Origin of the sequence: Buttiauxella brennerae ATCC 51605 (genome assembly GCF_001654925.1) — a bacterium.
GTDB classification, from domain to species: Bacteria; Pseudomonadota; Gammaproteobacteria; order Enterobacterales; family Enterobacteriaceae; genus Buttiauxella; species Buttiauxella brennerae.
In genome coordinates this window covers 229,322-275,693 of sequence record NZ_LXER01000020.1, presented here as the reverse complement: position 1 = coordinate 275,693, position 46,372 = coordinate 229,322, and the positions used below count along the sequence as shown (strand labels likewise).

39 protein-coding genes, 1 tRNA gene and 2 pseudogenes are annotated in these 46,372 nt (G+C 47.6%); 30 read left to right on the top strand and 12 right to left on the bottom strand.

What is annotated here, in order from left to right; all coding sequences use genetic code 11:
• Nucleotides 1-152 precede the first annotated feature (152 nt).
• Together M975_RS13140 and M975_RS13135 are read right to left on the bottom strand one after the other, a co-directional pair.
• Complete coding sequence (locus M975_RS13140; protein WP_064560064.1) at nucleotides 153-719, bottom strand: helix-turn-helix transcriptional regulator; 567 nt, start codon at nucleotides 717-719, stop codon at nucleotides 153-155.
• Between the two features lie 221 nt (nucleotides 720-940).
• Nucleotides 941-2,059 carry a YbdK family carboxylate-amine ligase gene (locus tag M975_RS13135; protein ID WP_064560061.1) on the bottom strand — a complete coding sequence of 373 codons (1,119 nt, stop codon included), beginning with the start codon at nucleotides 2,057-2,059 and terminating at the stop codon, nucleotides 941-943.
• A gap of 240 nt (nucleotides 2,060-2,299) precedes the next feature.
• Here M975_RS13135 and M975_RS13130 point away from each other — a divergent pair, with 240 nt between their 5' ends.
• Nucleotides 2,300-3,547 carry a mechanosensitive ion channel family protein gene (locus tag M975_RS13130; protein ID WP_064560060.1) on the top strand — a complete coding sequence of 416 codons (1,248 nt, stop codon included), beginning with the start codon at nucleotides 2,300-2,302 and terminating at the stop codon, nucleotides 3,545-3,547.
• A gap of 82 nt (nucleotides 3,548-3,629) precedes the next feature.
• Here M975_RS13130 and M975_RS13125 read toward each other — a convergent pair whose 3' ends face one another.
• The 4 genes from M975_RS13125 to fdnG form a co-directional block, all read right to left on the bottom strand.
• Nucleotides 3,630-3,884: a DUF1158 domain-containing protein gene (locus M975_RS13125; RefSeq protein WP_064560095.1), complete on the bottom strand. Its 255-nt coding sequence runs from the start codon at nucleotides 3,882-3,884 to the stop codon at nucleotides 3,630-3,632.
• 109 nt (nucleotides 3,885-3,993) lie between these two features.
• Complete coding sequence (gene fdnI, locus M975_RS13120) at nucleotides 3,994-4,650, bottom strand: formate dehydrogenase-N subunit gamma (RefSeq protein WP_064560094.1); 657 nt, start codon at nucleotides 4,648-4,650, stop codon at nucleotides 3,994-3,996.
• Entirely contained in the window at nucleotides 4,646-5,530 is an 885-nt protein-coding gene (fdxH, locus tag M975_RS13115; RefSeq protein ID WP_064560059.1) for a formate dehydrogenase subunit beta, read from the bottom strand. Before fdxH ends, fdnI begins: the two co-directional genes overlap by 5 nt.
• An 11-nt stretch (nucleotides 5,531-5,541) precedes the next feature.
• A complete protein-coding gene (gene fdnG, locus M975_RS13110) occupies nucleotides 5,542-8,589 on the bottom strand; it encodes a formate dehydrogenase-N subunit alpha (protein ID WP_157093381.1) in 3,048 nt (1,015 codons plus the stop codon).
• A gap of 543 nt (nucleotides 8,590-9,132) precedes the next feature.
• On the opposite strand from fdnG, the gene M975_RS13100 reads away from it, so the two are divergent.
• Genes M975_RS13100 through M975_RS13065 form a run of 8 tightly spaced genes read left to right on the top strand, consistent with a single transcriptional unit; the run spans nucleotide 9,133 to nucleotide 18,234 of the window.
• Nucleotides 9,133-10,296 carry a glycosyltransferase family 4 protein gene (locus tag M975_RS13100; protein WP_064560054.1) on the top strand — a complete coding sequence of 388 codons (1,164 nt, stop codon included), beginning with the start codon at nucleotides 9,133-9,135 and terminating at the stop codon, nucleotides 10,294-10,296.
• Nucleotides 10,293-11,057, top strand: a complete 765-nt coding sequence (locus M975_RS13095) for an ABC transporter permease (RefSeq protein ID WP_064560052.1) — start codon at nucleotides 10,293-10,295, stop codon at nucleotides 11,055-11,057. Before M975_RS13100 ends, M975_RS13095 begins: the two co-directional genes overlap by 4 nt.
• Nucleotides 11,057-11,833 carry an ABC transporter ATP-binding protein gene (locus M975_RS13090; protein WP_064560049.1) on the top strand — a complete coding sequence of 259 codons (777 nt, stop codon included), beginning with the start codon at nucleotides 11,057-11,059 and terminating at the stop codon, nucleotides 11,831-11,833. The genes M975_RS13095 and M975_RS13090 overlap by 1 nt, the downstream gene beginning before the upstream one ends.
• Nucleotides 11,833-12,984 carry a UDP-galactopyranose mutase gene (gene glf / locus M975_RS13085; protein ID WP_064560047.1) on the top strand — a complete coding sequence of 384 codons (1,152 nt, stop codon included), beginning with the start codon at nucleotides 11,833-11,835 and terminating at the stop codon, nucleotides 12,982-12,984. The genes M975_RS13090 and glf overlap by 1 nt, the downstream gene beginning before the upstream one ends.
• Nucleotides 12,981-13,850, top strand: a complete 870-nt coding sequence (locus M975_RS13080) for a glycosyltransferase (RefSeq protein WP_064560044.1) — start codon at nucleotides 12,981-12,983, stop codon at nucleotides 13,848-13,850. The genes glf and M975_RS13080 overlap by 4 nt, the downstream gene beginning before the upstream one ends.
• A gap of 5 nt (nucleotides 13,851-13,855) precedes the next feature.
• Nucleotides 13,856-15,613, top strand: a complete 1,758-nt coding sequence (locus tag M975_RS13075; RefSeq protein ID WP_064560042.1) for a glycosyltransferase — start codon at nucleotides 13,856-13,858, stop codon at nucleotides 15,611-15,613.
• Between the two features lie 46 nt (nucleotides 15,614-15,659).
• A complete protein-coding gene (locus M975_RS13070; protein ID WP_083967894.1) occupies nucleotides 15,660-16,853 on the top strand; it encodes a glycosyltransferase family 2 protein in 1,194 nt (397 codons plus the stop codon).
• Complete coding sequence (locus M975_RS13065) at nucleotides 16,843-18,234, top strand: glycosyltransferase (RefSeq protein ID WP_064560038.1); 1,392 nt, start codon at nucleotides 16,843-16,845, stop codon at nucleotides 18,232-18,234. The genes M975_RS13070 and M975_RS13065 overlap by 11 nt, the downstream gene beginning before the upstream one ends.
• A gap of 196 nt (nucleotides 18,235-18,430) precedes the next feature.
• Here the strand turns inward: M975_RS13065 and M975_RS13060 are convergent, their stop codons facing one another.
• Nucleotides 18,431-19,891 carry a TrkH family potassium uptake protein gene (locus tag M975_RS13060; protein WP_064560036.1) on the bottom strand — a complete coding sequence of 487 codons (1,461 nt, stop codon included), beginning with the start codon at nucleotides 19,889-19,891 and terminating at the stop codon, nucleotides 18,431-18,433.
• 155 nt (nucleotides 19,892-20,046) lie between these two features.
• A complete protein-coding gene (yahO, locus tag M975_RS13055; RefSeq protein ID WP_064560034.1) occupies nucleotides 20,047-20,325 on the bottom strand; it encodes a DUF1471 family periplasmic protein YahO in 279 nt (92 codons plus the stop codon).
• A 422-nt stretch (nucleotides 20,326-20,747) separates the two neighbouring features.
• On the opposite strand from yahO, the pseudogene M975_RS23525 reads away from it, so the two are divergent.
• Together M975_RS23525 and M975_RS23415 are read left to right on the top strand one after the other, a co-directional pair.
• Nucleotides 20,748-21,575 (top strand): annotated as a pseudogene (locus M975_RS23525) (protoglobin domain-containing protein); the annotation flags it as partial.
• 15 nt (nucleotides 21,576-21,590) lie between these two features.
• Nucleotides 21,591-21,722, top strand: a pseudogene (locus tag M975_RS23415) (IS110 family transposase); the annotation flags it as partial.
• Between the two features lie 85 nt (nucleotides 21,723-21,807).
• Here M975_RS23415 and M975_RS13045 read toward each other — a convergent pair.
• Nucleotides 21,808-22,860, bottom strand: a complete 1,053-nt coding sequence (locus M975_RS13045; protein ID WP_064560030.1) for a fimbrial protein — start codon at nucleotides 22,858-22,860, stop codon at nucleotides 21,808-21,810.
• Nucleotides 22,861-23,687: 827 nt separating this feature from the next.
• Between M975_RS13045 and M975_RS13040 the strand changes: the two genes are divergently transcribed.
• From M975_RS13040 to M975_RS13000, 9 genes are all read left to right on the top strand, one after another.
• Nucleotides 23,688-24,266 carry a sugar O-acetyltransferase gene (locus M975_RS13040; RefSeq protein ID WP_064560028.1) on the top strand — a complete coding sequence of 193 codons (579 nt, stop codon included), beginning with the start codon at nucleotides 23,688-23,690 and terminating at the stop codon, nucleotides 24,264-24,266.
• A 57-nt stretch (nucleotides 24,267-24,323) separates the two neighbouring features.
• On the top strand, nucleotides 24,324-25,937 hold the full coding sequence (locus M975_RS13035) for an FAD-NAD(P)-binding protein (protein WP_064560026.1): 1,614 nt from the start codon (nucleotides 24,324-24,326) through the stop codon (nucleotides 25,935-25,937).
• 620 nt (nucleotides 25,938-26,557) lie between these two features.
• Nucleotides 26,558-27,670: an AI-2E family transporter gene (locus M975_RS13030; RefSeq protein WP_064560092.1), complete on the top strand. Its 1,113-nt coding sequence runs from the start codon at nucleotides 26,558-26,560 to the stop codon at nucleotides 27,668-27,670.
• 46 nt (nucleotides 27,671-27,716) lie between these two features.
• Nucleotides 27,717-29,183 (top strand): efflux transporter outer membrane subunit, encoded by a 1,467-nt coding sequence (locus M975_RS13025; protein WP_245164422.1) that lies wholly within the window; start codon nucleotides 27,717-27,719, stop codon nucleotides 29,181-29,183.
• Complete coding sequence (locus tag M975_RS13020) at nucleotides 29,180-30,274, top strand: HlyD family secretion protein (RefSeq protein WP_064560022.1); 1,095 nt, start codon at nucleotides 29,180-29,182, stop codon at nucleotides 30,272-30,274. Before M975_RS13025 ends, M975_RS13020 begins: the two co-directional genes overlap by 4 nt.
• An 8-nt stretch (nucleotides 30,275-30,282) precedes the next feature.
• Nucleotides 30,283-31,305 carry a DUF2955 domain-containing protein gene (locus M975_RS13015; protein ID WP_064560020.1) on the top strand — a complete coding sequence of 341 codons (1,023 nt, stop codon included), beginning with the start codon at nucleotides 30,283-30,285 and terminating at the stop codon, nucleotides 31,303-31,305.
• 1 nt (nucleotide 31,306) lies between these two features.
• Nucleotides 31,307-31,732, top strand: a complete 426-nt coding sequence (locus M975_RS13010; RefSeq protein WP_064560018.1) for an ion channel — start codon at nucleotides 31,307-31,309, stop codon at nucleotides 31,730-31,732.
• Between the two features lie 570 nt (nucleotides 31,733-32,302).
• Nucleotides 32,303-34,432: an EAL domain-containing protein gene (locus M975_RS13005; RefSeq protein WP_064560017.1), complete on the top strand. Its 2,130-nt coding sequence runs from the start codon at nucleotides 32,303-32,305 to the stop codon at nucleotides 34,430-34,432.
• Nucleotides 34,433-34,503: 71 nt separating this feature from the next.
• Nucleotides 34,504-35,112 (top strand): helix-turn-helix domain-containing protein, encoded by a 609-nt coding sequence (locus M975_RS13000; protein WP_064560015.1) that lies wholly within the window; start codon nucleotides 34,504-34,506, stop codon nucleotides 35,110-35,112.
• Between the two features lie 63 nt (nucleotides 35,113-35,175).
• On the opposite strand, the gene M975_RS12995 is transcribed toward M975_RS13000, so the two are convergent.
• The gene (locus M975_RS12995) at nucleotides 35,176-36,525 is read right to left on the bottom strand and encodes a PglL family O-oligosaccharyltransferase (RefSeq protein WP_167350541.1); all 1,350 of its coding nucleotides are present in this window, start codon (nucleotides 36,523-36,525) and stop codon (nucleotides 35,176-35,178) included.
• Nucleotides 36,526-36,911: 386 nt separating this feature from the next.
• Nucleotides 36,912-37,553, bottom strand: a complete 642-nt coding sequence (locus M975_RS12990; protein ID WP_083967892.1) for a helix-turn-helix domain-containing protein — start codon at nucleotides 37,551-37,553, stop codon at nucleotides 36,912-36,914.
• A 452-nt stretch (nucleotides 37,554-38,005) separates the two neighbouring features.
• On the opposite strand from M975_RS12990, the gene M975_RS12985 reads away from it, so the two are divergent.
• From M975_RS12985 to M975_RS22720, 10 genes are all read left to right on the top strand, one after another.
• Nucleotides 38,006-38,542 carry a fimbrial protein gene (locus M975_RS12985; protein ID WP_064560011.1) on the top strand — a complete coding sequence of 179 codons (537 nt, stop codon included), beginning with the start codon at nucleotides 38,006-38,008 and terminating at the stop codon, nucleotides 38,540-38,542.
• Nucleotides 38,543-38,592: 50 nt separating this feature from the next.
• The gene (locus tag M975_RS12980) at nucleotides 38,593-39,144 is read left to right on the top strand and encodes a fimbrial protein (protein ID WP_064560009.1); all 552 of its coding nucleotides are present in this window, start codon (nucleotides 38,593-38,595) and stop codon (nucleotides 39,142-39,144) included.
• Complete coding sequence (locus tag M975_RS12975) at nucleotides 39,144-41,675, top strand: outer membrane usher protein (protein ID WP_245164420.1); 2,532 nt, start codon at nucleotides 39,144-39,146, stop codon at nucleotides 41,673-41,675. Before M975_RS12980 ends, M975_RS12975 begins: the two co-directional genes overlap by 1 nt.
• 51 nt (nucleotides 41,676-41,726) lie before the next feature.
• The gene (locus M975_RS12970; protein ID WP_064560007.1) at nucleotides 41,727-42,464 is read left to right on the top strand and encodes a fimbria/pilus periplasmic chaperone; all 738 of its coding nucleotides are present in this window, start codon (nucleotides 41,727-41,729) and stop codon (nucleotides 42,462-42,464) included.
• A gap of 28 nt (nucleotides 42,465-42,492) precedes the next feature.
• Nucleotides 42,493-43,071: a fimbrial protein gene (locus M975_RS12965; RefSeq protein ID WP_064560005.1), complete on the top strand. Its 579-nt coding sequence runs from the start codon at nucleotides 42,493-42,495 to the stop codon at nucleotides 43,069-43,071.
• A 9-nt stretch (nucleotides 43,072-43,080) separates the two neighbouring features.
• On the top strand, nucleotides 43,081-43,635 hold the full coding sequence (locus M975_RS12960) for a fimbrial protein (protein ID WP_167350540.1): 555 nt from the start codon (nucleotides 43,081-43,083) through the stop codon (nucleotides 43,633-43,635).
• 12 nt (nucleotides 43,636-43,647) lie between these two features.
• Complete coding sequence (locus tag M975_RS12955; RefSeq protein ID WP_083967890.1) at nucleotides 43,648-44,142, top strand: fimbrial protein; 495 nt, start codon at nucleotides 43,648-43,650, stop codon at nucleotides 44,140-44,142.
• Between the two features lie 11 nt (nucleotides 44,143-44,153).
• Nucleotides 44,154-44,693, top strand: a complete 540-nt coding sequence (locus M975_RS12950) for a fimbrial protein (protein WP_064560003.1) — start codon at nucleotides 44,154-44,156, stop codon at nucleotides 44,691-44,693.
• Nucleotides 44,690-44,911, top strand: a complete 222-nt coding sequence (locus tag M975_RS22970) for a hypothetical protein (protein WP_157093380.1) — start codon at nucleotides 44,690-44,692, stop codon at nucleotides 44,909-44,911. The genes M975_RS12950 and M975_RS22970 overlap by 4 nt, the downstream gene beginning before the upstream one ends.
• A gap of 43 nt (nucleotides 44,912-44,954) precedes the next feature.
• A protein-coding gene (locus M975_RS22720; protein ID WP_157093379.1) for an IS1 family transposase occupies nucleotides 44,955-45,649 on the top strand; the annotation gives its coding sequence in 2 pieces (ribosomal slippage) (nucleotides 44,955-45,198 and nucleotides 45,198-45,649; 696 coding nt in all).
• Nucleotides 45,650-46,114: 465 nt separating this feature from the next.
• On the opposite strand, the gene M975_RS12940 is transcribed toward M975_RS22720, so the two are convergent.
• A tRNA-Arg gene (locus tag M975_RS12940) sits at nucleotides 46,115-46,189 on the bottom strand.
• Between the last annotated feature and the right edge of the window lie 183 nt (nucleotides 46,190-46,372).

Below are 46,372 nucleotides of genomic sequence, written 5' to 3'. Positions count from 1 at the left end.
GTGCTGATCGAGTACAAGTTGGGCAGCCTCAAGTCGGTACTCTGGGCTAAAATTGCGTCTGTTACGTCCGGTCATAATGTCACCTGTTTTGACTATGAGGCGATGATATCACCTCTATTCAGGTGGCCAGATTTAGTATTCCACTACAATTATCAGTGATGACCAATGAAAGAGTTGATAGATGAATTACGCAAGTAATATTCATTAAAGTTTGAAAAACCACTCTTTCTAATGGCGAGTTGTTTATGGTGACTGACTGTTTTAATCGATATTCCTAACCGGTCGGCGATGTTTTTTTGTGTTAGCCCTTCGAGTAATAATGAAACCACTTCTACTTCACGATGAGAGTGTGTATTGCGATGATAATAATCAGAGTTGAGTGATGAGGGCTTTTTATTACAGCTTTCAAGAATTCTCTCTAAATCACGCAGTGTTACGGCAGGTGGAATCAGCACGCCTTTTAGTGACATATTGTTTAGTCTTAGCATATAGAAAACATGTTTTTCGGCGATGAAATAGTTAATCACATTCAAACTGTCAGGTTGATTATTAAGTTTTTCCAGAAAGTTAATTAGTTTACTGTTTGGCACCTTTTTAACAGTGATGTTGAAGTTTTTATTACACAGGACGGATAATACTTCCTCCACACCTGGCAATAGAAAGTTGTTATCACTGAGAATGTAAATTTTTTTTGTTAGCTGACTTGATGCGTCCGTCACGATGTAAATCCTTTTAATGGTTGCAGTAAAACGTCCGTTTTATAAGCTTTTGGGTATTGACTGATTAATTTTGCGTGACTTTATCATGCATTACATTTAAATAAATGATTGGATTAGTTAGGTTAACTAAATAATTAATTCACTATGGCTAATTATGCTTGTAGTTCAGTGGCTTTGTGCCCGACCGATGTCGGGAAAAGTATTAAAATAGAATAATAAAATTATTTTGTAGCCCAGATCTGACAGTGTTCACGTATTAGTTCTGTTAACAACCCCCCTTCGGCGACAAACTGACGGATGCGGCCAGTATCGCTGTCGTGACTGCGCACGTAGCTTTCAATAGCCTCTAGCGCAGAGCTTGCATGGAGTTGTGCCGCATAGGGCGCAAGTGTATCCAGCAGTGGAAGAATATCTTCTGCAAGTGTGCGTTGTTCGCCGGTGCGCACATCCGTCAGTATACCTTCCAACCCAAAGCGGCAGGCCTGAAAACGGTTAAAGCGGTAAAGCAGGTAGTCCTCCGAACGCGGTACGAAGGGGCGTTCGCTAAGCAACCAGTGAGCCAGGGCCTGAATAAAACCGGCTATATGGACCGCGCGGCCAATAGTGAGTGGCGTATCCATAACCCGCACCTCTACGGTGCCAAATTTTGGGCTGGGGCGAATGTCCCAGTGCAGGTCTTTCATTGACTGAACAATGCTGCTGGACTCAAGGCGCTGATACATCCATTTAAATTCATGCCAGTCGCTGACGAACGGCGCAGGGCCGTTATCCGGGAAGGCCGAGAATATATTCAGGCGCGAGGAGGCGTAGGTGGTATCTCCGCCCTGGATATAAGGCGATGATGCCGACAGCGCGATAACATGTGGAACAAATCGTGATAAGCCATGCATCAAATAGATAGCATCTTCTTCGTTTTCACACCCGACATGCACATGCTGGCCAAACACCGTCGCCTGTTTCATTAAATAGCCATATAGCTCAAGCGTCTTGTTATAGCGCTCGCTCTGGCAAACTTCCTGGCGCTCCCACTTTTGGAACGGATGTGTGCCGCCGCCGCAAATCGCCAGATGGTGTTTGCTTGCCGATTGCAGGACGTGCTGGCGCAAAGTGGAAAGCTGAGAATATGCCTGCGTAATGTCGGCACAGACGCCCGTTGCGATTTCCAGCATGCTTTCAGTAATGTCATGTTTGACTTCGCCCTCCGTCACCGTACCTTTTAAGGATTCAATCAGTAGCGACGAGTCCTGGCTGAGATCGTTGGCTGGCGGGTTGATTATCTGCAATTCCAGCTCAATGCCGAGGGTGTAGGGATCAGAATGAACAAAGTCACTTAAAGGCATACTGCTCTCTCGCTTTATGCGCCCGCAGGCGAATCTATTATTGAATTGAGTATAGCCAGCCGCAGGAAAACCGCCCTTGCTTTAAACCGTTTTTATCTCTTTATTCTTACTAAGAATTATCCATCGCACATTAATGCAATGGGAATATTGTAAAGAATATTCAGTGAATAAAAATCAGCCATAAAGTTGCACATCGATTCATCTGCCATCATTATATGCGCTGGATTCGAAGGAGATATTATGAAAGATTTGGTTTCACTTTTAAGCAAATTTGGTGTTGTCATTGATGAGACAACTTCGATATTTGTGGTTTTAGCAATTATTTTTCTATTTTCATTAGTTGTACATTTTATCCTGCACAGAGTTGTTCTACGTACTTTTGAAAAACGTGCCAGTACCAGTCATCATATATGGCTGCAAATCATCACGGAAAACAAGTTATTTCATCGCGTTGCACTTACCCTGCAAGGGGTTATTGTCAATATTCAGGCCGTGCTGTGGTTGCAGAAAGGGAGTGATGTCAGCGAGATACTGATCACCTGCGCACAGCTATGGATTATGCTCTACTCCTTGTTGTCGTTATTTTCTTTGCTGGATGTTATTTATAATTTCTCACAGAAATTTACTATCACGTCGAATATTCCGCTAAAAGGGATATTCCAGGGGGTGAAATTAATCAGCTCGATTGTGATTGGCATTATGATGATCTCCAGAATCATCGGCCAGTCGCCGGCGATTCTCATCAGCGGCTTGGGTGCAATGGCTGCGGTGCTGATGTTGGTATTTAAAGACCCGATTCTTGGGCTGGTGGCGGGGATTCAGCTTTCGGCAAATCGGATGCTAAAGTTGGGCGACTGGCTGGAAATGTCTAAGTTCGGTGCCGATGGCGCAGTCACTGATATTGGCCTGACGACCGTGAAAGTGCAGAACTGGGATAACACCATCACCACTATTCCAACCTACGCACTGGTTTCAGATGCCTTTAAAAACTGGAGCGGAATGTCGCAGTCTGGCGGTCGCCGTATTAAGCGCAGCATTAATATTGATACCACCAGTATTCATTTTCTTTCAGCCGATGAAATAGAGCATTTAATGAAGGCGAGATTATTAAAGCCTTATATGGACTCGCGCACGAAAGAAATTGAAGATTATAACCGCACGCATAATAGCGATGGGGTTTCAGTGCTTAATGCCCGCAGCATGACCAATGTGGGGACGTTCCGCGTCTATCTGACGGAATATCTGCAAAACCACCCGCGTATTCGCAAAGATATGACCTTAATGGTGCGCCAGTTAGCGCCGGGTTCAGAAGGTCTGCCGATCGAGATTTATGCGTTTACCAATACCGTGGCATGGCTGGAATATGAGGCGATTCAGGCCGATATTTTCGAGCATATATTTGCTGTTATCGATCAATTCGGCCTGCGGATTCATCAAGCGCCAACCGGCAACGATATTCGTTCGATTGTGTTACCGACCTCGTTGTAGGTCGGATTAGCATAGCGACATCCGACAATTCTTGTGTAAATGCCGGATGGCGCTTGCGCGAATCCACTCTACAACCGCGACGTTACGCTTCCCGGTCAATCGAAAACCAACGCTTCCAGATAAAACGAATCACGAAGTATTCAATGGCACCCAACGCCAGGAACCACAGGCAGAAAATAATGGTGTAGAGCTGGTTCATATCCAGCAGGTGGAACATAGTGATCAGCTTTTGTGCCAGCTCAATCGTCAGCGCCGGGGCAGGAAGCAGCAGGCAGGAGAAAAAGGCCAGCAGCAAAATACTGCCAGCGCTCATCAGGGTTTCAAGAGGGTGTTTCATCATTGTGGTTACACCGGATAGGGTTTAAACAGAGTCAAAAACACATTGTCCGGGAAAATAACGGCTGATACAAATCCCCGGCGCAAACGCCGGGGACAGCAGGGCACATTCACTCCAACCCTTCGGTACTCTCTTTCTTGGCTTCTTTCGCCAGAACCGCACGATACCAGCGCGGATGGTGTTTCTGCGCCCAGCGGCGGCTGACTTTGCCGACGATCATGCCTTTTATCGAACCTTTCACCCAGAACGCCATATACATATGGATCAGAATGGCGTGAATCAAAATGATGGCGACAGTTGCGTGAATCAGCAGGCTGTAACGCACCAGTTTGATGGAAAAGTACGGGGCAAAATAGGGCCGCCAGATAATCACTCCGGTCACCAGCAGCACGAAAATCATGCTCATAATGGTCCAGAACATCATCTTCTGCCCGGCGTTGTACTTGCCGACATCCGCGACTTTATGCTCGTTGCCTTTCAGCACTTCGACAATATTTTTCACCCACGGCCAGTCCTGCTTTTCCGGGATATTGTGATGCACGAAACGCACAAACATAAACATCAGTGCCACGAAAATCAGCACCCCAAAGAACGGGTGCAAAATGCGCCCCATTTGCGGTGTACCGAACGTTTCCGTCAGCCATTGCAGCGTCGGGAAGAACAGCGCAATGCCGGAAAGTGACACCAGGAAGAAGCAAATCACCACCGTCCAGTGGCAGGCTCGGTCGATAAATTTCGTCCTGATAATCGATTTGCTCTGCTTAATCATGATGTTCCTCCTCGTCTTCATCCACCTCTTCGTTTGGCCCGATGCCAATGTAGTGGAAAATCAGCCCGGCAAAAGTGGCGATGAAACCTGCCGCCGACAACGGTTTGAGGATCCCTTTCCACAGGTTAATCGGCACGTCGATATGCGGATCTTTCGGCAGGTTGTGATACAGCTCCGGCTGGTCGGCGTGGTGCAGCACATACATCACGTGAGTGCCGCCAATGCCCTGCGGGTTGTAGACGCCAGCATGCGGATAGCCGCGTTTTTGCAGCTTTGCCACGCGCTCGTCGGCGACATCCAGCATCTCCTTTTTGGTGCCAAAGTGGATGGCACCCGTCGGGCAGGTTTTCACACAGGCCGGCTCCTGGCCCACGTTGACGCGATCGACACACAGCGTGCATTTGTAGACGCGGTTATCGTCTTTGTTCAGGCGCGGAATGTTGAACGGGCAACCGGCGATGCAATAGCCGCAGCCAATACAATGTTCCGACTGAAAATCGACGATGCCATTGGCGTACTGAATAATGGCACCCGCAGACGGGCACGCCTTCAGGCAGCCCGGGTCTTCGCAGTGCATGCAGCCATCTTTACGAATCAGCCACTCCAGCTTGCCGTTTTGCGTGGTTTCGCTAAAGCGCATTAACGTCCAGGATTTGGCGCTCAAATCGGCGGGGTTATCGTAAACCCCGACGCAATGACCGACTTCATCGCGGATGTCGTTCCACTCCGAACAGGCGACCTGGCAGGCTTTGCAGCCAATACAGCTTGAGACGTCAATCAGCTTGGCGACTTCTTCTTTGAAGTCACGAGCCTGCGGCGGCGGCGTAAAGCCGTTGGTAGCCGAACGCTTGATAATATCCTGAGATTGCATGGACATGAGTTCGCTCCTTACGCCTTCTCAATGTTGACCAGAAACGCCTTGTACTCTGGCGTTTGCGAGTTAGCGTCACCGACCGATGGCGTCAGCGTGTTGGCGAGATAGCCTTTACGCGCCGTACCTTCAAAGCCCCAGTGCAGCGGAATACCGACGGTTTCCACTTCCTGCCCGCCAGCGTTCAGCGTTTGCAGGCGCTGCGTGACCACCGCAACGGCGCGAATAAACCCGCGTTTGCTGCTGACTTTCACGTGGTCGCCATTGGCGATGCCTTTGCTTTTTGCAAGCGCCACACTGATTTCCACAAACTGCTCGGGCTGCGCAATCGCGTTAAGCCGTGAGTGCTTGGTCCAGGTGTGGAAGTGCTCGGTCAGGCGATAAGTGGTGCCGACGTAAGGGAACTGCTCGCGTTTGCCCATGCGTCTGGCATCGGCTTCATACAGACGAGCGGCCGGGTTCGAGACCACATTCGGGTGCAGCGGGTTAGTACCCAGCGGCGTTTCAAACGGCTCGTAGTGCTCAGGGAACGGGCCTTCCGCCATTTTGTCGATGGCAAACAGGCGACCCAAACCTTCTGGCTGCATGATAAACGGCCCGACGCCACTGCCCGGAGGGGCGGTGTTGTAGTCAGGAATATCGTTGCCCACCCATTTCGCACCGTTCCATTTGATCAACATGCGCTTCGGATCCCAGGGCTTACCCTGTGGGTCAGCAGAGGCGCGGTTGTAAATAATGCGGCGGTTGAGTGGCCATGCCCAGGCCCAGCCCAGTGTATTGCCAAGTCCTGATGGATCGGCGTTATCACGATTCGCCATCTGGTTGCCTTTCGCCGTCCAGCTACCGGCATAAATCCAGCAGGCAGATGCGGTGGTGCCGTCATCACGCAAGAGTGCAAACGAGTCCAGAAGCTGGCCTTTTTTCGCCAGCAGATTTCCGTTGGCATCAAACAGATCTTCGAGCGCGTAGCCGTTGTTTTCTTTGGCGACCTCTTCGGACTCCGGTTGATCCGGCAACTCGTAATGCCAGCCCATTTTCAGCAGCGGCTCAGCGCCTTTACCGCCTTCTGAGCGATAAAGCTCGCGGATTTGGTGGTAAATCCCAGCCAGAATTTCGCCGTCGTTACGCGCTTCTCCCGGTGCATCTGCCCCTTTCCAGTGCCACTGTAACCAGCGCCCGGAGTTGGCAATTGAACCGTCTTCTTCGGCAAAGCAGGTGGATGGCAGGCGGAACACTTCGGTCTGAATCGCAGCCGGGTTCACGTCATTCATTTCGCCGTGGTTCTGCCAGAAGTTCGACGTTTCGGTGACGAGCGGGTCGATAATCACCAGATATTTCAGCTTGCTAAGGCTGGCGACAATTTTGTTTTTGTCCGGGAACGAGGCGACCGGGTTAAAGCCCTGGCAGATGTAACCACTGACTTTGTTGCGGTCCATCATGTCGAAATACTTCAGCACGTCGTATGCCTGGTCCCACTTCGGCAACCAGTCAAATCCCCAGTTGTTATCTTTGCGCGCATCATCGCCATAGAACGCTTTCATCAGGCTGACGAAGAACTTCGGATAGTTACCCCAGTAGTTCACCTGGCCTGGTAGCGTGGCTTTCGGCGTGTTTGCCGTCAGATAAGTTTCCAGATCGGCCTGTTTGTCGGATGGCAACGTCAGGTAACCCGGCAGGCTGGTGGACAGCAGGCCAAGATCGGTCAGCCCCTGAATATTGGAGTGCCCACGCAAGGCGTTTACGCCACCGCCCGCCATGCCCATATTACCGAGCAGCAGCTGGATCATCGCCATGGTGCGGATGTTCTGCGCACCCACGGTGTGTTGCGTCCAGCCCAGCGCGTAGAGGAAGGTGGTGGTGCGGTCAGCGGCGCTGGTTGAGGCCAGCACTTCACACACTTTCAGGAAATCGTCCTGCGGTGTGCCACAAATATGCTCGACTACTTCCGGCGTATAACGGGAAACGTGCTCTTTAAGCAGGCTCCACACGCAGCGCGGATCGCTAAGCGTATCGTCGCGTTTCGCATAGCCGTTTTCGTCGAACTGATAGTTCCAGCTGGTTTTATCGTACTGGCGTTTTTGCTCATCGTAGCCGCTAAACAGGCCATCATCAAAACTAAAATCGTCACGCACCAAAAGGCTGGCATTGGTGTAATGCTTAACGTATTCGGCGTTGATTTTGTTATTGGAAATCAGGTACAGCAGAACGCCCGACAGGAAAGTAATGTCGGTGCCGGAACGGATTGGCGCGTAAATATCCGCAACAGAAGCCGTGCGGGTAAAGCGCGGATCGACCACAATCAGCGTGGCGTCGTTGTTGTTTTTGGCTTCCATCGCCCAGCGGAAACCCACCGGATGCGCTTCAGCGGCGTTGCCGCCCATTACCATCACAACGTTGGCGTTTTTGATATCAACCCAGTGGTTGGTCATCGCACCGCGACCAAATGTTGGAGCAAGACTTGCTACCGTTGGTCCGTGTCAGACGCGCGCCTGGTTATCTACCGCTAACATGCCCAGCGAGCGGACAAATTTTTGTGTCAGCATTCCGGTTTCGTTGCTGGCCGCCGACGCGCATAACATGCCGGTGGAGAGCCAACGGTTGACCGTCACGTTTTGTTCATTTTTCTCAACGAAATTGGCGTCGCGGTCGTCTTTCATCAGGCGGGCAATGCGTGAGAATGCATCGTCCCAGCTAATACGCTGCCATTTATCAGAGCCTGGCGCGCGGTATTCCGGGTAACGCAGGCGGCTTTCGCTGTGGATGTAATCGAGCAGTCCCGCGCCTTTCGGGCATAACGCTCCACGGTTGACCGGGTGATCCGGGTCACCTTCAATATGGAAAATGCTGGATTTGGCGTTTTTCGCGCCATCGCCCAGGCTATACATCAGCAAACCACAGCCTACGGAGCAGTATGTACAGGTATTGCGGGTTTCCTTAGCGCGCAGCAATTTGTAATTGCGCACCTCCGCGAATGCCGCTTTGGGAGCAAACCCTAAAACTGCGGCGGTTGTTCCTGCCATCCCGCCGGCACAGATTTTGAAAAATTTTCTGCGACTGACGTCCATCGTAACCTCACTGTTATGACGTTTGAATGGTCGCGAAAATACCCACATTTAACGGTGGCTTATTGAGCAAAATCAAGTCGCTAAGCATTGGGTAGCGAGTTACCCCTTCATGAGTAGGGGGAATTGATGGGAGTTAACCATAATGGGAGGGGGGATTGATGGGAGTTAACCATAATGGGAGGGGGGATTTAACGCAGGAATAGCATGGATGAAGCAGTGTAATGGTAAAATAAAATCCACTCTCGGACAATAAGTCCACAATAAGATAATAATATCCTTCTCCCATTTAAATGCTTTAGATAAACTGATCAAGTTTTTTAGGATATCTTAAATTGTTTTATTAATTCAGCTTACTTAAGTAATCTGATTTTTTAATGAATGAAAAAATAACTCTTCATCGCTGTAAGTTATTCATGTCTATATAAGAATACATCCACGCATAAAACAAAATATTATATTTAACTTAAGGTTGCAGGTATTTTCTGCACATATCTATTTATTTGTTTAAAAATTTCCTTGTGCTGTCCATTCCGGAAAACAATTATGAAACTGTGTTATTTCGCTAATGACGCGGGCTATTTTGCTTTGCACTGGTTGGAGCGCGCACAAGCCGCACAACTCGCGGGTTATGAAGTCCACTTGTTGGCAGGCGTTTCAAATAACGCATCATTACAACGTTTGAGAGATGCCGGCATTATCTGCCATTCGTTGGCGCTGCGTAGTCATGCGCGTAATCCCTTTAATTTGCTACGCGGTGCGTGGCAGGCGATTCGTGTCATCCACTCTTTGCAACCAGACCTGATACACAGCATAACTCTCAAGCCTTGTCTGATCGGTGCCTGGCTTGCACGGCGCTATCCGAGCGTGCTTTGTTTCCCAGGTCTTGGGCGTTTATTCACTTTTTCCAGTCTGCCTGCTCGCTTATTGCGAGGTTTAGCCTGTCGCTGGTGGCGTTCGGCGACGGAGCAGTCGAGCTGCATATTGGCGTTTGAGCATGAAGGCGATCGCCAGACTCTCCTTGAAATGGCCCGGTTAGACAAAAATAAGACCTTCGTGATTGGCGTCTCCGGTGTGGATCCAGACCTGTTTTCGTTTACGCCACCTCAACAGGTGAGTCCTCCAGTCGTACTTTTTGCCGCACGTTTGATCAAGGCAAAAGGTCTGGATACGTTGGTCCGAATTTGCCAGCGCCTGCGTAATGACGGTATTCCACACTCGCTTATCGTGGCAGGGCTTCCGGTTCCGGGCGACCCGGACGCTATCGAGCAGGCGCAGTTACAACGCTGGCTCGAAGCAGGTGATATTGATAGCTATGGCGTCAGCGACGACATGCCCAGCTTATTGGCTCGGGTGTCAATGGTTGTGCTACCTACCCGATATGCGGAAGGTGTGCCGCGAATTTTACTGGAAGCTGCGAGCTGTGGGCGGCCATCCATAGCCTTTAATCAGGGTGGGTGCAGCACGGTATTGCAAAGTGGCGCGTGCGGAACATTGGTTCCCGTGGGGGATGAACAGGCTTTCTACGAAGCAATGTGCCGGATGTTAAATGATTCAGCCCTGCGTTCTCAGATGGGTATCGCCGGGCGCGAGTTAGTGGTGCGCAGCTTTACGTCCCTGCATGCCTCCCGGCAGATGTTGCGATGCTACGAGATGCTTAATGCAAACCCACTGGCAACAAACAATATTATTCACGGGAGTCAGCCATGAGTTCTCCAGGATATTGGCTGGAACTGATTCAGATCCTGACCCGTAAAGAGATCAGCGTGCGCTATAAAAGTAGCGTGCTGGGTTATTTTTGGTCGGTGGCAAACCCTTTAATGTTCGGCTTGATTTATTACGTCGTATTTAAAGAAACCATGCGGGTGCCGGTGGCGAATTACCCACTGTTTCTGCTGTGCGGGCTGTTTGCCTGGCAGTGGATGACGGCGGTGATCGGAAATGCCACCACGGTCTTTTTGGCCAATAGCGTGATTATTCGCAAAATGTCATTTCCTCGCGGAGCGTTACCCGTCAGCCAGGTATTGATGGAAGGTGGTCACTTTCTCTGCGCTTTGCCAGTGATTGTTTTGTTGATGCTCATCATGGGGCAAACACCTTCGCTTGCCTGGGTATGGGGAGTTCCCCTGATGTGGTTTTTGCAGGCCCTGTTCCTGACCGGAATAGCCTGGACGGTGGCTTCACTCACGCCATTTGTGCGCGACCTGGAACGTTTCATCTCACTGGGGTTGATGGCGCTGTTTTACGCCTCACCGATTCTTTACACGCCGCAAATGCTGCCGCAGCGCTGGCAATGGGTATTACATGCGAATCCTCTCGCCCCCTTCATTCTGGCATGGCGTGATTTGCTGATGAATGGACATCTGAGTGGGCAAAGCGTGGCGATCCTCTTTACTCTGAGTTTTTTCAGCCTGTTGATTGGCGGCGGAATTTTACATTGTTTGTCCCCCCGATTAGCGGAGATCCTTTGATGTTGCCAGCCGTAGAATTTGAACGGGTGACCAAGCGTTATCCGCTTTATAGCCACCTTGGGAGCGGGCTTAAATCATTGCTTTTGCACCCAAAACGCATTCAGGCGTTTTTGCAAAATGCACATCACCTGGCGCTCGAAGAGATCAGCTTTCGCATCAATCCTGGAGAGTCAGTTGCTCTGATTGGGCGCAATGGTGCAGGTAAAAGCACGTTGTTGAGCCTGCTGGCTGGCGTGTTGAAACCCACATCCGGGAAGGTGATCACCCGTGGTCGGGTGGCTGCCATGTTAGAGCTGGGGGCTGGATTCCATCCTGAGTTAACCGGGCGCGAGAACATTCGTTTGAATGCCACTTTGCTGGGATTACGGCAGAAAGATATCACTCGCGTTATTCCCGCCATCATCGAATTTGCCGAAATAGGGCGCTTCATTGATGAGCCGGTACGCATTTATTCCAGCGGCATGCTCGCCCGACTTGGTTTTTCCATCATGACTCAGGTTTCACCTGACATTCTTTTGATCGATGAAGTGCTTGCCGTTGGCGATATCGCTTTTCGCGAGAAATGCCTGGCCGTATTGCAAGACTATCAAAAACAAGGCGTCACTCTTTTGATGGTTAGCCACGCGACAAAGGACATCGAAACTTTCTGCGATCGTGTGTTGTGGTTTGAAAATTGCCAGCTGCAAGCCAGTGGTACGCCGGCAGAAATATTGCCCCGCTATCAGGCCGCGATGACAGCAATACCCGGTTCGCCAGCGCACAGGAAACATAATTGATGAAGACAAACCAACACGTAACCGTTGTGGGGGCTGGCCTTGCTGGTTGCACCCTGGCGCGCATTCTTGCTGAAAGCGGTATTGCAGTGACTGTTCATGAGTCTCGTGAACATATCGGCGGTAATTGCCATGATTCCCGCTGCCGGCAAACAGGCGTCATGATCCATCGCTACGGTCCTCATATTTTCCATACGGACAGGCCAGAGGTTTATGCCTTCCTTGAGCGGTTCACCCAATTTACCGACTATCGCCACCGGGTGCGAACGGTCGCAAATGGGCAGGTATGGCCTTTGCCGGTAAATATGCTGACGTTGAATCAGTTTTGGGGAACCGCGCTTTCGCCACAGCAGGCTCGCGAGCGGCTCGATACCCTGAGAGCGCCAACGCAAGAGGCACCTGAGCATCTGGAAGCCCAGGCGTTGCAGCTAATGGGCGTCGATCTCTATCAGCTGTTCTTTAAAGGTTATACCCAAAAGCAGTGGGGCCGCGCTGCGACGAGCCTGCCTGCCTCGATATTGCGCCGTCTGCCGTTTCGTTTTAATTACGACGATCGCTATTTCCAGCAGGCCAGGCAAGGTATCCCGGACAAAGGCTATACGCAGATGGCATTACGCATGCTGGAGCATCCGCTAATAACATTGCGCCTGAACAGCCCTGTCACCCCTTTGCAGATGCAGGATGCGGGGCGGAAAAGCCACCTGTTCTGGACCGGGCCGTTGGACAGTTTCTTTGACTACGAGGCCGGGCGCTTACCTTACCGCACCCTCGATTTTGAAGAATTTACCGCACAGGGGGATTTCCAGGGATGTGCAGTGATGAACTACAGCGACGAGGATGTGCCCTGGACGCGGATTACTGAACATAAGCATTTCATGCCTGACGAGCATCACGAACAGACCGTTTGCTGGCGTGAGTTCTCGCGTGAAGCACAGCCGGAAGACATCCCCTATTATCCGGTGCAACAAACGTTAGACGACCCGCTTCTCAAGCACTATCTCAAACGTGCTGAAGAAACCGAAAACGTGACGTTCATCGGCAGATTAGCGACGTTCCGCTATCAGGACATGGATGCAGTTATCTGGGATGCAATGCAGGTAGCGCAGCGATTTATTGCTGGTGAAAAGCTGACATTCCCGGACAGTCGCGCATGAAAGTAACGGCTCTGATCGTGACTCACAACCGCCTGAGCAGGCTACAGCACTGCTTAGCACAGGTGTGCAATATGGATTTTCACTCCATCGTGGTGGTCAATAATGCCTCATGCGATGGCACATCAGAATGGTTGAGTGCGCAGAGCGACGAGCGGCTGAAGGTTCTACATTTGCCAGAAAATACTGGAGGCGCGGGCGGTTTCAGCGCCGGTCTCAATTTTCTGACCACCCTGGACGGCTGGACACACGTTTGTTTATTTGATGATGACGCCTGGCCCGCCCCTGACTGGCTCGACGCTTTGGCCAGCCAACCTGCTGCCGATGGATACTGTAGTAACGTGCGCGATCTGCACGGAAAGCCCTGCGTGATGAATCTGCCTTTTACCCGGCTGCCGCGGACGTTGTGGCAGACCCTTTCGTATCTACGCAACCCAGCGGCCTGGCGGCCACAACAGGATCAGCGTTCCCATGTCGTGTCGTTATCATTTGTTGGCGCTTGCCTGACCCGACACTGGTTGCCTGCTTTGTTAGAGGCGCTGGAACCGCGGCTATTTCTTTATTATGACGACCTGAGCGCAGGAGTGATGCTTGCCGATCAGGGGGCCTCATTACGCTGGTGCCCTGAGCTTTATTTTTACCATGCCGTCCAGCCAGAAAATAAGGTTTCGCCGCAAAAGCGTTATTTCCTTACCCGCAATATTCTTTGGTTACCCGCATTTTATCCTGAGGGGTTATGGAGTCCTCCTGTCACTATTTTACGACTAGCTTTTCAATTATTGGCCGTTTTGCGTACTGGCCCGCGTCGTAAGGGGATTGCTGCATGGTATCGGGGAATGATTGATGGCCTGCGTGGGCCGGGAAAGTGAAAAGAATGAAAATGAATATCCTGACATTACAGCACAGCGTATATCCAGATACTGCACTGAAAACAGTAGACTCTCTTTATTTTCACGCAGATAAAACAGCATGCTGGCACGAGTCGCAAAAAGTTTGGTGTATCCCTGAAAGCGAAAGCATCAGTTTTGATTCATTCTTTAATGCCTTCTCAGTTTATAAATGGAGAAAGCATACACGCTTAGACAATCTCTCTTTTCAACTAACCGTTGAAGGGCAGGGTATCGCTACGCTATATCTGACACAGCATTCTGATACCTGCATGATTGCGCAAAGAGAAATAGGCAGTGGAAGTTATACGCTGGATATCGATATGGCTGAACTGCACGACGGACGATTGCATTTTCACTGGCACTCTCTCGGTGAAAGTAATATCTCACGTTTTTCTTTTATCACTCAGCACCAGGAAGCAGAAGAATCCCGTCTTGCTATCGTTATTCCTACGTTTAACCGGCAGCAGGAAATCCAGACTGCGGTTGAACGGCTCCATAACCAGTTGTTATCAGCTCCTGAATTTAAGCAACGCGTCACGTTGTACATTATTAATAATGGCGATGAAATATCCATTCCTGAAGCCGAAAATATTATATATATAAAAAATAAAAATTTGGGTGGTGCGGGTGGATTTACACGCGGGTTGATGGAGATTAAAAAGAGAGCCGCAGAAGCGTTTTGCCTCTTTATGGATGATGACGCATCTTGTGAAATAGAGAGTATCCGGCGCACATTTGCCTTCCTGACGCTTTCAAATACTCGCCATAAGATGATTGCCGGGGCCATGCTTTATGCGGAAAACCCAGGTGTTGTGTATGAGGCCGGTGCCCTGTATCCATACAGGCAATTACAAATGCGCCCTTTGAAATCAAACTTAAACGTGACGACGCCAGGCGGAATAACAGAATTTGATGCGGACAGTGAAACACCAAACTATGCGGCATGGTGGTTTTGTGCGTTTAATGTCTCCTCAATACAGTACTACGCGTTTCCTTTTTTCATTCGTGGCGACGATATTCTCTTTGGCCTGATGCATAAACATGACATCGTCACATTGAATGGAATAGGCTCCTGGCAGAAAAATTTCAAAGCAAAATATAACCCATGGGTTGAATATTTAAGCACCAGGGCAATGTTAGTCCCGGCTTTCTTGTACCCTACTTTTGTCAAAAGGGTTTCCATCGCTGCTTATATCGCTATTAAAGTCATATTACTCTGCTTCGTATTCCGCTACGGTGCGGCTGAAGCCGTGTTGGAAGCCTATAAGCATGTATTAAGTGGCCCGGAAAACTGGGGTAAAGATCCTGGTGCGGCCATGGCGAAGCAACGAATTTCAGCCATTATAGCTGATGCAAAAAATATTAAATCAGTAAATGGTCAGTATGATTTAGTTGGTGACAGTAAATTAGTTGAGAAAGTGTGGCATAAGCTCTTCAGATTGTTACTGCTAAACGGGTATTTAATTCCCGGTTTTCTTTTGTCAAATTCCAGTGTTGTGATTAATGACGAAGAAATACATCCAACAAAACAGACTTTTTTAAAAAGAGATGTCGTCTACTTTAATGAAGAGTTGGGTGAGTATAAATTGTATGTTCGTGATATCAGAAAGGCACTTTTTATTTTTTCAAAAACATTGTTTTGGGTGCTTTTAGGTGTGTTGAAGTTCAATGGTATCTCAAAGAAATACAGAGACAACATTGATTACATGACTTCCGAATTATTCTGGAAGAAGCATTTTTAAATAACTATGTTTATCAGTAGCAGAAAATATAAAGGTCTGATGAAAGATGCATGACATAATTGAACAATCAGAAACAATAGTGACCGACAGAAGAGGAGATGTTATCTCCCCTGACTTAACGGTGATTATTCCGGTCTATAACACGGCCGATTATGTTCTAAGAACATTAACATCTTTGCGTGTCGATTCAGACCTGTCCATAGAGATCATTATTGTCGATGATGGCAGTACAGACCATAGTCTGCAAGTGGTCGTTGACTGGGTGGATCGCTACGGCAGCAAAGCGCTTGTTATTACCCAAAATAACAAAGGATTATCAGAAGCAAGAAATACCGGATTACGCTACGCCCGTGGTCAATACATTGCATTTTGTGACAGCGATGACTGGCTGAATTTTTCGGTCGTTTGCCGCGCAGTTTCCTATGCAAACATGACCCATGCCGACATAGTGCTGTATCGTTCAGAAATTTATGATGACTATAGCCAAAAAGTGACACCGTTTTATGACCACTTATTGTGGGAAAGGACGCTTAACGGTGCCAGTGCTAAGGTTATCAACGCAAGTACGCATCCTTATATTTTAACTTTCGAGCCAAATACGAATTGCCGCATAATGCGTAAGTCTTTTTTTGACCGGCATATTGTGAGCTTCGAACCCGATATTCATTATGAAGATGTGAGTCCGCATATTACTTCGCTGCTCAACGCTGATAGAATCGGTATTATTGATGCTATAGGGTACTACTATCGTGTTAACCGTAATGGCAAAATAACCTTGCAACGCAATGAAAAAAGATTTGATATTCTAAGAATTGCAGAGAAAAAATTAGCACATGCTTCATTAACACCTTTAAGCCAGCAACAGAATTACGCCATAGTGTCAGTACTAGTTAAAATGATTTACTGGTGCGGGGGTTGCACTCGTTCATCGGCAAGAAAACGTTACTATCAACAGTCTTCATTGTTATTTAGTCGTAAGAATAAAAACAACCGATTAATGCTTTTGAATGCTCAGCAAACGTCTTGTAGTCTAAAAGAAATTATATTAATGCATGGCATGCTCAGTGCTGGAGTATCCTTCATTGCAGCATACAGTTCAGGCCAGCGTAATGCTTTAAATGCTTTGAAATTTATGGAGTGTATATTCTGTAATTCATTTCATTCAAACCTATTATTGAGTAAAAAACTCGTTTCAATGGCGCTTGCCAGGATTTCTAAGAGAAAGAAAAATGTTATCTGATACTATGACCAATAGTGTGAATTTTTATACTGCGGGAAGTGATTATCTTGTTTTCCTGGGTTTCCAAACAGCGCAAGATTTACTCAATATCGCAGATAGATTCAATCCAGCCGGTATTATCGTGGTCGAACACGATGAAAATAAAATCACTGCTCTGGATTCGATGCTGGAAAATGATACCTCATTGCAAAAGCGTCTATTTATCTATTCTGATATAGCAGCCCCGAACCTGATTGAACGGCTGAAAGATTCGACAACATCCGTCTGTTTTTCTCCGGCGTATTTTTCGCTGACCACGCTGGCGCAGGTTTGTGAACAGTGGGCCGTTGAGCATATTTGCGGGGAAATCAACACACTGGAATATGATGCTTTAGACGTCTACCGGATCTGCGGCCCGCACGTTGATAGCTTTTACTGGGCCATGGCAGATAAAAGTGAGCCATTGGTGGGCAAGCGCACATTACAAGATGTTGATGTTTCTGTGATTGTTCCTGTCTATAATATCAGTGCGTACATTGATAAATGTATTACCTCTTTGCTGTCACAGACGCTGGAAAATATTGAAATTCTTCTTATTGACGATGGGTCTACCGACTGTTCGGTAACTATTATTGATGAATGGCAAAAACAGCATCCGCATAAAATAAGAGTAATACATAAAGAAAATGGTGGGTGTGCTTCCGCAAGAAACCTTGGCCTGCGTAGCGCCAAAGGAAATTATATTGGCTTCGTAGATGGCGATGATTGGGTCGAACCTGATATGTTTTATGACCTCTTTCGTGCAGCCATTATTAACAACGCACAAATCGCGCAGGGCGGGTATAAAGAAGTATACGAAGGTGGTGAGGTTGTAGAGTTTCCGCTAAATGTTAATCTTACGCGGCTTAATATGCTGCATGAAAGACCGACTATCTGGCGTAGAATATATGCAAAAAACTTCCTTCTTGAACATGAGATTTCATTCCCGGAGCATATTAAGCGCTTCGATGATTTACCTTTTCAGTTTGAAGCCATCTTCCACTCATCTTCTGTTTGCTCAATAGCGAAGTGTTATTATAACTATCGGCAAGGGCGTATAGGGCAAGATATCGCGATTAAAGATGAGCGCTTGTTTGTACACTTTGATATTTTCGAACTTATCTTTTCAAAGTATGGTGAATTATTTAACTATAATGAGGAGGTCAGTTTTTTTAAGCTTGAATTTGATGCTCACTACTGGGCTACATGCATCATTGAGAAGAAAATCAGAAAAAATTACATGACGAACGCTGCAAAGCAAATGCTGAAATTTAGATTTTCCCTCGAGTTTGTGCGGATGCTTAAAATAGCGATCAGGAACAGAAAGTTATTTTTCTTCCTAAATCTTATGCTCATGCGATAAGCCGCATTTTCCCTACAGTGGGGCGAACTTAGCGTAACCTGTAGCGGTTTTTTGAGGTTGATGCTGCTGCCAGCAGCTCAACCCTGACTAATGGGTAACGTAGAGGCAATTTATACCTGGAGTCAAAATCGGCTCGGCTTCAGTCGCCTCCATTTTGACTCCAGGTAGCCGGGTCCAGGCGTCAGGAACGGCTGTGTTAACTCCTCCAGAACGTCCTCGAAAACAAAATCAGCACCGGGTAAATCTCCAGTCGACCCAACAACATCGCCGCACACATCAAATATTTAGCGCTATCGCTTAACGTGCCAAAACCTGCCGCAGTTTCACCAAACCCCAGCCCCATATTGTTAATACAGGCCGCTACGGTGGCGAATGAAGTTAACAGGTCATATCCCTGCAAATTCAGCATCCAGATAAAGAAGCAGGTGCACACCACGTAGAGGAAGAAAAAGCTCCACACAGATCGCAATACTCTGTCGTTAACCGGTGAGTTGCCAACGCGAATACTCATCACCGCGCGAGGGTGCGCCAGCTGATGCACTTCGTGGCGAGTTTGCTTAAACAGCACCAGAAAACGCAGCGCTTTGATCCCGCCGCAGGTTGAGCCCACGCAGCCGCCAAAAAAGCTGGCCGAGAGCAGCAGCACAATCGTGTGTACCGGCCAGGATGCGTAGTCGCCGGTGGCGAGGCCGTTATCGGTAATCATTGAGCTGGTCAGGAAAAATGCGTGCACGAACGACGCGGGCAGGGCGTACATTCCGGCTCGCCAGACTTCCAGGGTGATAATCAAAATAATGATGCTGGCAACCATCAGGAAGAAACGTAGCTCGGCACTTTTGAGAAACGGCGTAATGCTGCGGCGTGCCAGCGCCACAAAATAGAGTGTGAAGTTGATTGCCGAAAGCAACGAGAATGCCCCCGCCACCAGTTCAATGGCGTAGCTATTGTAGAAGCCAATGCTCTCGGTTCGGGTGGAAAATCCGCCCAGCGAAACCGTCGAAAGGCCATGGCATAGCGCGTCAAAGAAGGGCATTCCAGCGAGTTTGTAGGCAATGGTACAGGCGCCGCCCAGCAGCAAATAAGTCAGCCACAAACTTTTAGCTGTGTCTGCAAGGCGTGGTGTGAGGCGCTCTTCTTTAAACGGCCCGGGCATTTCAGACTTATAAAGTTTCATGCCACCAATACCGAGCAACGGCAGCACGGCAACTGCCAGCACAATAACCCCTAAACCGCCGACAAAATTAAGCTGTGCCCGGTAATAGAGAATGGACTTTGGCAGATGTGATACATCGTTAAAAATAGATGCTCCGGTGGTGGTAATCCCCGAAACCCCTTCAAAAATGGCATCGGCCAGCGAGACTTTATAGCTGTCGTCAAGCCACAGCGGCATGGCGCTGATCACAGAAAAAAGCAGCCAGAACAAGACGATGATAATAAATCCATCGCGTGTTTCGAGCTGAATATTGGAGCGCCCGGTCAATGCCCAGCACACGCTTCCTAAGGTAAAAGTGATAATAAAAGTATAGAGGAACCCAAACAGGCTGCGCTCTTTCTCGACCAGTGCCAGTATCATTGGCGGGATCATGGTCAAACTGTACAAAACCACCAGAAAGGCACACAGGTGAATCACAATTCTAAAACGTGTTGATATATACATCAGTGGTACCCAGACACCTGTGTTATTCAGGGTTATCAATCACTCAGGATGGCAAAGTATAGGGTATTTCTGCGGGACAGAACATGAGGCAGGGTGGGTAGAGGGGAGAATGGGCAGCCCGCAGGCTGCCCATTCTTGATTAACCGTAGTGCTGCTTATTTCTTGTTGTATACGTCTGCGGTGCCGTGAATTTTATTCTCGGTATCAGCAGAGGTCACCACGTAAAATTTGCCGCCCAACTCATCGGCTTTCTTGGACAGCTCTGCTTTCGCATCGCTCGGAGAAGTTTCGCCACTGGTGGTGATCGTGCCGACTTTCACATATTCACTTTTATGGTCGTTATAAGCTTCTTTCGTCAGCAGTTCTGCTGAGATTGCGCCGAATGATACTGCACCCAAAGTCACTGCTACCAAAATACCCTTAGCTATTTTCATGAAGTACCTCATCTTTGATAGTGGTAGAAAAAAGTGTTTTCCTTACACATAGACTATGGTTCAGGAAAGCGCAGACCGCCAGTCGGTGTCGATGAAGATTTAATGTAAAAATAAACGCCTACGGAAAAAATGGCCGTTGCGTTGGGAAGTCGATGTCTGGAGATTAATCAGCGGTTCATGCACTCATTTTCCTTTCACATCTGAAGTGTGGATGTTGCAACTTAACCTTCATTCGTAAAAGAGTAAGTTTAGCTTATGTTTTTTTATGTTTATTGGGGGCGGGATGCATAAATCTTACGCACCATTATTATATATTTTCGTAATGGATAAGATTATACAAAGAAAACTGATTGCGATAATATCCACGCCATTGAGTCTATTCCCAGACTTAAATAATATTTAGCGAAAATAATGTTACGCATATGAAAAACATCCAATCTCTTAATTACGATATTATTAAAAATGAGTGGCAGTTGTTAATTAATAAAACAAATACAACAACTCACCAGGTTCTCATTGCGCTGACGGATGAAGAGATCAGAACGTTGGTTGATGCGTACTACCAATATATGTTGCAGGACGAGAAGGCAAAAAAGTTTCTCAGCACCACGCAGGTTGAAGAGCGACTGAGTGCCAGTATGAGCAACTGGCTGCGTAAGGTTCTGGGAAGTGCCCATGAAGATTTATCAGAGCTGGTTGCCCATCAGCACAAAGTGGGTGAGGTGCATGTGCGTATCGGTCTTCCTATCGATCTGGTTGCTCGCGGTGCCCGAAAGATAAAGTATGAGCTCTTCCAGTTACTGTTAAATAAACAAGAGATTACTGCTGCAGAAATTAACGATGCGATCTTTTTCAGTGGTATGGCGATAGATTCCGCCATTGAAGTGATGACGGTTGCGTTTACGCCTTCGAACCAGAAAATGATGCACGACCAGGAGCATTTCCGCCTGCTGACGGTTTATGATGACATGAGCGTCGAGCGTGAGCGCCAGGTCGGGGCGCTGAAAAACTGGGAAAACCAGTTTATTTATAATATTGCCACCGAACAGCCACTTGAAGAACGAGTGCTGCTGAGCGATTCTGAATTTGGCTTATGGTTTTCGCATAAAGGCCAGCATATTTTCAGGCAGCCAGATTTAATTGAAAAAATAGACTCACTCATTCAGAAAATTGATCATCGAATTACTTGCGAGTTTTCAAATGAGTCATCGGATTCGTTTAGCTGCATTCAACTGTTGCGCATGTTAAGGCAGGAGGTGGAGCATGAATGTGCTTCTCAACTTTTGATCACTGTGGGCGATAATCCTCAGCGTCTGACCTCTGAATCCGGCTTTGTGGCTTTATGTGACGTCAACCCTACTCCGGTATTTTTCGGTAAAACAAATCGCCACAGACTGTAACGGTCAAAATTATCTAGTGGTATAGTAGCTTCCCTGCCATTAAACCTAATAACAGTAATGAAGTTAACCATTTACGTAAATGTCAGGCAGCATTCATAACAAGTATCGCGGATGCTTGAAATTCACCCTCCAGATCCGAGTATGATGTGCTGCTACTTTTTTTCACTGGTACAAACGTCACTGTATCTGTTCCCTGCCCAGAAACTAATTTCGCATGAAAACTTCCATTAGGAGGCACTTCGACTCCATTATGGAGCATAATTACACCTATATTTGCATTACTGGTTGAGATCGTATTTTTTGATGAAAATCCCGCAACAGGCGTAGCAATCATTTGTATATCAATATCTTGTGTAACAGGTGAATTACAGTAATATTCAAGGCTTTGAGAGACAGACGTTACACTTGATGCCGAACCAGTTGTTAATTTATCTGCATAAATATCGCCGAAAGCTACATTTATTTGTTGATTATTATTTATTGTACACGTAGAGGTAATGATGTAAGCGTCATTAGCAGCATAAAATTTCCACGTATAATTAATTGGTGCTTGACTCACTTCCTTTCCGTTCTGAACATTATAAGGAGTTTGCCGCAAAGCTAAAGTGAGAATAAGATCACCCTGTTTTATCGGCACAGTCTCACCAGGTGTATCAGAAAGTTGCAACCAAAATTGTATTGGCAGCGTTTGCGAAAGCGGATATCCATTATAGTTTTGACCACTTACACGCAATAGGTGTAAAGCTCCAGTATTTGGTAAATTATAATCAGTGCCGGATATAGTCGCTTTGGACATCGATACCAACGGTGAAATAGTCGTCATTGGAGTCGTAGGTGATGTTTGCAAGTCATCATTTTGCGTAGAATCACTAGTGAAATCAGCTGCACAAGTGATCATATTTTGTCCTGAACTGAGATCAAGTAAAACGTTTTTACCAGCGCTCATTGCAGGATCTATCCTCACCTGTACGGAAGCAGTGCCACCACCAATAGGAATAGATGCCCCCGACGCGGAATTACAATGGAAAGCAAAAGCTTTGGGTGTGGAAATAAATAGCAAAAAAAACAATACAAAGCCGATGGTAACATTATATTTTATTTTTTTGTGCAAAACAAAAAATTCACAGATAGCCATAGGTTCGATTATATTTCACCTCAAATTAAGAGGGTAAGCATATGACGATAACGTTAATCATACCCTCCAGAATATACATTACGAGCAACACACCCGAGCTGTTTTTTAAATCATATGTAAATATAAATTCATTTGCATCATAAAAATAGAACTATATAGGACTAAGAGTCCAGTTTCGTACATGAATAACTCACCTTTTTTATGCACATGATGCCTATATGCACATGATGTCTAGAGGTGAATAATGCTAATTTTTATCGTCTTTCATGATGGGTAATAATTTAAGTAGTTAATAGTTATACTTGGTAACCATTTCATAACAAATGTATTTTCAGCGGTATTTATAACTGTAAATGTTACTTAAAAATTTATTTTGCAGTATAACACGCTATTTAAATTTATTAAATAAGCATGATTGCCTATAAATATAACAAATTCGCGCCAGCTCAATGTGGTTTCCGAAAACCAATGACAAGCACTTTAAAAGATCTTGTCAGTAAACGGCTGTCACCGGTCAGGCAGATGTATGGACTATGTTGCTGTGGTATTCATTTGTGTGATGAGTGCGGCATTTTGGTGTGAAACGGGAAGTTAAAAATAATGAATGAAGAACAATAAGATAATGGCTACGCTCTGCTTGTGTAGTAAGTCGCCGCCTGTTCTTATTGTTTTATGGTATGGATAAAAGTTGTTGGTTTTGCCGCATGAGTAAGAACCAACTGAATATATTAACGTTTATGCTGACTATACGAATTGTGGGGGAGTCGTCATTTATCCAGTCTGGAAAATGTGTTCTAACAGCATCAAAAGCCTGAAAGGAGCATGAGATGCGTGAGTTTGACAAAATGGTGAGTGGCGAAAGTTACTATATTAATGACCCGGAACTGCGGGAAATTCGCTACCGCGTGCGGGATACAGTTGATGCGTTTAACGCCTTGAGTGCCCGTAACGTTACCGAGAAAGACCGCTTAATTCGCACGATATTTGCCAGCGTCGGTGAGAATGTTCATTTCGAAAAAGGGATGCGCATTGATTACGGCTGCAACACCTCTATCGGCAGCAATGTTTTTATTAACTTTAATTTTGTGCTGCTGGATTGTGCGCCAGTGACCATCGGGAATAACGTTTTCATTGCGCCGGATGTGCAGATTTACACCGCCCAACACCCGCTGGACCCTTTCTCCCGGAACCAACATATTGGCAGCGCACGCCCGATAACAATTGGTGATGATGTCTGGATTGGTGGGGGATGCATCATTCTGCCGGGGGTCACAATCGGCAAAGGCAGCACCATTGGCGCGGGAAGCGTAGTGAAACATGATATTCCTGCGGGCGTGATCGCGGCAGGTAACCCGTGCCAGGTTAAACGAGTTTGTAGGGTGGACGAGTTGCGGGAAGCGGTGTGAGCGGTCTAATCTCAGCATATAGATGAATGAGATAAAGAGAGCGCTGGAAGAACATTGATGAAAAAGATTGCGATTGTCGGTGCCGGGCCAACGGGTATTTATACGTTATTTTCCCTCCTGAAGAACAACGTACCACTTTCAGTTTCTGTCTATGAGCAAGCCCGTGAAGCGGGCGTTGGCATGCCCTACAGCAATGAAGAAAACTCGCGCATGATGCTGGCAAATATCGCCAGTATCGAAATACCCCCGATTTTTTCGACCTATATTGACTGGCTAAGAAACCAGAGCGACAGCCATCTGGCTCGTTATGGTGTTGAATCTTCTTCCCTTCATGTTCGCCAGTTTTTGCCACGCATTCTGCTGGGCGAGTATTTTCGCGACCAGTTTTTGGCACTGGTGGCGCAGGCAAGAAAGCAGGGCTTTGAGATAAACGTCTATGAATCCTGCCAGGTTACCGATCTTGAGGCCACGCCAGAAGGGGTGAAACTCTGGGCGCAAGACGAGGCGCAGGCCAGCCTGTTCGATCTTGCGGTTATTGCCACCGGGCACGTCTGGCCTGATGACGACCAGGCGACACGTTCATTCTTTCCAAGCCCGTGGTCGGGGCTTATGGAAGCCACTATTCCTGCCTGTACGGTGGGGATTATGGGCACCTCGTTGAGTGGTCTCGATGCCGCCATGGCGGTGGTTATTCAGCATGGAGAGTTTATTGAGCATGATGGGGAACATGTTCAGTTCAATCTTGATGAGGCTAGTCGGGCGCTCAGGATTGTGTTGATGTCGCGCTCGGGCATTCTGCCCGAGGCCGATTTCTACTGCCCCCTTCCTTATGAACCATTGAGCGTTGTGACGCAAAGCGCGGTTGAAGCTGAAATTGCCGCCGGAGCAGAAGGTTTGCTCGACCGGGTTTTCGGCCTGATGGTGCAAGAAATTCAACAGGCGGACTCGCACTGGAGCGCCCGTATTTCCATTCAGGAACTGAATGCCGATTCTTTCGCTCAGGCCTGGTTTGCCGATCGCAAGACAAATGACCCTTTCCTGTGGGCTGAGTCCAATCTTCAGGAAGTCGAGCGCAACAAACGCGGCAGGCGCACGGTTGCCTGGCGCTATGTCATTTTGCGCTTGCATGAGGCCGTTCAGGAAATCGTGCCTTATCTTGATGAAGAAGACAGAAAGAGGTTCGATACCGGGCTTGCCAGGGTGTTTGTCGATAACTATGCGGCGATTCCGTCACAATCGATTCGCCGTTTGCTGGCGCTTCGCGAGGCCGGAGTTGTCAGCATTCTTGCCCTCGGCCCGGATTACGAGATGGACGTTAACGATAACCAGACCGTGATTTCGGCTCACGGAGAAGTACATACATTCGATGTTTTTATTGATGCCCGCGGGCAGCAGCCACTGAAAATAAAAGACCTGCCATTCCCTGCGTTACGAAAACAACTGCAAGAAACCGGAGAGGATATTCCGGAAGTCGGCGATGATTACCGGTTGCTGGAACCTGCCGCTGTGCGCGGGAGTATTGCTTTTGGTGCATTACCCTGGCTGATGCACGACCAGCCATTCGTTCAGGGGCTGACGGTTTGCGCGGAAATAGGTGAGGCGATGGCAAAGGCAATATCAAAACCAACACGCCAGCAAAAGCGCAGACGTTTACCGTTTATCGATATGTGAAAAATAAAAATCAGTGCTATTCATTATTCTTGCTAAGAGAGGCGTATATGAATAACAGCCTTACTTTATTCAAGCTAATGAATGTTTATTAAAAAATAAAAAACAATTTGCATTGTTGTGTGCTATCTAAGTTGGTTTTATGCTTTTGTATAATCCAGTTCATGAGAGCGATAGAGGCATAAAATACACCTGCAATGTTGTACTGTTAATGCTATTTCATTAATTTTGTACAATATTTTCATCGATTACAGGTCTATTACAGCTTTTTACATAACACTTTTGAGTGTGAAAGTGATGGTTGGCAGATTTTAATTCTGATTTTTTGTTGGTGTGTTTGTCGAAAAACGTATTAAAAAACTCAGTGGCGTTATATTAAGGTTTTTTTATCTTTGTTTTTAGACGTTAAGCTACTCACAAATACTCGTTGTGACTTTCTTTGCAAGTGTGTCTGTTTGTTCTATTATGAAAATAGTTAATGAAATTCAATAGCGATTGGTTTCATTTATATAACTTAACTCATACTTTCCTGCTTTAACGCAATACCATCTGTCTATGGACAGGGCTTTACTGTGCCCGCTATGGATAGTTACGTGGTCACTATCAACTGGAATAACCGCATCATGGAAATTAACGATACCCCGCAAGCTGAGAAAAGACTGGTAGCCAGATTTCTGGATATGTTCATTAAATTTGGTCTTATCCTCGCATTAGCTTCCTTCTGCTTTACGGTCATCTCGCCATTTATGAATATGCTGCTGTGGGCACTTATTCTGGCGGTGACGCTGTATCCGCTTCATCAACGTTTTGCTGCGCGTATGGGGGGAAAACAGGGCTGGGCTGCGACATTGCTGGTGCTGTTGGGCGTGCTGTTAATTGTGGTGCCAACCATCGCGATGATTAGCTCTTTGGGTGATAGCGTCAGTGTGCTGATTGCCAAAGTGACCAGCGATAGCCTGGTTATTCCGTCACCTTCGAATCGTCTGATGGCTATTCCTGTCGTCGGTGAAAAAATTTATATCGTCTGGATGAAAGCCTCAACTGACTTGCCCGGTTTAGTGAAAAGTTATGGCCCGCAGTTAGGGGAAATCACCCGCCAGGTCATTACCATTCTGGCCAGTATGAGCGGTGGTTTAATTGGCTTTGTCTTCTCCTTTATTGTTGCCGGGATCATGATGGCCTGGGGCGCACCAGGTGCGAGGAGTGCCACCAGTATTGCCACACGTATTACCGATGAGAGAAAAGGCCCGGCACTGACAACACTGTGCACCAACACCATTCGTGCGGTGGCGATGGGGGTTATCGGCGTGGCCTTTATCCAGGCATTGCTGGCAGGCATCGTGATGGCGATTGCCGGTATTCCTGCGGTGGGCATCTTCTTCGTGCTGGCGCTGATTTTAGGGATTGCGCAGGTTCCGGTCATACTCGTTACGGCACCGGCTATCGTTATTATGTGGATGATGGGCGACCACGGTACGGCAATGAATGTCGTGTTCACGGTATTGCTGATTATCGCGGGTATGGCTGATAACGTGCTCAAACCACTGTTGCTGGGGCGCGGGGTCGATGTACCCATGCCTGTGGTGCTGTTGGGTGCGCTGGGTGGTATGGCGACGAGCGGTATTCTCGGCATGTTTATCGGTGCCACGCTGCTTTCCATCGGTTACCGAATCTTTATGGCCTGGGTCAAAGAAGGTCCATCTGGCCCGACGTTGAGCGGACAAGATGCTCTGTGAGGATAGATTCAGGCGCCTCCTGCTAACAGGGGGCGCAAGCCTGGTCTTGAGCGCGTGTACCACTCTTGGGCCGGACTATAAAACCCCGCAGGTGCCGGAAGTGGCGCAATGGCAGCCGGCGACAAACACCATGGCTGCCAAAGCATCCCAAACCAATTACGACCAGTGGTGGGTGCAGCTCAATGACCCGACGCTGACTTTTCTGGTTAACGAGGCTTTACGTAAAAACCCGGACGTTAAAATCGCCGGTCTGCGCCTGCTGGAATCACGCGCCCAACTGGGGATTGCCGAGAGTCTGCTCTCGCCCCAGGCCACCATTGGTGATGGGGAAGTGCTTACCGGCGGCCAGCAACACGATGGCCGTTATATCTCCAGCACCACCTATGGCGCGGGTTTTAACCTCGGCTGGGAAATTGATTTCTGGGGTAAGTTTAAGCGCGGGATAGAGTCTGCTGATGCGAATTACTTCGCCACCCTGGCTCAATATGACGATATTCAGGTGCTGATGGCGGCGCAAGTCGCGCAACTGTACGTCAACATTCGCACGCTTGAAGCCCGACTGGAGATCACCCACAGCAACGCCAAAATTCAGCAGCGCAGCCTGGAAATCACCGAGAAATTATTCCTCAGTGGCAACAGCGCGGAGCTGGATGTACAGCAGGCGAAAACGCAATATTTATCAACTCTCTCCAGCCTTCCACAACTGGAAACCAGCCTGCGCCAAAGCCAGAATGCGCTGAGTGTGCTGCTGGCTCGTAAACCTGGTCCTCTGCCTGAAATGGCAACGAGCACCGGCGTGCTCCCTAAAGGGGATTTGGCTCTGGTCTCCGAAGTGCCTGCGGATTTGCTGCGTCGCAGACCTGATGTGCGGGTTGCCGAGCGGCAACTGGCTGCTCAATCGGCACTGATCGGCGTGGCAGAAGCTGATCTTTATCCTTCTATTTCTCTTATCGGCAGCGTGGGTATCAGCGCCCGTGATGGCAACAGCAGCACCTTGTCCTGGGTGGCGGGGCCAACGTTCAGCTGGAATCTGTTGGATCAAGGGCGGCTCGGTAACCAGGTGCTGGTGCAAGATGCCCGCTTCCTGCAACTGCATGAACGCTATCGGGACACGGTGTTTCAGGCGGCACGTGAAGTCGATGATGCCGCGGTTGCCTATGCCAACGACAAACAAGAGATCGACCTGCTGACGCAAACGGGGCAGGCGGCTAACCGTTCTCTGGATATTGCAAACACGCAATACCGCGAGGGCATGGCCGATTTCCAGCGCGTGCTGGATTCGCAGCGTGCGCTGTTCAACCAACAAGAAAGGCTGGTGAACAGTCGGGGTGCGTTGATGCGCGACCTCATCACACTCTATAAAGCGCTGGGCGGCGGCTGGGAGAAAGGGCGCGAACGTCCGCTGGTTGACCCGCAAACCGACGCTCATTTACGCCAGCGAGACAACTGGGTGCCTTTATTGGATGCACCTTTGCCATCAGCAACGTTACCCAAAGAAGGTAAACAGCAATGACAGAACCCTCTTCCCCGGCAGGGCTTGCCAGCCGTAGTGGCGTGATTGGTCTCCTCGTGGTGATTGTTTTACTCCTTTGCTGGTATTTAGCGGCCGACCGCCTTACGCCTTATACCTCTCAGGCACGGATACAGGCGTTTGTGATCCCTATCTCTGCCGAAGTCGCAGGCCAAATTCAGAAAGTCTATGTGCGTGACAATCAGGAGGTTTCGCCAGGTGACCCGCTGTTTGAGCTTGATCCTGAGCCTTATGACATTGCGCTGGCGCGAGCGCGTTCAGATTATGAAACGGTGCTCAGTTCGGTCAAAGCCAACAATGAAACCATTGCTGCTTCCAAAGCGGGTTTGCAGGCCGCGACAGCGGCATATCAAAACGCGGCGAAAGACGCGGAACGCCAGGAACGTTTATATCGCGAAGACCCCGGCACTATTTCCGTTCGTCGCCTTGAAGTGGCACAGGCTACGCGCGAAACCGCGCGCAGCCAGATGGCGGCGGCCGCTGCTGATGTGCGCCGGGCAACCGAAGCCGCAGGTGTTGCGGGCGATAACAATTCGCAGCTCTTGAGTGCGCGTTCAGCCGTGCATAAAGCCGAACTGGACCGCAAAAATACCGTGGTACTCGCGACCAACCGAGGGCTGGTGACGGACCTGCGCACGGACATCGGCCAGTTTCTGGGGGCCGGAGCACCCGTGATGACGCTGGTGGCGATTAACGATGTCTGGATTAGCGCCGACATGACTGAAAACAACATTGGCAACGTGAACGTCGGGGATGAAGTGGCGGTTCTGCTCGACAGCATGCCGGGGCATATTTTCAAAGGCCAGGTGCGCAGCATTAGCTATGGCGTCAGTGCCACGCAAAGCCAGCCTGCAGGCGTGTTGCCAACGGTGGATAACAACCGCGATTGGTTGCGCCAGGCGCAGCGTTTCCCGGTCAAAATTGCTTTTGTTAAAGATGATTTTCCACCCGTTCAAAACTTGCGGGTGGGTGGGCAGGCGGATGTGTTGGTTTATGCCAATGGCAGCGGCCTGATGAGCTTCTTCGGTAGCATCTACATACGATTGATGAGCTGGTTCTCGTATATCTACTGAGGTTCGCCATGCATAACGGGGATCGTGCCGTACTGAGGATTGGGGTTGGGGTCGCCATTGCGGTGCTGGTCTGTTACGGGCTCGCACTACCGATGCCGCACCTCGGCTGCATCATGGCGTGGATAGTGCTGTGCCAGGGGAAACCGCTGCCCATCAAGAAGGGGATTGTCGTTGGTTTGCTGCTGATGGCAACCATGATTGGCGGCGTGTTGATGGTGCCTTTGCTGACGCATTATCCGTTGCCCGCGCTGTTGTTTACCGCCTTGCTGCTTTACCTGTTGATGCTGATGGGGCTCAAAGGCAAAGGGATGCAGGCGATGCTGCTGATTACGGCGGTCACCATTATTCCCATCGCCGGGCTGATTGAACAATCACTTGCGATTGGCATCGCCCAGATGATGGGGCTTGGCATCATCATTGGCACGGTCGTTAACCGCTTCGCGCTGGCACTGTTTCCACCGCAAGCCACCCACGCTGCGGCTGCCAAAGTGGCACTGGCGCCGGAGTCACCGCATCTGCTGGCCTTACGTGCGGTACTGATTGTGTTACCGGTGTGGTTACTGGCGTTAAGCAACCCGGCGTTTTATATCCCGGCGGTGATGAAAACCGTCATGCTCGCTCAGCAAACGAATACCCTGGCGGCAAAACAGGTAGGACGCGAGCTGGTGCTTTCGACGCTGATGGGTGCGGGGCTTGCCGCGTTGCTGTGGTTCGCGCTCACCATCTGGCCTTCGTTATTAATGCTGGTGCTGTGGATGGCTCTGCTGAGCCTTTGGGTTGCCCGGCGTCTTGTACGGCTGGTGGCGAACCGCTTTACCCCCTCTTTCTGGAGTAATGCCTGGGTGACTTGTCTCATCTTGTTTGGCCCCGCCATTCAGGATAGCGCGTCGGGGAAAGATGTCTGGCTGGCGTCTGCGATGCGTTGCTCTTTGTATGTTGTGGTTGCCCTGTATGGCTGGGCGTGCGTTGTGATTCTTGAACGTTGGCGCCCGAGTGGCCGGCCAGCGGCTGAACCTGTTCCAGGAGGATAATATGTTGCTGGTTTTACTGACGGGGATGCCTGTCATCCTGTGTAATATGCTGCTGCAATCGTGGGTGTCTATCTGGTGTATTCGTTTTTACATCAAACGCTTTCACCACAAAGAAGGGGTGTTGGCTGGGGTGCTGGCACTGTTTGGCATCATTATCATCGTACTGATGGGGAACCTGCTGCAAATTCTGCTGTGGGGCGCGCTGTTTCTCTGGCTGGGGGAATTTGCCACGCTGCAAGAGGCGGTGTACCACTCGGGCGTTAACTTTGCCACGCTGGGGTATGGCGACATCGTGATGAGTGTTAAATGGAAACTGCTTGGCCCACTGGAAGCGGTAAACGGCGCATTGATGATTGGCTTGTCAGGAGCGAGCATGCTGGCGGTTTTGCAGCACCATATTCGCAAGCAGGTAGGGTCGTTTAATTAGTTTTTCACCTGCATTTAACAGCAGGCGCTAAAGAACTCGCTGTTGTCCGAATTTAAGAAATTAACCGGGCAGCAGCTATTTATTAGTATCCCGTATTGTTGCCTGTTATTTACCCTTTGCGTGAAACTTCACACTGCTGAATGCCTATTTCCCGGTACTCATTTCTCTTTCCAGCGTCATAATCTACCGCAAATTCACATTTAACATTTCTTTAAAACTTAAGCATATAAAGAAACAACATGATAGGTTTGATCGATCTATATAATACAAATGATCAGTGGTACCTATTGATTAAATCTATCGAATTTAATTTATTGATCGTTATTATCGATCTGTGTTTATATATTAAACGTACTTATGTGTTTCGAACTTACATTTAGTAACAAGTACAACGACACTTCTACCAGCCGAGTAAAATACAGACATCTTTTGAGTAACATTAATTTATAAGAAAAAATGATGAATTAAAGATAATACCAATTTGATGCTTTCAGTTTTGGGAAGCATTAGGAATTTTATCACTATGGCTTGCTACCTGGCAATAAATGTCCAAAAAAGAGTATTTCTTCAATGAGCACATGGTTCCAGAACACATTTATTTATCAATTAAACAACAGCCGGATTTTGTTATTTAATAACCGCATCATTAAATCTGTGGTGGCAAGTTCCCTGGCTATTGTTCCCTTTGCTATCATTCGCGCACTGATCGTCGTAAGCTCCATTATTGCCAGCCATATGGGATGGCATCACTCCTCGGCCCGCCTGCTCCAGCTAGAAGAAACGCTCACTGAGTTTATGCCCATCGTAATGAATGCTTTCATGGCATTGCATTGGGCAATTCGTAACCGTTATTCGGTTGTCCATTTTTTGACAATTAATTTATGTAGCCTGCTATTTATCAGTCGCGTCATCAGTGATGGTAAATTCTTCTTTTTCGACATAACAGTACCGCTAGCACTGCTTTCAGGCATTACCGTTAATATCTTATTGGATAACGCCATCCGTTTTGTCGATAAATTCCAGTTTCTGAAAAACAAGAGCCGCAAAGCTTCAATATTATTTTTCTTTTCAGTGCTTATTATTTCGTTTTCGACCTTTATCATTGGCGTGGTCGCCCACTCTTTTTATCAGTGGATATTCCCGCTCATTTCGCAGGGTCTTTTGGGGTCTTACCCTGATAATTTTATCGATGGATTGCTGTATATCGTTTTCCGTTGCATACCCTGGTTCTTCGGGATTCATGGCTATTTTATTTTCGCCGAATTAGATATCGGCTTTATTAACGAGATGCAGGGGAACATCGCCGCCTGGCACGCAGGGCAGGCGCAGCTCAACATTATTAGCCCGGTTTTTTATAATATCTGGTGCACGATGGGGGGAACGGGAAACACGCTGGGAATGCTGCTGTGCATTGCGTTAAATAGACGCTCACCACACCGCCATGTGCTCGGGTTATCACTGCCGCTGTCTCTTTTTAATGTCAACGAGCCATTAATTTTTGGCTTGCCGATAGTCATGAATCCCTTGCTGATTATCCCTTTTGTACTGGTCCCCGCGGTTTCGTACACCATCGCTTATACCGCCACGGCCTGGCATCTTGTGCCGCCGGTTTCGGAGGCGGTTAACTGGAGCGTGCCACCGATTCTGAGTACCTGGATTGCGACGGGCGGCTCGGTTTCAGCCATCGTACTGAACATTGTGATTATTGGCGTGAGTGCGCTTATCTATGCCCCTTTCGTCAGAAAGTGGTGTATCAGCAAGCAGAAAACACCGGAGCTGGATCTCTTTCTACCACCGACTAATCTCGACCTGGTTCCCGGCCATTATCTTCAGTCGGAAGAGAAGTCTTACCTCGACGCGCTTAACCAGATACAGCGGTTACAAACCAGCGGCCACTTTATTCTTTATTTTCAGCCTCAGGTGCGGATTTCTGACCGCCGAATCATTGGCGTTGAAGCGTTAATTCGCCACCAGGGTCTGGATGGGAAAATTACTCCCCCCGTTTTCCTGCAATATTATGACCGCCTGAAAGCCATGGCTGATATCGACTTTTGGGTGATTGAGCAATCCATTAATTACCTGCATCAGCATATGAGTAGCTTCAAAGACATGACGCTGTCGGTCAATGTCTCTGCCCAGACGTTACTTGATAAGCGGCTGCTTACCGTGATTTCTCAGGTGCTGGAAAAACCATTGCCACCCGGCTGGACTCTGGAAATTGAAATAACAGAGACGCAGGCGGTTATCGACCCGGCAGGTGTGATTGCAATACTGATGCAGCTGAAAGCATTGGGGATTCGTATCGCGCTCGATGATTTCGGCGCGGGCTATTCGACGCTCAATTACCTGACACGCTATCCGCTCGACAAAATTAAGCTGGATCGCTCACTGGTGCAGGGGCTGTCTGAAAAAGGCGGGCTCCAATTCTTAAAACAGGTTACCCGACTGTGTCGTCTGACCCAGTGCAACCTGGTCATCGAAGGTGTTGAAACAGAAGACGAACTACGCCAGGTGCTGGTTGAAGGGATTGAAACCGATCAGGAACTGGCCCAGGTCCGTTCTGTAGGGATTGAACTGGCTCAGGGGTTTCTCTTCTGGCGCCCGCTGTCGGTGGACAATTTATGTGTGGTGCTCAAAGAGAACCATCACGGCCTGGAGCAGCAGCAATGCGCTAAAGCCGAGCTGGAATTTGTAGAATAAAACACCGCTCTCAAGTTGCACTGATCTTTGAGAAAGATAAAAGGGACAGTTAAAAAAGGAGTCATCAGAAAATGAAAAGTCGCACGGATATCACTCAGTCGGTAAAGATCATCGGTGATGAAATAGAAAAATGTGACCAGTCTTACTTTGCCATTAGAAAAATGGAACAGCGCATTGAGTTAGTTCAGGCAAACCAGGTGGCTTTTCTTAAAACCGGTGCCATTACGGTTCACCGTGTTGATGATGGGCTACTGACTATTACGGTTAAAGCCCCGGCGGTTATCGGGCTGGGTAATATGAAAGGAGAGGGCGGTGCACACTATATTCAGTGCAAAACGGAATGCTCGATGTGGGTGCTGGACTCTGAATCTGCCTTTGAATTGTTTAATGAAAAGGCACTTTGGCCACATGCCTTTTTCGTTATCAGAAAATATTTACATCTGTTTTTATCGAAGAGCGAAATGGTCAATAAGCCTTCGGTGAAGGAGATCGTTGTTGAGCATTTAAAGAAAATCTGGGCGCTTAGTGAGCCGGAAAGAAATGCCACATCTGTGTATGAATTTATCCTGTCCCGAAACAATGTTTCCAGAAGTGCGGTACAAAAAACGATCATGGATCTTGTGGCCCAGGGGTGTATTCGATTCCATCGCGGAAAGCTTTTATCCGTGACCGATCTTTAATAACCAGACACCGCCAGGCACCTGGTTAATCCAGTGTTCACTATGCATGTGCAAAGTTCAGCGCTAGTTGGATCCCGGTTTGATGATAGCTAACTGCTCTCTTAGTTTTTGCTCATCAGCATCATTATGCTGATGGCGGGCAATGGAAATTAAAGAGCGATAAACATTTAGGTCGTTATGTTGGCCGACATATTCGCTGCCCCAACGATAGAAATTATCGAGTAATGCGGCGTCATGAGTTTGATTAAATTGCAGCAGCATCGCGACGTGGCGGTCGTAGTTGTAGCGCTCCCACTGAACCCACGGGTTAATCAACTGCGCAACAGGGGCGGAATTTTTCATTCCTGTTCGTTCAAATTCAGTCAGCACCTGGTGGGTTTTAAAACCGCTGGCAAAAAAGACCACTGCGCAGAAGGATATACTGACCACCGCTGCGGCCACGACTTTGTACGTTTTCTTTTGCGGGAGTTCTGCTGGTTGTTCACTGATGCACAGGCGACATAACAGAATAAGCGTTAGCCAATGAGCTGCCGATTGGTAAAGCGGGTATTCGGTCATGGTGTGCAGTGCAATCGGCAGGCTCAGTGCCCACAAGGGTAATGCGTAGCGGTTGTTACCTTTTATCAGCGTAAGGTAGCCCGCAGCGATGGCCAGCATGCCCGCCGCAGCGGCAATACCACCTTCCGCCCAACCAAATAAAAACTCATTGTGAGCGTGGGGGATGGGGTATGGGAACGTATGATGAAGCAACTGTGGGGACACTCTTGCAACAACATATTCGAAATGGCCATAACCCCAACCCATAATTGGGCGCTGGCGAATCATTTCAATAGCGGACTTCATAATGTAAATCCGTTCGCTGTTCGAGCCTTCTTTATCGACAATTGCCACTAAGGGTGCCAGCCAGTGGCTGTTCTTCAATAATTCGCCGATAGCCACGCCGCAAAGGGAGAGGGCGAGTAGCAGCAAGATTTTGCGGGGCTGGTGGCGATAAACGACACACAGCAGGACAAATACCGCTGCGCAGCCAAGGTAGCCCACCCGTGACTGAAGAATCACCAACATCGTAGGCAGCATAACCACAGCGATGCGGCAGAAATTTGTCAGCAGGCGGTTTGCTGTATTCAGGCAAAACCATAATGCGATGGCGTAGCCGGTGGCCAGAAAACTAGCCAGCACGTTAATTTGCTGGAAAATACCGTATGGGCGCGTCCCGGGAACGAACTCCATCCAGTTATCATAGCTGTGTGTTTTGAGCTGCCAGAGCGTGATACCCCACTCTATCAACGCGCCAACCAACACGCTTAACAGCAGAAACTTTCTTTGCTGTGAGCTAAAACGTAACTGAATTAACACCCAAAATAGCGCGATCCCGCCCCATAAGCCGGCGAGGCGAATAAGGGCAGTGCTCAAGACAACTTGTGAAGTGTAAAATGCGGGTAGGCTCAACAAGATGCCACCCAGAATAAAGAGTTTCAATGATTGGGGTAGGGCGTGTGCGGGTAAGCTAAATAATGAAATTCCGGCAATAAAAATAACTAGGGAAATAATACCCCAACATAAAATATTGCCAGGTAGTTTCAAACCTAAGCCACCCATGTTGGGGGCGTAAATATGCATAAGAATCATGAAATAACAGCTAATCAAAAAGACCACGCTGTAGGTTAAACGTTTATTGGTTAACATTGTTTTATTGCTCAGGTAAAAGTTGCATAAAAGTATTGCTAAGCAAAAAACCTGATCATTTCAGCAGCATGAACAGGTTTTTATTTTCTATATAAATCTGTCAGTTATTAATGTCAGAATTTATCAGGCAGTTTCTCGATGCTCACTAATATCCCATTTTTGATAGTAATGTAGTTTCCGGCACCGAGTTGTTTTAGGATCTCCATCACCCGACTGCGTGAAAGCATGGTCCGGCTGGTGATAAATTTTGCCGCCGTAATGGCGTAGCGATCTTCGATTGTTAACGCCATCAATAACCCAAGATGGTGTTTAACGATATGATAAGCGTCCTGGGCAACCATGTTGGTATCCCGAACCATATAGCCTTTAATAATTCGCCCCAACACAACGGCTACTTCACGCCACAGACCTTTCTGATCGATAATTTTAAGTGCGGTTTCTCTGGATATATACCCTACAACCATTGAGGTGTGGGCCTGCGCAATGACATCGACTTTCTGAAACGCATGTGCCAGCCCCAGAATGGCCGGCGCCTGAGTTTCATGAATCAGCAAGCGATCGCTTTTGCGGTAATAACCGACGTTGCCTGTTTCAATCAACAGTAGCTGCTCATCATCCTGTTTAAAGTCCAGGAACACGTCGTTGCGTTTCAGTCTCTTCTTTTCAGCCAGAGGCATTAATGCTGAGAAAAGTTTCTCCAGGGCTGTAGAGTAGTGTATGTCGACGTCCAAAAGACTACTAAACTGTTTATCCATTACATCCTCAGCACATCAAGTAGAACGATAATTCTATATGAATTTTAATGAAATCATATCTAAATTATAGAACATTCTGATAAGTAACGGATGAAATAAATGAGAAATATCTTCCCTGCTTATATGGAAAGGACAAGGTGTTATTTTTTTATAGAAATTGAGTTAAAATAAAAATGACCACAACAATATTCTTTCCATTATTTTGGATTTACAGTCCGATTCAGGATTTAGAGTCCGGAAAAGCACCAGGGTTTGCATGGCCCTGCTTATAATAATCGCTATTATACATCTCACGATTTAGTCGTAAAGAAGCTCAGTATTTAATATTCAACATGGATGGACTAAATAAATGGAAAGGATAAAACGTTCTGTTTCTATATTTGTTAATCCTGATTTGCTTATTAAATAGTGACACAGTGATTTTGTTTATACATGTATAGGAACTGCTTTTAATGAAAATGTCTAAAATTGTTTTGGCTCTGAGCCTGGGTATGACTTTAGTAACAGCGGCACACGCTGAAGTTAAAGATCAAGGTCACGGTACTGTTCATTTTGTTGGTTCAATCATTGATGCTCCATGTTCAATCGATCCAGATTCTGTTGACCAGACCATTAAAATGGGTGCGATTTCTAACGCAGCGCTGAAAGACGGTGGCCGTTCAGAGCCAGTAGATTTCAAAATTCTGCTGACTCAGTGCGACGTATCGACTCTGACTGATGGCGTGACTGTGACCTTCAGTGGTTCACCAAGTACCGGTAACGCGGAACTGCTGGGCATCACCGGTTCTGCAAGCGGTGCAAGTATTGCTCTGATTGATGGCGCGGGTAGCCCGATTAAACTGGGTGAAGCATCCGTAGCTCGCCCACTGGTTGACGGCAGCAACGAAATGGACTTCGCAGCGTTCCTGCAAGGTGATGCAGGTGCATCTGCAGCTATCGTCCCAGGTTCGTTCACAAGCGTTGCTAACTTTACTCTGAGCTACAACTAAGTCAGTCGTATTACTTAGTCATAGAGTTCACTTGTAAATAGGCCAGGGTAATGGATTACGTAAAACGACTTGCTTTAGCGCAATTACTGTTCTGGCCTTTAATATCCATCAGCACTGCCAAAAGCAGTGTTGGTGGATATCAAGATCATGGTCGTGCCACATTATCGGGGTCCATTACTGGTTCCGCATGTGCCATTGACACCAATAGCCAGGATCAGAGTTTAAATCTTGGTGTGATTTCAGCGGCTGAAATACAGCAGTTTGGCCATGGTAGTGAAACGCCTTTTGCTATTAAGTTAATTAACTGCACATTAGTTTCTTCCAGCAAAACACAACCTAACTGGAGTTATTTTAGTGTTACCTTTGATGGTAATTACATCGATGGTGATTTATTTGGGCTTGATGGTGATGCTCGTGGTTTTGGTCTTTACATTAAAGATGAGTATGGGAATTCTGCATTGCCAGGGCAAGCTATGCCCGCAGGTATTATCGATGCAGGAAGTATTGTTCTCAATTACCGACTCCGTCTTCAGAAAGATAACAATTCGTTACAGGCAGGGAGCTATCACACGGTAATAAGATACCAACTGGAATATTACTAATGGCTAACAAAAATTTGGCGATGACCACGTTCTTAACGCTGCACCGTTTGTCACCGTTGGCTATTCTTACTAGCCTTTTCTTGCACAGCGTTCCTGCCTGGTCTAGTGATACAGTTGAATTTAATACTGATGTGCTGGATGTAAAAGATCAAAAAAATATTGATATTTCCCAGTTTGCTCGGGCAGGTTTTGTTATGCCGGGCAACTATCAAATGGATATTCATATCAATAAACAGGTGGTCACCGACCAACCTGTGATTTATATGGCACCGCCAGATGATGCCAAAGGCAGTGTAGTGTGCCTTGCACCCGATCAAGTTAAATTTTTAGGTCTAAAAGAAGAATACCAAAATAAACTGATCTGGTGGAATGATAGCAAATGCCTTGATCTCACTTCTTTGCAAGGAATGCAAGCTAAAAGCGATCTGGGGACTAACTCCCTGTATTTAAGCATTCCGCAAGCCTACCTTGAATATACCGCGGAAAACTGGGATCCCCCTGCGTTATGGGACGATGGTCTGGCGGGTGCATTGTTTGATTACAACGTGAACGCTCAGCGCAATCGCCCTCAGTCAGGGGCTGCCACCACGGATATCAGTGGTAATGGTACAACTGGCGCGAATTTTGGGCCGTGGCGTTTACGTGCCGACTGGCAAGCACAGAAATACTCAGGTGGGGACAGTGGCAGTGACGAAAGTTCATCATTTGACTGGAGTCGTTACTATGCCTATCGGGCGCTGAAATCCATTCATGCAAAATTGACCATGGGTGAAGATTACCTCGACTCCGATCTGTTCGATAATTTCCGTTTCGCCGGAGCCAGTATTAAGTCTGACGATAATATGCTGCCGCCTAATCTGCGTGGCTATGCGCCTGAAATTGTGGGTGTGGCAAAGACCAACGCCAAAGTAACGGTGAAGCAAAAAGGGCGCGTGTTGTATGAAACACAAGTCGCGGCGGGTCCATTCCGTATTCAGGATATGAACGATGCGGTAAGCGGTAAACTGGATGTCACCGTCGATGAACAAGATGGCACTTCGTCAACGTTTCAGGTGGATACGGCTAGTATTCCATACCTTTCGCGCCCAGGTTCCGTGCGTTTTAAAGCCGCGGCAGGCAAACCTGATGACACTGACCACCATTCACAAGGGCCGGTATTTGGCACGGGTGAGTTTTCGTGGGGTATCAATAACGGTTGGTCACTGTATGGCGGCTTGTTAGGTTCCGGGGAATATAACGAAGCATCAATCGGTATTGGCCGTGATTTATTAATCCTCGGCGCGTTGTCTTTCGACATTACGCGTTCGAATGCGCAACTCGATGATGGTACTCATAGTGGTAACTCTTACCGTGTGAGTTATTCCAAACGTTTTGATGATTACGATAGCCAGATTACCTTTGCGGGCTATCGCTTCTCAGAAAAAGAATTTATGAGCATGGATAACTATCTCGATGCACGTTATGGCGACAATGAAAGCTATAGCGACAAAGAGATGTATACCGTGACATTTAATAAGCAGTTTAAAGATGTCGGTATCAGCATATATGCCAACTATAGCCACCAGACTTACTGGGATAGCCCGGCAGATGACCGTTTCAGCGTGTCAGTGTCGAAGTACTTTGATATCGGCAGTATTAAAGATGTGAGTGTTAACGCATCGTTATATCGCTCCGTTTATCAGGGCACGAAGGATGATTCCTTCTATTTAAGCCTGAGTGTGCCACTGGGTGACGGCGCGTCGCTAAGTTACAACGGGCAGACCAGCGCAGACAGTAGCAGCCAGAACGTTAGCTATAACAAAACCATTGATAATAATAATAATTATAGTCTTTCAGCCGGCGTGGGTGCTGAGAATAATGCCTCGTTTAACGGGTATTACACCCATAATGGTGATGTGGCCAAAATGACGGCCACGGCGGCGTATGCGCAAGGTGATTACAGCTCTGCGGGCTTGTCAATGGCTGGCGGGATGACGGCAACGACACATGGTGCGGCGTTACACAGTATTGGCTCACCAGGGGAAACTCGTTTGATGGTCGACACCAGTGGCGTGGCTGGAGTACCTATACAAGGCTCAACAGCTACAAGTCACTCGAATTACTTTGGTAAAGCGGTGATTTCAGGGATCAATAGCTATTATCGTACCAATGCCTCGATTGACGTTTCGAAACTTTCGGACAATGTTGAAGCCGTGAAGTCGGTAACTCAGGCAACCCTCACTGAAGGTGCTATCGGCTATCGCAAGTTTGACGTGATTGCCGGTGAGAAAATGATGGCGGTGATACGCCTGCAAGATGGTTCATTCCCCCCATTTGGAGCGACTGTTCAGAATGCGGAACAGCGTGAAACGGGGATCGTGAACGACAATGGGATGGTTTACCTCACTGGTATGACTCCCAATGCAAAAATGACCGTTGCCTGGGATGGCGATCAGCAGTGTGAAATACAACTTCCGAAAGTACTCAAGAGTGAGAACAGTGATGGCTCTGCGGCCAACTTACTGCTGCCTTGTGTAAGTTCGGTGAATTGATAAACTTTTTAATTGTAACCGGCGCTTAGCGCCCGAATCTTCAGGTAATGTATGAACAAGCAACGTGTAGTGAGTTTTTTATTGTTGGCTGGTATGGCTGTTTCTTCACAGTCTTATGCTGCGATTTCTATGGATCGCACGCGTGTTATTTTTAACGGCGACCAAAAAGCATTAAGCCTTAATATCGAAAATCAAAACCAACATCTGCCGTATCTGGCTCAAGCCTGGATTGAAGACGATAAGGGTCAAAAAATTGACGGGCCGCTGACGATTTTGCCACCGGTGCAGCGTGTGGAACCTGGAGCGAAAAGCCAGGTGAAGATCCAGACGCTAGCGGGTATTAATACCCTGCCGCAGGATCGTGAAACCTTATATTACTTCAACCTGCGTGAAATTCCGCCGCGCAGTGAGAAACCAAACGTATTGCAGCTTGCGCTCCAGACTCGCGTGAAAATGTTCTATCGCCCGGCCGCTATTATTCCTAAAAAGGATGATATCGCCAGTGCCTGGCAAAATGATCTGACCCTGACTAAACAAGGTGACGGTTATAAAGTGACTAATCCAAGCGCCTATTACGTCACTTTAGTTGATGCCCGCGCCAGCAGTGCCAGCACAGGTAACAAATTTAAGCCTGTTATGATTGCACCAAAAAGCACTGCCATGTTGGGTGCTGCAAATCTGGGGAGCACACCTGTGATTACCTACATTAACGACTACGGTGGTCGCCCAACCTTGCACTTCGCTTGTAGTGGCAGCGAATGCAAAGTTACTGCCAACAAAGTGGAATAAACGGGTGATAAGGCCAGGAGTTGCCGCTATGCGCGCAGGGATGTTTTTGATGGTCATGATGTTATCCAGCCCAGTATTACGGGCGCAGACAGTCGATACCGGTGAGGTCGACGGTCAGCATGGGCAAATAAATGTCGATGGCATTATGACCGAATCCCCGTGCATGCTGGATATGGTCTCCGACTTTCAGGAAATAGAGTTGGGGGTTATCAATAACGCCCAACTTCGCAAACCTGGCGATCAGGGGCCAAGGGTGGAGTTTGACTTAACCTTGCGCCACTGTCTGTCTTCTGATTCGCGTTTGACCAACCAGAGCAATGGTACCGTTTCCGGTGCCAGTGACCAACCGGTGATGTATATGGAATTTGTCTCTGCAAATGACGGGACCAACCCAGACCTTATTCAGGTAAAAGGGATACATGGTGTGGGGTTGCGTCTCAAGGATGACCGTTACCACGTAGTGCATTTAGGTGAGTTTACCGCACCGCTGTTTTTAAACAGTGGTCAGAATATGCTGAAATACAACATTGCCATTGAACGTACCAGTGAAAAACTGGTATTGGGCCCGTTTCATGCCATGGTAGATTTTAAAATCCACTACTACTGATAAATGATAATGATGATGAAACAACGGTTTATTTACTTGGTATCATTCGTTTGGTTATTTTTAATCTTTTCCGGAGCAATGAATATTGCCTGGGCAAATGGCCCTATAGCCGCAGGTGTAAAATTAACTGCCGATGGTTACGGAACAGCAGTGCATATTACAGGTACTGTTCTTCCTCCATTTCCATGTAAAATTAACAATGATCAGGCAAGCCCTATTGTTGATTTTGGCAGTGATGTACGTACTGACTTAATTGATGGAAAAACCTACGATACCAAAGTGTTACCAGTGAAAGTTACCTGTGACGGTGATCCAGGAGCTGTCATGCAATTTTCCCTTAAAGGGACTGCAACTGATTTTGACAGTGCGGCGTTAAAAACGAATATTGATGGTTTGGGTATTAAAATCTACAACGGTGCTGATGCTATGGATATCAACAGTTGGGGGAATATTAATTATGATGAACCACTTAACCTGACTGTTGTTCCGGTAAAAAGTAAGCTCGCTAATTTGCAGGGTGGTGATTTCTCAACCACCGGCACGCTGATTATGCGAATCGAATAATAAGGCGATAATATGAATAAATTACGTTTTTTTTTCGAGCAAAGCTTTTTCTGGCTGTTGTTTATTAATCCCCAAGTAGTGATCGCCGATTCTGAGGTTAACTTTCACGGTACTCTGGTGGTAGTACAATGCCAGGTCAATCAGGATCAAGAAGTTAAAGTACAATTTAATAACGTGGGCGTTAAAAAGGTGGATGGTGTTAATTATGAGACCGCCATTCCTTTTGCGATTACCTGTAATAACATGGGTAGCGATGTTAATCCGGCATTAACACTGAATGTTAAAAGCACCGTATCTGATTTTGATGAAAATGCCGTAGCAACTGACGCAGACGGCCTGGCAATTAAAATCAAGATAAATGGTGAGGCTTTGGATCTCAATACTGACATTGCGATCAACTATCCCTCGCTGCCTGCGCTCACCGCCGTGCCGGTAAAAAAAGCTGGCGTTGATTTAACTGCGAGACCTTTTCATGCCACTGCTACGCTGGTGGTGAATGTTGCTTGAGGCAGGCAATCATGTATAAAAATTCTCTGTCGGCAGCATTGCTGGCGTTTGCGTTAGCTATCACTTCTACATCAAGCCAGGCTGATTCAGTCGTCGATTTTGACGGCACTCTGGTTGAAGACCCTTGCACGCTGGCAGTGGGTGATCAGGGTGAAAATATCGTCGCCGACTTTGGCACAATTATTGATAAATATCTTTATACCAATGGTCGCAGCTCGCAGCAGAGTTTTACTATATTGTTACAGGACTGTGATACGTCATTGGGAAAAACGGTGAGCTTTATCTTCCGCGGCGTTGAGGACAGCGACCAGCCTGGCCTGCTGGCGCTTGATGCTACCTCAGGGGCCACAGGTGTCGCCGTGGCCATCACCAACGCTGACGGAACGCCGCTGCCGCTGAACGAAGCCAGCGAGTTGGCAAACCTCAATGACGGTGACAACCAGATTTCATTTCAGGCTTTCGTCCAGGCTTCTTCTACGGCGATAACGAACAATGCAATTACGTTGGGCGAATTTAGCGCGACGGCAACGTTTGAGATGGAATATGAATGAATGTTAAAAATAAATTATTATTATCTTGCTTTTGTTTTTTATTTATAAATGTTAAGCCAATGGCTGAGCCGAATGGAACCTGCTGGAGTGTTCCGCTAGTATCTTTCATCATTACTATTTCTGCTGGTAGTTTTAATGATTCGAAAGCTGGCACAACTGCAACATTTGACTTTGGTAATATGAGCGCCCCTTATTACCCCATGGGGTGGTGTCTCTAATTGGTTGAATCTGATGTACAATGCGGGCTTTTGAGGTTTGCTCATGGCCAGAGTTAATGTTCATTGCCCCCGTTGTCAGTCTGATCTGGTTTATCGGCATGGCCAAAGTTCGAAAGGCTATGACAGGTTTCGCTGTCGTGATTGCCATCGGGTATTTCAGCTCACATACACCTACGAAGCCCGAAAACCTGGGGTGAAAGAGCAGATTGTTGAGATGGCTTTCAACGGCTCCGGTGTCCGGGATACTGCCAGAGTGCTGAAAATCGGCATAAACACCGTCATCCGTGCTTTAAAAAACTCACGCCCCGCAGGATAACTTCGTCTCCTGTAGCTCATGCTGATGTGGCGCTCATCTGCGAACTCGATGAGCAATGGGGGGTCGTCGTCGGCAAGGCCCAACAACACTGGCTGTGGTACGCATATAACACCAAAAACGGCGGCGTCCTGGCCTACACTTTCGGCCCCCGGACCGATGAGACCTGCCGGGAATTACTTGCGCTGCTGTCACCGTTCACTATAGGCATGATAACCAGCGATAACTGGGGTAGCTATACCAGAGAAGTGCCGCAGGATAAGCATCTGACCGGCAAAATTTTCACTCAGCGCATTGAACGCAATAACCTGACTCTGCGCACACGTATCAAAAGGCTCACTCGCAAAACTATCTGCTTCTCATGCTCTGTTGAGCTGCATGAAAAAGTCATCGGGGCCTTCATTGAAAAATACATGTTCTACTAATTGGAGTCATTACCTTTTCGCAGAACGTTTTTGCATTCTACTGCGAATGCGGCGTCTTAAAAAATTTTGGCAAACAAATGGTTAGCATGTCATTGCAATAATCCAGTTACACAATATGTCAATGTTATGCTTATTGCCATGCCAGTGACTGGATTTATATAAACAGGTGTTATCACCAAAAGTAATGCGAATATTGGGGTGGCATTGTTATTTAATGGTGATATCGTCGCGCCTGAGAATGTCTATCAGACAAAACTAGTCGAATGTAGCGGTAAGACTTTTCCTTTTGTTTATCTGTTTTACCGTAAGCATGTGGGCATAATTCCGTGGTCATTTTTAACTATGCCCGCAATATGCCCACGGAAAAATGGTGCAGTCACTTCACGTTGGGTAATAAAGGATTGGCTTTGACGCTGGTTTTTACGGGGTTTTGGTTACGGCGGGAAATGTCAGATAACTAAGAAATGGTGTCCCCTGCAGGAATCGAACCTGCAACTAGCCCTTAGGAGGGGCTTGTTATATCCATTTAACTAAGAGGACCTAATGCCCGTCATACTTCAAATTGTGGGGGTGTTGGCTGCATTCACAAATTCCTGTCACTTACTCAAGTAAGCTCCTGGAGATTTGTTCTTTTGCCGCCTACCCACAATTCGAACTATTTAGGGCATTGCGCGGCACAGTATACCCGCTTTTAGGTCTGAGTTAAGGGGCACGCCTGCTGAT

Coding starts and splice junctions, on each gene's coding strand:
- M975_RS12965 (WP_064560005.1), top strand. CDS start 42,493: ATGCGCGCAGGGATGTTTTTGATGGTCATGATGTTATCCAGCCCAGTA.
- M975_RS13125 (WP_064560095.1), bottom strand. CDS start 3,884: ATGAAACACCCTCTTGAAACCCTGATGAGCGCTGGCAGTATTTTGCTG.
- M975_RS13090 (WP_064560049.1), top strand. CDS start 11,057: ATGTTGCCAGCCGTAGAATTTGAACGGGTGACCAAGCGTTATCCGCTT.
- M975_RS12975 (WP_245164420.1), top strand. CDS start 39,144: ATGGCTAACAAAAATTTGGCGATGACCACGTTCTTAACGCTGCACCGT.
- M975_RS13095 (WP_064560052.1), top strand. CDS start 10,293: ATGAGTTCTCCAGGATATTGGCTGGAACTGATTCAGATCCTGACCCGT.
- M975_RS12980 (WP_064560009.1), top strand. CDS start 38,593: ATGGATTACGTAAAACGACTTGCTTTAGCGCAATTACTGTTCTGGCCT.
- M975_RS13015 (WP_064560020.1), top strand. CDS start 30,283: ATGCATAACGGGGATCGTGCCGTACTGAGGATTGGGGTTGGGGTCGCC.
- M975_RS13005 (WP_064560017.1), top strand. CDS start 32,303: ATGAGCACATGGTTCCAGAACACATTTATTTATCAATTAAACAACAGC.
- M975_RS12960 (WP_167350540.1), top strand. CDS start 43,081: ATGATGATGAAACAACGGTTTATTTACTTGGTATCATTCGTTTGGTTA.
- M975_RS22970 (WP_157093380.1), top strand. CDS start 44,690: ATGAATGTTAAAAATAAATTATTATTATCTTGCTTTTGTTTTTTATTT.
- M975_RS13130 (WP_064560060.1), top strand. CDS start 2,300: ATGAAAGATTTGGTTTCACTTTTAAGCAAATTTGGTGTTGTCATTGAT.
- M975_RS12955 (WP_083967890.1), top strand. CDS start 43,648: ATGAATAAATTACGTTTTTTTTTCGAGCAAAGCTTTTTCTGGCTGTTG.
- M975_RS12970 (WP_064560007.1), top strand. CDS start 41,727: ATGAACAAGCAACGTGTAGTGAGTTTTTTATTGTTGGCTGGTATGGCT.
- M975_RS12990 (WP_083967892.1), bottom strand. CDS start 37,553: ATGGATAAACAGTTTAGTAGTCTTTTGGACGTCGACATACACTACTCT.
- M975_RS13080 (WP_064560044.1), top strand. CDS start 12,981: ATGAAAGTAACGGCTCTGATCGTGACTCACAACCGCCTGAGCAGGCTA.
- M975_RS13020 (WP_064560022.1), top strand. CDS start 29,180: ATGACAGAACCCTCTTCCCCGGCAGGGCTTGCCAGCCGTAGTGGCGTG.
- M975_RS13135 (WP_064560061.1), bottom strand. CDS start 2,059: ATGCCTTTAAGTGACTTTGTTCATTCTGATCCCTACACCCTCGGCATT.
- M975_RS13000 (WP_064560015.1), top strand. CDS start 34,504: ATGAAAAGTCGCACGGATATCACTCAGTCGGTAAAGATCATCGGTGAT.
- M975_RS13100 (WP_064560054.1), top strand. CDS start 9,133: ATGAAACTGTGTTATTTCGCTAATGACGCGGGCTATTTTGCTTTGCAC.
- M975_RS13075 (WP_064560042.1), top strand. CDS start 13,856: ATGAAAATGAATATCCTGACATTACAGCACAGCGTATATCCAGATACT.
- M975_RS13060 (WP_064560036.1), bottom strand. CDS start 19,891: ATGTATATATCAACACGTTTTAGAATTGTGATTCACCTGTGTGCCTTT.
- glf (WP_064560047.1), top strand. CDS start 11,833: ATGAAGACAAACCAACACGTAACCGTTGTGGGGGCTGGCCTTGCTGGT.
- fdxH (WP_064560059.1), bottom strand. CDS start 5,530: ATGTCCATGCAATCTCAGGATATTATCAAGCGTTCGGCTACCAACGGC.
- M975_RS12985 (WP_064560011.1), top strand. CDS start 38,006: ATGAAAATGTCTAAAATTGTTTTGGCTCTGAGCCTGGGTATGACTTTA.
- yahO (WP_064560034.1), bottom strand. CDS start 20,325: ATGAAAATAGCTAAGGGTATTTTGGTAGCAGTGACTTTGGGTGCAGTA.
- M975_RS13030 (WP_064560092.1), top strand. CDS start 26,558: ATGGAAATTAACGATACCCCGCAAGCTGAGAAAAGACTGGTAGCCAGA.
- M975_RS13065 (WP_064560038.1), top strand. CDS start 16,843: ATGTTATCTGATACTATGACCAATAGTGTGAATTTTTATACTGCGGGA.
- M975_RS13035 (WP_064560026.1), top strand. CDS start 24,324: ATGAAAAAGATTGCGATTGTCGGTGCCGGGCCAACGGGTATTTATACG.
- M975_RS13040 (WP_064560028.1), top strand. CDS start 23,688: ATGCGTGAGTTTGACAAAATGGTGAGTGGCGAAAGTTACTATATTAAT.
- M975_RS13010 (WP_064560018.1), top strand. CDS start 31,307: ATGTTGCTGGTTTTACTGACGGGGATGCCTGTCATCCTGTGTAATATG.
- M975_RS12950 (WP_064560003.1), top strand. CDS start 44,154: ATGTATAAAAATTCTCTGTCGGCAGCATTGCTGGCGTTTGCGTTAGCT.
- M975_RS13045 (WP_064560030.1), bottom strand. CDS start 22,860: ATGGCTATCTGTGAATTTTTTGTTTTGCACAAAAAAATAAAATATAAT.
- M975_RS13070 (WP_083967894.1), top strand. CDS start 15,660: ATGCATGACATAATTGAACAATCAGAAACAATAGTGACCGACAGAAGA.